This window comes from Acinetobacter sp. AOR41_HL (assembly GCF_027854645.1).
GTDB classification, from domain to species: Bacteria; Pseudomonadota; Gammaproteobacteria; order Pseudomonadales; family Moraxellaceae; genus Acinetobacter; species Acinetobacter nosocomialis.
In genome coordinates this window covers 1-50,297 of sequence record NZ_JAKTHZ010000006.1, presented here as the reverse complement: position 1 = coordinate 50,297, position 50,297 = coordinate 1, and the positions used below count along the sequence as shown (strand labels likewise).

38 protein-coding genes, 3 tRNA genes and 4 pseudogenes are annotated in these 50,297 nt (G+C 38.8%); 21 read left to right on the top strand and 24 right to left on the bottom strand.

The window, feature by feature from the left end:
• A partial coding sequence (locus tag MKL35_RS01225; RefSeq protein WP_270912618.1) for a CAP domain-containing protein occupies positions 1 to 1,568 on the bottom strand: 1,568 nt, incomplete at its 3' end.
• 30 nt (positions 1,569 to 1,598) lie between these two features.
• A complete protein-coding gene (locus tag MKL35_RS01220; RefSeq protein WP_004682119.1) occupies positions 1,599 to 2,207 on the bottom strand; it encodes a hypothetical protein in 609 nt (202 codons plus the stop codon).
• 841 nt (positions 2,208 to 3,048) lie between these two features.
• On the opposite strand from MKL35_RS01220, the gene MKL35_RS01215 reads away from it, so the two are divergent.
• From MKL35_RS01215 to MKL35_RS01205, 3 genes are all read left to right on the top strand, one after another.
• Positions 3,049 to 3,402: a DUF2384 domain-containing protein gene (locus tag MKL35_RS01215; protein ID WP_208727771.1), complete on the top strand. Its 354-nt coding sequence runs from the start codon at positions 3,049 to 3,051 to the stop codon at positions 3,400 to 3,402.
• Between the two features lie 499 nt (positions 3,403 to 3,901).
• Positions 3,902 to 4,249, top strand: a complete 348-nt coding sequence (locus MKL35_RS01210) for a hypothetical protein (RefSeq protein ID WP_005162522.1) — start codon at positions 3,902 to 3,904, stop codon at positions 4,247 to 4,249.
• Complete coding sequence (locus tag MKL35_RS01205) at positions 4,233 to 5,087, top strand: hypothetical protein (RefSeq protein WP_005162525.1); 855 nt, start codon at positions 4,233 to 4,235, stop codon at positions 5,085 to 5,087. The genes MKL35_RS01210 and MKL35_RS01205 overlap by 17 nt, the downstream gene beginning before the upstream one ends.
• Positions 5,088 to 5,237: 150 nt before the next feature.
• Here MKL35_RS01205 and MKL35_RS01200 read toward each other — a convergent pair whose 3' ends face one another.
• Positions 5,238 to 6,185: a MobA/MobL family protein gene (locus tag MKL35_RS01200; RefSeq protein ID WP_208727770.1), complete on the bottom strand. Its 948-nt coding sequence runs from the start codon at positions 6,183 to 6,185 to the stop codon at positions 5,238 to 5,240.
• Positions 6,186 to 6,673: 488 nt separating this feature from the next.
• On the opposite strand from MKL35_RS01200, the gene MKL35_RS01195 reads away from it, so the two are divergent.
• Positions 6,674 to 7,366 carry a hypothetical protein gene (locus MKL35_RS01195; RefSeq protein ID WP_017399414.1) on the top strand — a complete coding sequence of 231 codons (693 nt, stop codon included), beginning with the start codon at positions 6,674 to 6,676 and terminating at the stop codon, positions 7,364 to 7,366.
• A 228-nt stretch (positions 7,367 to 7,594) separates the two neighbouring features.
• A complete protein-coding gene (locus tag MKL35_RS01190; protein ID WP_005803938.1) occupies positions 7,595 to 7,810 on the top strand; it encodes a hypothetical protein in 216 nt (71 codons plus the stop codon).
• Between the two features lie 263 nt (positions 7,811 to 8,073).
• Here MKL35_RS01190 and groL read toward each other — a convergent pair whose 3' ends face one another.
• The 4 genes from groL to MKL35_RS01170 form a co-directional block, all read right to left on the bottom strand.
• On the bottom strand, positions 8,074 to 9,708 hold the full coding sequence (gene groL / locus MKL35_RS01185) for a chaperonin GroEL (RefSeq protein ID WP_002048605.1): 1,635 nt from the start codon (positions 9,706 to 9,708) through the stop codon (positions 8,074 to 8,076).
• Between the two features lie 58 nt (positions 9,709 to 9,766).
• Positions 9,767 to 10,057 carry a co-chaperone GroES gene (locus tag MKL35_RS01180; RefSeq protein WP_000065579.1) on the bottom strand — a complete coding sequence of 97 codons (291 nt, stop codon included), beginning with the start codon at positions 10,055 to 10,057 and terminating at the stop codon, positions 9,767 to 9,769.
• Positions 10,058 to 10,242: 185 nt separating this feature from the next.
• Positions 10,243 to 11,001: a metallophosphoesterase family protein gene (locus MKL35_RS01175; protein ID WP_032011612.1), complete on the bottom strand. Its 759-nt coding sequence runs from the start codon at positions 10,999 to 11,001 to the stop codon at positions 10,243 to 10,245.
• On the bottom strand, positions 10,982 to 11,920 hold the full coding sequence (locus tag MKL35_RS01170; protein ID WP_004885536.1) for a diacylglycerol/lipid kinase family protein: 939 nt from the start codon (positions 11,918 to 11,920) through the stop codon (positions 10,982 to 10,984). The genes MKL35_RS01175 and MKL35_RS01170 overlap by 20 nt, the downstream gene beginning before the upstream one ends.
• Before the next feature lie 391 nt (positions 11,921 to 12,311).
• Here MKL35_RS01170 and MKL35_RS01165 point away from each other — a divergent pair, with 391 nt between their 5' ends.
• Entirely contained in the window at positions 12,312 to 14,144 is a 1,833-nt protein-coding gene (locus MKL35_RS01165; RefSeq protein ID WP_004707365.1) for a phosphoenolpyruvate carboxykinase (GTP), read from the top strand.
• A 41-nt stretch (positions 14,145 to 14,185) separates the two neighbouring features.
• Here the strand turns inward: MKL35_RS01165 and glpD are convergent, their stop codons facing one another.
• Both glpD and glpK read right to left on the bottom strand, forming a co-directional pair.
• Entirely contained in the window at positions 14,186 to 15,703 is a 1,518-nt protein-coding gene (gene glpD, locus MKL35_RS01160; protein ID WP_032011613.1) for a glycerol-3-phosphate dehydrogenase, read from the bottom strand.
• A 153-nt stretch (positions 15,704 to 15,856) separates the two neighbouring features.
• Entirely contained in the window at positions 15,857 to 17,365 is a 1,509-nt protein-coding gene (gene glpK / locus MKL35_RS01155; RefSeq protein ID WP_032011614.1) for a glycerol kinase GlpK, read from the bottom strand.
• A 373-nt stretch (positions 17,366 to 17,738) separates the two neighbouring features.
• On the opposite strand from glpK, the gene MKL35_RS01150 reads away from it, so the two are divergent.
• A complete protein-coding gene (locus tag MKL35_RS01150) occupies positions 17,739 to 19,070 on the top strand; it encodes an MFS transporter (RefSeq protein WP_080593569.1) in 1,332 nt (443 codons plus the stop codon).
• 114 nt (positions 19,071 to 19,184) lie between these two features.
• Positions 19,185 to 19,607, top strand: a complete 423-nt coding sequence (locus tag MKL35_RS01145) for a hypothetical protein (RefSeq protein ID WP_001043188.1) — start codon at positions 19,185 to 19,187, stop codon at positions 19,605 to 19,607.
• A gap of 21 nt (positions 19,608 to 19,628) precedes the next feature.
• On the opposite strand, the gene MKL35_RS01140 is transcribed toward MKL35_RS01145, so the two are convergent.
• Both MKL35_RS01140 and folD read right to left on the bottom strand, forming a co-directional pair.
• Positions 19,629 to 20,297 carry a class I SAM-dependent methyltransferase gene (locus MKL35_RS01140; RefSeq protein WP_119689448.1) on the bottom strand — a complete coding sequence of 223 codons (669 nt, stop codon included), beginning with the start codon at positions 20,295 to 20,297 and terminating at the stop codon, positions 19,629 to 19,631.
• Between the two features lie 233 nt (positions 20,298 to 20,530).
• Complete coding sequence (gene folD, locus MKL35_RS01135) at positions 20,531 to 21,379, bottom strand: bifunctional methylenetetrahydrofolate dehydrogenase/methenyltetrahydrofolate cyclohydrolase FolD (RefSeq protein WP_001229846.1); 849 nt, start codon at positions 21,377 to 21,379, stop codon at positions 20,531 to 20,533.
• A gap of 152 nt (positions 21,380 to 21,531) precedes the next feature.
• On the opposite strand from folD, the gene MKL35_RS01130 reads away from it, so the two are divergent.
• Positions 21,532 to 21,605 (top strand) — tRNA-Cys (locus tag MKL35_RS01130).
• An 11-nt stretch (positions 21,606 to 21,616) separates the two neighbouring features.
• Positions 21,617 to 21,702, top strand: a tRNA-Leu gene (locus MKL35_RS01125).
• Between the two features lie 102 nt (positions 21,703 to 21,804).
• On the opposite strand, the gene MKL35_RS01120 is transcribed toward MKL35_RS01125, so the two are convergent.
• The gene (locus tag MKL35_RS01120; RefSeq protein WP_032011616.1) at positions 21,805 to 23,568 is read right to left on the bottom strand and encodes an alkaline phosphatase D family protein; all 1,764 of its coding nucleotides are present in this window, start codon (positions 23,566 to 23,568) and stop codon (positions 21,805 to 21,807) included.
• 196 nt (positions 23,569 to 23,764) lie between these two features.
• Here MKL35_RS01120 and MKL35_RS01115 point away from each other — a divergent pair.
• Positions 23,765 to 23,850, top strand: a tRNA-Leu gene (locus tag MKL35_RS01115).
• Between the two features lie 75 nt (positions 23,851 to 23,925).
• A complete protein-coding gene (locus tag MKL35_RS01110) occupies positions 23,926 to 24,267 on the top strand; it encodes a hypothetical protein (protein WP_199983363.1) in 342 nt (113 codons plus the stop codon).
• Here MKL35_RS01110 and MKL35_RS01105 read toward each other — a convergent pair whose 3' ends face one another.
• From MKL35_RS01105 to rlmE, 4 genes are all read right to left on the bottom strand, one after another.
• On the bottom strand, positions 24,268 to 24,582 hold the full coding sequence (locus tag MKL35_RS01105; protein ID WP_016804968.1) for a DUF5713 family protein: 315 nt from the start codon (positions 24,580 to 24,582) through the stop codon (positions 24,268 to 24,270).
• 132 nt (positions 24,583 to 24,714) lie between these two features.
• Entirely contained in the window at positions 24,715 to 25,566 is an 852-nt protein-coding gene (gene folP / locus MKL35_RS01100) for a dihydropteroate synthase (protein WP_032011618.1), read from the bottom strand.
• A 130-nt stretch (positions 25,567 to 25,696) separates the two neighbouring features.
• Entirely contained in the window at positions 25,697 to 27,592 is a 1,896-nt protein-coding gene (gene ftsH / locus MKL35_RS01095; RefSeq protein WP_025466761.1) for an ATP-dependent zinc metalloprotease FtsH, read from the bottom strand.
• Positions 27,593 to 27,726: 134 nt separating this feature from the next.
• On the bottom strand, positions 27,727 to 28,377 hold the full coding sequence (gene rlmE, locus MKL35_RS01090) for a 23S rRNA (uridine(2552)-2'-O)-methyltransferase RlmE (protein WP_000235573.1): 651 nt from the start codon (positions 28,375 to 28,377) through the stop codon (positions 27,727 to 27,729).
• Between the two features lie 199 nt (positions 28,378 to 28,576).
• Here rlmE and yhbY point away from each other — a divergent pair, with 199 nt between their 5' ends.
• Together yhbY and MKL35_RS01080 are read left to right on the top strand one after the other, a co-directional pair.
• Complete coding sequence (gene yhbY, locus MKL35_RS01085; protein WP_000729551.1) at positions 28,577 to 28,900, top strand: ribosome assembly RNA-binding protein YhbY; 324 nt, start codon at positions 28,577 to 28,579, stop codon at positions 28,898 to 28,900.
• Between the two features lie 14 nt (positions 28,901 to 28,914).
• Positions 28,915 to 29,451 carry a DOMON-like domain-containing protein gene (locus tag MKL35_RS01080; protein ID WP_017394284.1) on the top strand — a complete coding sequence of 179 codons (537 nt, stop codon included), beginning with the start codon at positions 28,915 to 28,917 and terminating at the stop codon, positions 29,449 to 29,451.
• Positions 29,452 to 29,510: 59 nt separating this feature from the next.
• Here MKL35_RS01080 and MKL35_RS01075 read toward each other — a convergent pair whose 3' ends face one another.
• Positions 29,511 to 30,098 (bottom strand): hypothetical protein, encoded by a 588-nt coding sequence (locus tag MKL35_RS01075; protein ID WP_032011619.1) that lies wholly within the window; start codon positions 30,096 to 30,098, stop codon positions 29,511 to 29,513.
• Between the two features lie 313 nt (positions 30,099 to 30,411).
• Here MKL35_RS01075 and carA point away from each other — a divergent pair, with 313 nt between their 5' ends.
• From carA to greA, 3 genes are all read left to right on the top strand, one after another.
• Complete coding sequence (gene carA, locus MKL35_RS01070) at positions 30,412 to 31,551, top strand: glutamine-hydrolyzing carbamoyl-phosphate synthase small subunit (protein ID WP_017394286.1); 1,140 nt, start codon at positions 30,412 to 30,414, stop codon at positions 31,549 to 31,551.
• Between the two features lie 14 nt (positions 31,552 to 31,565).
• On the top strand, positions 31,566 to 34,796 hold the full coding sequence (gene carB / locus MKL35_RS01065) for a carbamoyl-phosphate synthase large subunit (RefSeq protein ID WP_270912596.1): 3,231 nt from the start codon (positions 31,566 to 31,568) through the stop codon (positions 34,794 to 34,796).
• Positions 34,797 to 34,883: 87 nt separating this feature from the next.
• Positions 34,884 to 35,360 carry a transcription elongation factor GreA gene (greA, locus tag MKL35_RS01060; RefSeq protein ID WP_002048557.1) on the top strand — a complete coding sequence of 159 codons (477 nt, stop codon included), beginning with the start codon at positions 34,884 to 34,886 and terminating at the stop codon, positions 35,358 to 35,360.
• Between the two features lie 68 nt (positions 35,361 to 35,428).
• Here the strand turns inward: greA and MKL35_RS01055 are convergent.
• Positions 35,429 to 36,026: pseudogene (locus MKL35_RS01055) on the bottom strand (TetR/AcrR family transcriptional regulator); the annotation flags it as partial.
• A gap of 139 nt (positions 36,027 to 36,165) precedes the next feature.
• On the opposite strand from MKL35_RS01055, the gene MKL35_RS01050 reads away from it, so the two are divergent.
• The 3 genes from MKL35_RS01050 (at position 36,166) to MKL35_RS01040 (ending at position 37,863) form a co-directional block, all read left to right on the top strand.
• Positions 36,166 to 36,555 carry a RidA family protein gene (locus tag MKL35_RS01050; RefSeq protein WP_002048554.1) on the top strand — a complete coding sequence of 130 codons (390 nt, stop codon included), beginning with the start codon at positions 36,166 to 36,168 and terminating at the stop codon, positions 36,553 to 36,555.
• Positions 36,556 to 36,670: 115 nt separating this feature from the next.
• Positions 36,671 to 37,303, top strand: coding sequence for a CatB-related O-acetyltransferase (locus tag MKL35_RS01045; RefSeq protein WP_002048504.1), 633 nt, complete (start codon positions 36,671 to 36,673; stop codon positions 37,301 to 37,303).
• A 122-nt stretch (positions 37,304 to 37,425) separates the two neighbouring features.
• Positions 37,426 to 37,863, top strand: a complete 438-nt coding sequence (locus MKL35_RS01040; RefSeq protein ID WP_004885516.1) for a universal stress protein — start codon at positions 37,426 to 37,428, stop codon at positions 37,861 to 37,863.
• A gap of 37 nt (positions 37,864 to 37,900) precedes the next feature.
• On the opposite strand, the gene MKL35_RS01035 is transcribed toward MKL35_RS01040, so the two are convergent.
• Both MKL35_RS01035 and MKL35_RS01030 read right to left on the bottom strand, forming a co-directional pair.
• Positions 37,901 to 38,647 carry a hypothetical protein gene (locus MKL35_RS01035; RefSeq protein WP_032011621.1) on the bottom strand — a complete coding sequence of 249 codons (747 nt, stop codon included), beginning with the start codon at positions 38,645 to 38,647 and terminating at the stop codon, positions 37,901 to 37,903.
• Between the two features lie 25 nt (positions 38,648 to 38,672).
• Positions 38,673 to 39,002, bottom strand: coding sequence for an MGMT family protein (locus MKL35_RS01030; RefSeq protein WP_081404468.1), 330 nt, complete (start codon positions 39,000 to 39,002; stop codon positions 38,673 to 38,675).
• A 79-nt stretch (positions 39,003 to 39,081) separates the two neighbouring features.
• On the opposite strand from MKL35_RS01030, the gene MKL35_RS01025 reads away from it, so the two are divergent.
• Entirely contained in the window at positions 39,082 to 39,798 is a 717-nt protein-coding gene (locus MKL35_RS01025) for a metalloprotease (protein WP_022575206.1), read from the top strand.
• On the opposite strand, the gene MKL35_RS01020 is transcribed toward MKL35_RS01025, so the two are convergent.
• From MKL35_RS01020 to MKL35_RS19395, 4 genes and pseudogenes are all read right to left on the bottom strand, one after another.
• Positions 39,795 to 41,519 carry a CapA family protein gene (locus MKL35_RS01020; protein WP_270912588.1) on the bottom strand — a complete coding sequence of 575 codons (1,725 nt, stop codon included), beginning with the start codon at positions 41,517 to 41,519 and terminating at the stop codon, positions 39,795 to 39,797. The genes MKL35_RS01025 and MKL35_RS01020 overlap by 4 nt on opposite strands.
• Positions 41,516 to 43,170: pseudogene (locus MKL35_RS01015) on the bottom strand (poly alpha-glucosyltransferase). The gene MKL35_RS01020 and the pseudogene MKL35_RS01015 overlap by 4 nt, the downstream one beginning before the upstream one ends.
• Before the next feature lie 146 nt (positions 43,171 to 43,316).
• Positions 43,317 to 46,040, bottom strand: a pseudogene (locus MKL35_RS19400) (BapA/Bap/LapF family large adhesin); the annotation flags it as partial.
• A gap of 105 nt (positions 46,041 to 46,145) precedes the next feature.
• A pseudogene (locus tag MKL35_RS19395) lies at positions 46,146 to 50,297 on the bottom strand (beta strand repeat-containing protein); the annotation flags it as partial.

Sequence of the window (50,297 nt, the reverse complement as noted above, 5' to 3'; positions counted from 1 at the left end):
TTAAACCAGTAGGAATATTCTTTAGGCTGACCATTCACCAAGACATTGCTGAGTTTGACATCGTAGATCACGTTCAGTTTCAAATCGTCGAAGTTAAATTGGATATGGTTGGGAACACCGATATTTTCATAGCGTATATTGCTGATCTTCTGTTTAGCTCCACTACTTCGTTCAGTGACTACAACAGTGGCTTTGGCGTAATCCACATTTCGATTGGCAAAGAAATTCTTTTGATCGGTTAAAACTGAAATCGAGAGAATTGAACCCGCCATATAATATTTGGCTGGATAGTTGTGGTAGGGATAGGCAATCACACCGAGTGGTGCAGTGGTTGGATTGTCGAAGGGATAAACCACTTTGTAGGACGTACCGACCACATAAGGGAATCGGGTATCTTTAAATGATGGCGCATTAACTGAACCATACGCCGATTTTTGTAAGAAAGGATTCAGCATCCAGAGTCGATGTCCCACATCTCCAGCAAAAAGGTTTAATTTATCATGCACCATATTGGTAATGCTTTCGGCAGGTGAATAGTCATTCTTATTCTGTCTCACCCCCATCTCAAGGCTACTGGTCCTTGCACCTACCGCACCAATATCTGAATAGCAGTTTGTGTTTGATTCTGGGTAATGGGTCAAGATGTTGTTTGCAGCAAGAATCAGCGCCGTCTGCATCATCTCATCTTCATGGGCATAGTCGTATGTAATACTTGGCAGCCCATGCAAGGCACGAACCGTATTGATTTCATTTAAAAATTCATTTCTAAAATTTGCACTGAGCTTGCCTGCATAACAGTTGTTGATATCGGGTGCCTCGCTCATAGATGAAGCTTTAAATACATCAAAACTGATGGTCAGGCTCTCTGCTGCCAGTGTTTTGGTATCACCCTCCTGGGTGAGTTTAAGGGTACATGCCCCCGCACCAATCCCCTTGAGTTCTCCCAGACTATACGTACAGGTTGATGAAGAAAGGCTGCTAATCGTGACAGGTAGTTTGGCACTGGATTCCGTATCCAGTGAATACACACTCTCCGTCAGGATATATTTGATTTTTAGTGGGGTAATGGTTTGCTTGAGCTTATTCACGCACACATTATTTTCTAGATATTGCTCAGCCGCACAACTCACATTGACGGTCATGCTGCTATTCAGTGCTAGAACTTTTGCCGTCCCTGCCTGTGTCAATACCAGATTACACTGACCGACTTTATGCGCTTTAAGTTCACCGCCACTTACACTACAGATGTTGGGTGTGTTACTGCTAAACGTTACTACTAGACCTTGATCTGTTTGCAGCGATAATGGATAGCTTTGACCTTGGATCAGGTTACTCAATGAGAATGCCTGAATATTCTGCGGCGCCTTATTTCTACATGTCCCCTCTTCTAGATATTGAGTTTCAGCACAAGTTACAGGCTTAGGATTGGTACTGCCATTATTAGGATTTTCCGTTCCACCACCATTGGATGAACTGGACTCTCCTCCCGAACCACCGCCACACCCGACCATTGCTGTACTGATTGCCATCATTAGAACTGATGGCATGAACGATTTTGAAATCATCATGATTGACTGCCTTAAATTTTTATATTGTTGTTATTGATAATGATCAGCCGATAATAATTGACGGATTTCACTGGCCATTTGTGGACTACGCCATGGAAATAGAACTTTTAGGCTGTAATTCGGTTTGAATGGATCTCGTGTGCCAATATTGACTTGGAACTCACGTTTCATCGGTGTGCGATGGACCTGTTGATTGACATGCGTTCCCATCATTGGATTGCTGATCACAGTGGTCGTGGTTCTAAAATTATCTTCGACTAAGTTGTAGTGTCCAACGGAGGTGATGTAATCAAAGGGATATTTCACGAGGCGTTGATCAGGCTGATCAAACAGGATAATGGTTTTATCTTGGCTGTTAATCCAGACACCACGGTTTTGATAATTAAAAGTTTCTCCTTGACGCTTGAGTTGTTCAGTCATCCCGTCAAAGTAGGTATTTCCATATTCATAAAGATAGTAAAGAATCACAAACCAGAACAGGTCAAAGCCAAAGAAGATATAACCGAAAGCACCAAAAGAGAAGATTTTGGCAACGATGAGAAAGATCACGATGGGTAAGATCACACATTTTATAAAGAGCTTGGATTTTTGTGGACGGTGTTCAATGGGTATGATTTTGGGTTTGCTTAATTCAGTCATGGTTGTTTCCCGCATGTTCAATGCAATGCACAATCACCAGCAGATATAAAAAGGTTTATTTTTTATAGGCGTGACTTAGCCATCCACCGTTGGATTGTTCTTGTAAAAAATATTGTTTGAATACAGACGAATAATAAAAAATTAGCCGTATCGCCCTCGTTGCAAAGCACAACAAGGTTGAACATGAGGTGAGGCACAAATTAAAAAAGATAGGTACAACATGAGAAGCTCCTTGTGTTAAGAAGTTCTACCAATTACTGCTAAATAATGGTGGCAGAACGAGAGCGGGTTAGCAGACTGGAACACAAGAATCCAGCACGTCCGAAGACGTCCCCCTCCCGTTCCACCGCAGAGGGGCACGAGGGGATAAACACTAAAAGACAAGTCCTTTAATGCTCTTGTGTTGGACGGTCTGCTAAAACCGACTGGCAATGTAGGCCAGCGAGCCCATATTAATTTTATCCTGCGCTTTAGTCAATTTTACAAAGCGCTAAAATCTATACATTTAGATTCGCCAAATGTAATCGCATTAAGTCTTTGATTTTTCCCATAAGGTCAAATTCATCCGATCGATCGGCTCATTTTGCTTTGATGGATGAGGCTAAAATGGACTGTTGTTCTCTATTAAAATAAAACAATAAAATAAAGAATTAAATCAGGCTCAGCTCAGCTTTTACATTTGAAGCATTGAGATGAATCAATGCCTAATGAGCTGTTAATGAGAAGATTGCGATTTACTCAGGCTGATTTAAAGCGATCAAACTGAAGTTCCCTCTTCTTCAGTAATATCCTATTAAATGCGATAGAATAAATAATCAGCAAAGCTCAGCGGGCCGATTGAATGAACTCTGTTAGTACAGCAACAGTTTTAGCAGAAGCCGTATTGAAAACTGCGGATTTACTCGGTCTTAGTAATACTCAACTGGCTACTGTGATGGGTCTCGATATCATGTCGATGAACCAAATCGAATTCTCAGCTGTATTAGAACCCGCATCTGCACAAGGTGAAGCTGGATTATTGCTGATACGACTTTATCAAAGCTTATCAGCACTCACGGGCGGTGATTCTGAATGGATTGATTATTTTATGAATGCATTCAATACCGCAACCGATGGTGTCCCGACTCAGCAAATTCAGATCATAAAAGGCTTAGAGAAAGTCTTAACAGTTGTTGAAGCCCTAAACAATCGATGATTTATTTAACTCATTCTTTTAGCGAATCAGCCTCGATTTGATGGATTAGAAATTCTGATCATCATTTGCATCACTTCTTTTAACAACACAGCAAACATTAAAGTTTGTGCTCAATACGCCACTATAAACATTGTTCATACCCAATTTCCTAGCCGTCAGAAATTTAAAATATCTCCAGCAGAATCAATTAATTATTTAATGTTAAGATATGTAAAAAGATCCAATCACAGCGTTGACAGCTCAAGCGATATCCAGTTAAGCTAACTCTACACAGCAAAATCTGTGTTCAGGCGTGAGAACCTGATACAATCTAGGTGCAAATTAATGTCGCACTAGCGGCTATTTTTTTGTCTACTGTTTTAGCAGTCGTTATGGCAGCTTGCAGGGCAACCGTAAGGTTGGCTGATCCTAGATTCAGTATTCTCACCCCTGTTGAGCTGCCACCATTACCGTGAGAAGTAATGGGGGTAAGTATTAAAACTTATCTAGGACCACTGCTATGAACGCAATTCTTCATGGTGCAAATACGTGCACACCTAAAAAACAAGCTGGTCAACTGATTGTTGAACTTGGCAAATCTATTTCAAATCCTCAGCGTCAGACACTCGCCAATCTTTATATTGCTGTTGATACTGCAAACTCCTTGCTCAAAGAACTTGAACAAGCACATCAAATCATTCGTGAATGTATGCATGAAATGAATGATGAACAAATTCTCAAAGTCGCAAAGCTTAATCAAAATAATAACTTCTCCTCTTTATGGGCATTTCGCACACATCAACGTCACAAGATGATTGAACGTGCACAACGTGTTCTACGTGGGGCGAATCATGTCCAAGACCAATAAGAATAATAACCTCCTGATTTCTGGAGACTATCCTCTGATTGCTTCGCCAACGCTTGCAAAAGCGTTTGGCGTGGCTGCCGCCAATTTTTTACAGAAGCTGCATTACTTTTTAGAAAATAACGAAGGAAAAACCTTTAATGGAAAAAAGTATTGGTTCCATAGTTATGAACAGTGGCAAACCACGCTCGGTGTATATAGCATCTCAACGATTAAAAGAATCGTAGCAAAGTTAAAGCAAGCTGGAATTCTTGTGATTGAAAAATTGGCACAGAATAAATGGCTACAAACCAATTTCTATACGATTAACTATAAGAAACTCAAACAATTCATCAAAGTCGACAGTCAACAAGATCATCAGGCTAAAGTGAAATCACCCATTTCTGCTCCAGTCGCTGCAACAAGATTACAAAAGCCAGCAACAGCACATACTATTCAACCGAGTGCATTAATTAATTCGATTCAACAGGCATTTCAAAATATCAAGGTTAAATCAAATACATTTGCACCAACATTAAAAGTGGCAAAGGAATCCCGTATACGCCCCGACTTTGTCATGCGTGAATCTTATTCAGTTGCAGGATTAAGCCAACCACTCCACACTGCGGCATCCAAGGAAATATTAAAAAATATGGATATGGTCTACCGCTGCTTTTATCAAGCACTGAGGCAACAACGGGTAGATATTGCTTATGATGATCACCGTATTCAACAACTGTTAAAGTATCAGAAGCGAATTCTTCAACACATTGTATATATCAAACAAAATTTTTCAGGACATGAGCGTTATCAATGGCATACGCTTGAACAATTACAGATGGAAAACTATTTTAAGAAATAGATCAAATTGCGCTAATACCAATTCAGTTGATCCGTCCATAGAAAGTATATAGACAGATCAACTGATTTAATTAAAGGCTGAAGGAGGAATAATACATTCCATTGAGCTTGCTTGTGAGCAGTCATCATCTTTGGTTTATTAATGAGGATATTAGAAGTCAAAATCAAATTTTTTAGATTGATCAAGTTGTGGCCTATTCTGGTTTTCCTGTTCACGTTTTTTAGCCAACGCTAGCTCATACTCTTTTTTATAAAGTTCATACAGATTATTTTGACGAATTTCCCGAATGTTCTTTCTATATTCTGCTACCTTGTCTTGATCTTCAGGATCAGTGCTATAGAGTAATGACCTCGGAATTTGTGGGACATCTTTTAAATTGGTTCCATGTTTTTTATTATAATCTTCATTAGATAAGCACGATACTGCACTGCTCACTTCGATTTCCATACCATGAATTTCTATAATTTTTGTGGGTGCATATTTTTCTAAAAATTCATTTATTATTTTTTCAGTTTGTGTTCGGTAGTGAAATAATATATTACGACCAAATCCAAGCACATCCGCAGTAATTTTTAATGCACCTCCTTTTTCAGGATTTTTTTGACGATATTGCTTAAAGAACTGCTCTGGGGAACGTTGAATATTATCCAACATACTTTTTTCTGAAAATAATAAATGTAAATGTGGCTGTTCTGTCTGTCCATCGAGCGCGGACACATGATTATGAATTGCGATTGTAGATGGCATTTTATATTGACCACAAAACTCATACATCAGTCTCTCAGATAATTCGATACGTTTATTTCTATCCAGTTCTTTGGGCAAAGCGATTGTAATATGTGATGAGGTTCGTCTAGTCTCACTTGTATATTGATCTGCTGCATACCAAAACTTTTCAGGATGAATTTCAGACCAAATCGGCATATTATAAGACGCACAATATTCAAGTTCTTCAATGTCACTTTTATGCTTTGAAAAATATAAAGTACGCGTAATATAGTGATATGCACTTTTTGAGAGTCGATACTTTGAATCACCATCACTCAATTTTATTTGACTCTCACCTTTAACGTTGTGACTTAAATGAAAATAATACATTTTTACTTCCGATATTAATTTAACTGGGATATCGGATCTTACAAAATTTTAAAAATTCATGATTCGTTTCGTTAAGAAAAATGAAAAAAAATATTTTTCAATTAAAACGCATGAGCAATGCCACTCCCATAGTTTCAATTTATATAATAAAAACAATAACTTAGTTGTGTGTTTTATTTGTATGTAGAAACAGTAAATCTAAAACATGAGTAACGCATAAATTATATAATAATCAATTACTTAAACTAAAAGTGCTGCGCAGCACGAGTAGAAGTGTCTTTTAAAGAGAGCGAAGCGAAATTTAAAAGACACGGAAACGAGATATAAAAAATCTTTTTTGCATTCGCAAAAAAGATTTTTTATCTGTCCCACCATTAACAGCCAAAAAACTAACAGAAGAGTAGTTTTTTTTGAAAAACCCAACATATGACGATTTTTTTTAAGATTCTGTGATATACCAACATTTTCTTAAATGCAGATGGTTTAAAATGGCTAGAGCTAGATTAACAGTAGATGAAATTATTTTAAGTGTTGAAAAACACTTAAAACAGATAGCAAGACGCACTCATTCAGATGAGTTAATACTACAATTGATTCGATCAAAAACTGCAAATCAATTTACAGAAGAAGACATTAAAAATTTGAGGAATAAATATCACAAAATTTTGGAATTAAACAGATTAGCAGAATTAATGGACTCCATCTGCACAATCGCAAAGGGTGATCGTTCTGATATTGAAAATGATATCGTTTTTTTTAGTGGATATGAAGACCCTTTCTCTCAGACTGATGAAAGATTAAAAATAGCCTTAAGGATGCTAAAAAACTACAATCGAAGAGTTCCTGATTCAATAAAACAAAAAGCACATGATGAAATCAAAAATTCATTTCATAGTTCTTACAGACAAGAAAAACAAAAGATAAAAGATCGAAAGCAAGAGAATCATGAGAAATTTTTTCTTGGAAGTGTGCTTATATCATTTTTTAAATCACAAAATATTGAAATGAATTATCTTGAGAATACACTTAAAATGATAGAGCTTTATCAAACTAAAGATTATTTTAGAAAAGAGCTGTTTTTAGAATCAGAAATCAAAGAATTTAAATTTTCAGAGCAAGGTAGAAACTTTAACGACAAGAAAAACGCGATTTTATCTGATGCTAAAAATCCTTTTAAATAGAAATATAGATTAAAAGATAAAGCAGTATACGTTTATCTCATTTATTTTAAATGAGATAAGCAGTCAACGTTGTTATTACCTAAAACTAACAAAAGATTATTTACTGACATAATAAAAAAATAAGTCTTTTTTTTGATTTTTTAAACATATCTCATCTTTTTTTTAATTAATTTGATAGCCTTTATTTCAAGAGATTTCCTCTTAAAACTATATTGTAGGAGATAATTAATGGGTATATCTATAGACCTTACTAATACAGAGCGACGTGTATCAACTGCGGAATTTGCATTAAGAATGAATATATCTGAAAAAGAGCTGTATGATCGAATTAAAACTGGTCGCGTGAAAAGACCAATTAAAGATGGACGTAAAAACTATTGGCTTAATAGCTATGTCCTTACCTGTATTCTAAATGAGGAAAACTCCATTCTTACGTTAGAATGAAATAGATATTGCTCTAAGTCAAATGCGCCTGATTTTTCTCAGGCGCTTTTTTCAATATTCTCATTCATCCAATAGTTAAACTCTCTTCTAATATGATGACTTCTTTTTTAAGAGATGTATTAATTGTATAAAATTAAAAAGGTCACAAAAATTTTGTGACCTTTTTTGTAACAAACTCATATGTGAGTAACACTATGAGTAAGCTAAATTCTGATATAATAAATTATTTTAAATTACAACAATTTAATATATCAGTGAGCAGTTTACATCATGCCGCCCATTCCACCCATACCGCCCATGTCTGGAGCAGCTGGTTTGTCTTCAGGAATGTCAGTGATCATACATTCTGTAGTCAACATTAAGCCAGCAACAGAAGCAGCGTGCTCAAGTGCAGAACGAGTTACTTTAGCTGGGTCAAGGATACCCATTTCTAACATATCGCCATATTCACCAGTTGCAGCGTTATAACCGAAGTTACCTTCACCTTTCTTAACTGCATTGATTACTACAGATGGCTCATCACCAGCGTTCGCAACGATTTGACGAAGTGGAGCTTCGATCGCACGACGTAAAATGTTGATACCTGCAGTTTGATCTTCGTTAGCACCTTTTAAGCCTTCAAGCGCATTTACGGCACGTACAAGCGCAACACCACCACCTGCAACAACACCTTCTTCAACTGCTGCACGAGTTGCGTGAAGAGCGTCGTCAACGCGGTCTTTCTTCTCTTTCATTTCAACTTCAGTTGCTGCACCGATTTTAATTACAGCAACACCGCCTGCCAATTTAGCAACGCGTTCTTGTAATTTTTCACGGTCATACTCTGAAGTAGATTCTTCGATTTGAGCACGGATTTGTTGAACACGCTCAGCGATAGCAGCAGCATCACCAGCACCATCAACAATAACTGTATTTTCTTTAGAAACAGTGATTTTGTGCGCTGTACCTAAATCTTGAAGAGTCGCTTGTTCTAAAGACATACCAACTTCTTCAGAAATAACAGTTGCGCCAGTCAAGATCGCGATGTCTTGAAGCATTGCTTTACGGCGGTCACCGAAACCAGGAGCTTTAACAGCACATACTTTGATAATACCGCGCATGTTGTTTACAACAAGAGTTGCAAGCGCTTCACCTTCAACATCTTCAGCGATGATAAGAAGTGGTTTACCAGTTTTAGCAACTGCTTCTAAAACAGAAATCAATTCACGAATGTTGCTGATTTTTTTATCAACAAGAAGGATGAACGGATTTTCAAGTTCAGCAGTCAAAGTATCTTGCTTGTTAGCAAAGTATGGAGAGATATAACCACGGTCAAACTGCATACCTTCTACAACGTCTAATGCGTCTTCAAAGCCAGAGCCTTCTTCTACAGTGATTACGCCTTCTTTACCTACTTTTTCCATCGCTTGAGCGATAAGTTTACCAACAGTAGTATCAGAGTTAGCAGAGATAGAACCAACTTGTTCAATTGCTTTGAAATCATCAGCTGGCTTAGCAATAGAACGGATATTTTCAACTACAGTTTTTACTGCAATGTCGATACCGCGTTTTAAATCCATTGGGTTCATACCAGCAGTTACTGATTTGATACCTTCGTTTAAAATTGCTTGAGCAAGTACAGTTGCAGTTGTCGTACCGTCACCTGCGATGTCGTTAGTCTTGCTTGAAACTTCACGTACAAGTTGAGCACCCATGTTTTCAAACTTGTCTTTTAATGAAATTTCTTTAGCAACAGTTACACCGTCTTTAGTGATGTGTGGCGCACCGAAAGAACGGTCGATTACAACGTTACGGCCTTTAGGACCTAAAGTCACTTTAACCGCATCTGCAAGTACGTTTACCCCTGCAATCATTTTTGAGCGAGCTGAATCACCAAATTTTACGTCTTTAGCTGACATATTAAACTCCGAATCTTTTTAAATACTGAATCTGATAATGAATTGAGTTATGGATCGATTAGCCTTCTAATACAGCTAAGATGTCTGACTCTTTCATGATTAAGAGTTCTTCACCGTTTACTTTAACTGTTGTACCTGCATAAGTACCAAATAACACCTTGTCACCAACTTTAACATCCAAAGCACGTACGCCGTTATCAGTGATTTGACCATTACCTACTGCAATTACTTCACCTTGAGATGGCTTTTCAGCAGCAGAACCTGGCAATAAAATACCGCCAGCAGTTTTGGTTTCTTCTTCTACGCGACGAATCACAACGCGATCATGTAATGGACGAATGTTGCTCATAATTAACTCCATCAGACTTAGTCTTTTTGATTAATCGTTATTGCTTTAATCCAGAGCAATAACAAAATATTTAGATGTCACTTTTGTGGGGATGAAAAAAATGGCTTCAAGGGGAAATAAGAAAAATTTTTCTGTTTTTTGAATATTTTTTAAACAATCAAATATTTAATCTCATCTAAACCAAATCAATCTGTAGTGAATTCAGCCTGCTGTTCATTAAACCAATAATGCTGAATCTTTCCTGTATTTGAAACCGTATTAAAGCTATTTGGATTATGATGATATAAACGAGTAGAAGTTGCTGTACCCGCATGAATATCATAAATAGGATGATCTATTTCCAGATGGTAAATTTGAGTTAAATCATATATAGCCGTTTTATGGAGATGACCATGCAGCATTCCGAATAATCCAGTTGTACTCCACTTCTCTAAGGCGATTTTTCCTAAAACCGGACAATCCTTTATTCCATGCTTATTATCGGGTGGTGTATAAAAAGGTTGATGGAAAACTACTAGCTTTAATTTATCTTTAGGCCCTTTTTGTAAACGCCCATAAGTATCTTGAATTTGTTCAATCGAAATATGACCACGCGTATGGTAACGACGGCGTATGCTATTTACACCAACAATATAAAAATGTTCAGTTTCTAAAGTTGGCTCCAGTTCACCAAAAAAATATCGATAACGAGTAAATGGAGAAAAAAAACGATTCCAGACATGATACAAAGGAATGTCGTGGTTGCCTGGCACCACTAAATAAGGAATATTGAGACTATCTAAATATTGCCGACATTTAAAAAATTGTTCGTATTTGGCACGTTGAGTAATATCGCCACTTACAACAATTACTTCAGGCTGTTGCTGAATACAGAAGTGCCTAATTGCCTCTAAACACTCTTGTTTTTCCGTTCCAAAGTGTAAATCAGACAGATGTAATAACATTCGGCACCATTATATTTAAAGCATTTTTTTCTACAGTGAAATTTAAAGGTGGTTTCATCTCTATGATTTCACCATCTAAAGCAACTGTAAGTTTCGATTTTTTTGCACATTCGACTACAACATGATCTGCACAAAAACTATATACATCTTGGGCATCTTCAACTTTACCTTGAATCCACTGCCAAAGCATATTGAGTAAACTCAGCTTATCACTTTTTGTAATTACAACTCCAGCAACTCGTCCCTGTGCTGCACATTCTGCAATTCTAAGTTTCATATCACATAGCTGTAATTGATTATTCCCAAAGAAAATAAGAGGTGCTTTAACGGGATATTTTTTACCATCTACTGTTATAGATAGCTTCATTGACTTATTTTCTCTTAACAAAACATCTAAAGCTGATGTATAGGCATGTAAAGGAAGCCTTCCTAAATATTTATTATAGAGTTCGCGCTTTTTGATAAAGAGTGGATATAGACCTAAACTAGCATTATTTAAATAAATATGATCATTAATTGCTGCTATATGTACTGACCGAGGAATGCCTGTAGCAATCACTTCTGCTGCTTCTAAAAGATCTAGCGGAATATCTAAAACTTTAGCGACATAGTTAAAAGTACCTAAAGGCAAGATTCCCATTGGAATAGAAGTATTCTTAAGTTTAGATGCAACAGCATTTAATGTGCCATCCCCGCCAGCTGCAACAACCACCCCTATATTTTCGTTTTGTGAATGCCGATGAATAACATTATTCATCAGATCATCAAACAATGTATTTTCATTTAATTCAAATACTTGTATTTCAAAACCATGTTCAGTAAATACAGTCATCAGTTGCTCATAAACATCTTCATGTTTTGAAGCGTGAAATCCTGATTTTTCGTTATAGATGATCGAAAGAGGTTTCAAGGGCCGCATTTTATTATCGTAAAGTAAGATGTTTATTCTATTTTGTATATAAAATCACCTATTAAAAGTCTCTTTATGTAAATTTTGAATGATCTTCATTTGTTTAATCAATAATAATTCTCAAAAAAAATTTAAGAGCTAATTTATTGATTTTAAATAAAATAACTTAAGTAAATAACACACATACAACATAAAAATATAAAAGTAAAAACTATATAAAACATCATAAGCAAATGATTTTCATATAAAAACAATCGGAATTCCAAATATCTAATTGTTAGTCTTTAGTCTTATTTTTTTTATGATTTTATGCTTTAATACAGCCACTTTTTTATTTGATCTTTCATTGTACCCCAATGAATAGACTTGTACGTTGTACATATTTTGAATAGGCCTCACCATGACCACAGTGAACGCACCAGAATTCGTTCGTCATCCTAAGCTTATAGCATGGGTTGAAGAAATTGCAAACTTAACCAAACCAGCAAAAATCGAATGGTGTGACGGAAGCGAAGAAGAGTATCAACGTCTAATCGACTTGATGATCGCTAACGGCACCATGCAGAAATTAAACCAAGAAAAACATCCTGGTTCTTATCTTGCAAATTCTGACCCATCTGACGTTGCGCGTGTTGAAGATCGTACTTACATCTGCTCTCAAAATAAAGAAGATGCTGGTGCGACAAACAACTGGGAAGATCCAGCTGTTATGCGTGAAAAATTAAATGGTTTATTTGAAGGTTCAATGAAAGGCCGTACGATGTACGTTGTTCCTTTCTCTATGGGTCCTTTAGGTAGCCATATTGCTCATATCGGTATCGAGTTAACTGATTCTCCTTATGTTGCTGTTAGCATGCGCAAAATGGCACGTATGGGTAAAGCTGTTTATGATGTATTAGGTACAGACGGCGAATTTGTTCCTTGTGTACACACAGTAGGTGCTCCACTTGCTGAAGGTCAAAAAGACGTTGCATGGCCTTGTAACCCAGAGAAATATATCGTTCATTACCCAGAAACTCGTGAAATCTGGTCTTTCGGTTCTGGTTACGGCGGTAACGCATTACTTGGTAAAAAATGTTTAGCTCTTCGTATCGCTTCTGTCATGGGACGCGAACAAGGTTGGTTAGCTGAACACATGCTTATTCTTGGTGTGACTAACCCTCAAGGTGAAAAACACTACATCGCTGCTGCATTCCCATCTGCTTGTGGTAAGACAAACTTTGCAATGTTAATTCCACCAGCAGGTTATGAAGGTTGGAAAATCGAAACTGTAGGTGACGATATTGCTTGGATCAAACCAGGTGAAGATGGCCGCTTATATGCGATTAACCCTGAAGCTGGTTTCTTCGGTGTAGCTCCTGGTACAAATACCAAGACTAACCCGAACTGTATGGCAACACTTCATAAAGATGTTATCTATACAAACGTAGCAGTAACTGAAGATGGTCAAGTATGGTGGGAAGGTCTTTCTAAAGAAGTTCCATCAAACTTAACGAACTGGAAAGGTCAACCTCACGTAAACGGCGAAAAAGCAGCACATCCAAATGCTCGTTTCACTGTTGCAGCTGGTCAATGTCCATCTATCGACGCTGATTGGGAAAACCCAGCAGGTGTACCAATTTCTGCGTTCATCTTCGGTGGTCGTCGTGCAGATACAGTTCCTTTAGTTTCTGAAGCTTTCGACTGGGTTGACGGTGTTTATAAAGCGGCAACTATGGGTTCTGAAACTACTGCTGCTGCTGTTGGTCAACAAGGTATTGTTCGTCGTGACCCATTCGCGATGCTTCCATTTGCTGGCTACAACATGGCTGACTACTTTGACCACTGGTTAAGCCTTGGTGCAAAAGTAAGCGAGAAAGCTGAAGCTTCTGGCAACAAATTACCGAAAATCTTCAACGTAAACTGGTTCCGTCGTGATGCTGAAGGCAACTTCGTATGGCCTGGTTTCGGTCAAAACATGCGTGTTCTCGAGTGGATCATTGACCGCTGTGAAGGCCGTGCAAACGCTGTTGAAACACCAATCGGTTTTGTTCCAACATATGAAGACTTGAACTGGAAAGGTACTGAGTTCAGTAAAGAACAATTTGACCTTATCACTACTCAAGATAAAGACCAGTGGGTTACTGAAATTGAAAGCCACACTGAGTTATTCAATAAACTTGGCGAGCGCTTACCAAAAGCATTAAAAGAACGTCAAGCAGCATTACTTGAAGCTGTAAAAACTGGCTTCTAATTGCTAAATATAAAAAAGGCCGCTTTATGCGGCCTTTTTTATTATGCGGCATCATCTTTTAATCGACGTTCAGACAAGTAAGCTTCTAACACTTTCACCTGTTTCTCATTAAACGCCAAACCTAATTTAGATCTTCGCCAGAGTATGTCTTCTGCAGTATTTGCCCACTCATATTCACATAAATATTTAACTTCACATTCAAATAAATCATGACCAAAATTTTGCCCCAATTGTTCTATACTATTTCGTTCATGAAGCATGTTCCAAACTCTTGTGCCATATGCATGTGCCCAACGTTTGGCAAGGGATTCTGAAACTCCATTTACACTTAATTGAATCTGGTTGATTAAATCATCTAATGTAGTCCAGTTCTCAGCACCCGGTAATGGTTCATTGGCAGTCCACTCCTCTGCCATTTCACTAAAGAACGGAGACAAATGCTCTAAAGCGGCCTCAGCCAGTTTCCGATAAGTCGTAATCTTTCCACCAAATACCGATAACAATGGTGCCGTTTTATCTTCCGTCTGTAGTGCCAAAGTATAGTCGCGGGTAATTGCCGAAGGGTTATCAGACTCATCATCACATAAAGCACGTACACCTGAGTACTGACTTACAATATCTGCTCGCGTTAACTGCTTTTTAAAATGTGAATTTGTCACTGTCAAAAGGTAATCTATTTCTACATCAGTAATCTCTACCTTTTGTGGATCATCTGTGTATTCCTGATCTGTTGTACCAATGAGGGTATATTTTTCTAAATAAGGAATTGCAAAAACGATCCGTCGGTCTTCGTTTTGCATAATAAAAGCTTTATGACAGTCATATAGCTTTGGCACAACAATATGGCTTCCTTGGATCAATCGGACTTGATAAGGAGATCTTAAATTTAGATTTTTACTAATAATTTCTTCAACCCAAGGACCAGCTGCATTTACTAAAGCTCTTGCACGTATCTGATAAACCTCAGCTCCACTTTGTAGTTCCAAATACCAAAGTTCTTGTTCTTTATAAGCCTTAACACATCGTGTTCGTGTCACAACTTTGGCACCCTGCTCTTTAGCTTGTAGCGCATTTAACACCACAAGACGTGCGTCATCTACAGTACAGTCAGAATATTCAAAGCCACGCGTTATCGCTGGTTTTAAGGGACTATCTTCTTTGAAATAAATCAGATTTGAACCTAATAATTTTTCTCGTTTTCCCAAATGATCATAAAAAAATAGCCCCGCTCGAATTAACCATGCAGGACGCAAATGCGGTCGATGAGGCATAATAAAACGCATTGGTGCAATAATATGTGGCGCTTTCGCCAACAACACTTCTCGCTCTGCTAATGCTTCTCTGACTAAGCTGAATTCTTTATGTTCTAAATAGCGTAGACCACCATGAATTAATTTACTGCTAGCAGATGAGGTGTGACTGGCTAAATCATCTTTTTCACACAAAAATACCGATAGTCCACGGCCTGCTGCATCGTTGGCAATACCAACTCCATTAATACCGCCACCAATTACAGCAATATCATATACTTTTGAATAATCATTAGTTTGTACTGTCATTTCTCATATTCTTTTTATTGTTGATCTTATAAAAATTAAAACATCAAATTGATGAAACAACAATCAAAAAAGTAGAATAATCAATTTTGAATAAATAAACATTGAGCCGCTAATTGATTACTCTACTTTTAATTTAACTCATTAAAGAACAAATCAATCCTCAGCCCAACTTTGACTGCGTTTCACTGCTTTCAACCAACCTTTATAAATAAACTCAGATTGTTCAGCAGACATTTTGGGTTCAAAAACTTTTTCTATGGCAGATTTATTTCTTAACTCGTGAAGATCTTGCCAAAAACCCGTTGCTAAACCTGCAAGGAAAGCTGCGCCCAAAGCAGTGGTTTCTTTCATTATTGGACGTTCTACAGGGGTTGCTAAAATATCAGACTGAAATTGCATCAAGAAGTTATTTTCCGTTACTCCACCATCTACACGGAGCGTACGAAGTTCTTCATCTGCATCTTGCTGCATAGCATCTAAAACATCTCGAGTTTGAAAAGCAATGGACTCTAAAGTTGCACGAATAATATGTTCAATACTAGCCCCACGCGTCAGACCAAAAATTGCTCCGCGTGCTGTCGGGTCCCAATACGGTGCCCCTAATCCGGTAAAAGCTGGAACAACGTATACACCATTACTGTCTTTTACTCGTGTTGCATAATGCTCAGAATCTTTAGCGTTCTTAATAACCTTTAATTCATCGCGTAACCACTGTACACAAGAGCCACCATTAAACACGGCACCTTCTAAAGCATAATTCACTTCACCGCTTGCACCGCATGCAATAGTGGTCAGTAATCCATGCTCTGAACGAACAATCTTCTTACCTGTGTTCATGAGTAGAAAGCAGCCTGTACCATAGGTATTTTTAGCCTGCCCTGACTCAACACACATTTGACCAAAAAGTGCAGCCTGTTGATCGCCCGCGATTCCCGCAATAGGAATACCTACTTCTTGGCCACTAATGGTATGTGTGTAGCCATAGACCTCCGATGAACTACGTACCGCAGGTAGCATTGCTCTAGGAATATCTAAAGCTTGTAAAAGTTTTTCATCCCATTCAAGCTTTTCGATATCAAACAGCATAGTCCGTGAAGCATTGGTAAAATCAGTGACATGGACGGCCCCATTAGTTAGTTTCCAAATGAGCCAGGTGTCCACCGTACCAAATAATAACTCTCCCCGCTCAGCACGCTCACGGCTGCCTTCCACATGATCTAAAATCCATTTAATTTTTGTGGCCGAAAAATATGGATCAATCACTAAACCAGTGGTCTTACGGATATATTCTTGCCAACCAGCTTTATGCAATTGATTACATATTTCAGTCGTCTGTCGACTTTGCCAAACAATGGCATTATAAATAGGCTTACCTGTTTTCTTATCCCAGACAATGGTGGTTTCTCGCTGGTTTGTAATTCCAATTGCCGCAACTTGCTCACTCTTGATGCCTGCTTGAGCCAAAGCCTCTACCCACACAGCGCTTTGAGTTGCCCAAATTTCCATTGGATCATGTTCAACCCAGCCCGGCTGAGGGTAAATCTGAGTAAACTCTCTTTGAGCAATACTGACAACATTTGCATCATGATCTAAAACAATTGCTCTTGAGCTTGTTGTGCCCTGATCAAAAGCAACAATATATTTCTTTGGGCAATTTGACATCTGAATGTCCCTTTCATTATCCACACACATCTAGTCCACAATGCAAAGACATTATGCCTAACTGTATTTATTTAAAATTTTCTTTGGAATATATCATTATTTTTAAGGGATATAGGTTTTCTTCGCCCAAACATTACTCATTCTTTATCGGTTTTTACTACTTGGGAAAAAATAATATTCTAAAAATCCGAGTAAGCTTATAAAAATGAACTGATCGGCTAATTTGAAATCACATAAATATTCAACTTATTCCTTTGCTTAAATAATAAACATTGTTTTACAGACATAAAAAAAATAAAGTGAAATACTCCTCTAGATAATATGTAAAAACGGAATAAATCTTCTCTTCTTTAGCATTCAACCCAAGCGAAACATGGAGCGACTCATGGTTGATCAACCTTCTACCGCAACACCTCCACATTCTAATTTAGATACAAAAACTCGTCTAAAATCAATTTTGGGCGGTTCTGCTGGCAACCTTGTCGAATGGTACGACTGGTATGTATATGCCGCATTTACGCTCTATTTTGCTCATGCTTTTTTCCCAAAAGGGAGCCAAACTGCTCAACTTCTTCAAGCAGCTGCAATTTTTGCAGTAGGCTTCCTTATGCGTCCGATTGGCGCATGGATAATGGGGATTTATTCAGACCGTAAAGGACGTAAAGCTGGTCTTACGCTTTCTGTCACCTTAATGTGTGTTGGCTCTCTACTCATTGCGGTTACCCCTTCCTACGAAAGTATTGGCGTATTTGCACCATTACTTTTAGTTATTGCACGTTTAATTCAAGGCTTAAGCGTAGGTGGTGAATACGGTGCAAGTGCGACATATTTAAGTGAGATGGCTGAAAAGAACCGTCGTGGTTTTTTCTCAAGCTTCCAATATGTCACCTTAATTGCAGGACAACTTACAGCTTTATGTGTACTACTCATCTTGCAAATGGTACTCACCGAGCAGCAATTGCATGACTGGGGATGGCGTATTCCCTTTTTCATTGGTGCACTTTTAGCAATTGTGGTATTCCGTATTCGCCGTGGGCTATTAGAAACACAATCTTTTAAAAATGCTCAAACAGAGACAGATCAGCCAAAATCAGGAATGTTTGCTTTATTTAAGCATTATCCTAAAGAAGCCTTTACAGTATTGTTCTTAACTGCTGGTGGTACACTCGCTTTTTATACTTACACCACCTATCTACAAAAGTATTTAGTCAATACATCTGGTTTTACCAAACCTGAAGCGACTCAAATTACTACTCTAGCCTTATTTATTTTTATGTGTTTACAGCCATTGGCGGGTGCATTATCAGATCGAATTGGGCGTAAACCACTGATGATTTTCTTCGGGGTGACAGGTGTTTTATTCACCTACATTCTATTTGATGCTCTCGCAAACACGCATAACTACTGGACTGCATTCTGGTTATGCTTTGGGGGCCTGATCATGGTGACTGGCTACACTTCAATTAATGCTGTCGTGAAAGCTGAACTTTTCCCAGCGCATATTCGTGCTTTGGGCGTAGCTCTCCCTTATGCAATTGCAAACACTTTATTTGGAGGAACAGCCGAATTCTTCGCATTAAGTTTTAAAGAAGCTGGTCATGAATCTTGGTATTTCATTTATGTCAGTATTATGATTTTCATTTCATTGCTGATCTATATATTTATGAAAGACACCAAACATCATTCAAAAATCAAAGAACATTAATATTTTTATTAGAGCTAATATCATAAGCCGATGTTAACTCTAAACTAGTGAATAACCACAAACAACGCTTCTATTTTATGAGATACTGCGTATAAGAAAATAAGGACGATACTGATGAATAAAAGTATTTTATGTTTGGCATTAAGTAGTATGTTTATTTTAACTGCTTGTCAGACTACGCCTCGACAATATAATGGTTCAACTGGCTATCAGATTGAAAACCAAACTAAAACTTCAGCGACTTTAGCTTATACTTTAGCTGGTCGTAGTAACCAGCAACTTGATGAGCGTAAATTGCAACGTGCTTGTCAGAATGTGTTAGGTGCCCAGAAAGTTTATAAATTATCAATTCTAAGTATCAACGAAATTCCTAATCCAGCTAAAGATGAGCATTATGGAATTCAACTCGGTGAAACTCGCGCGTCTTTTGGCTTATCAAATACACCTAGCTTAAATAATGGTGAAGATTATGCGACACGCCAAGCACTTGAAGCACGCCCAAGTACATTGAAAGTTGTTCGTTATACTTGTTCATAACATAAAAAAGACGCTGTTCTTTTACAGCGTCTTATAAAAACTTACATTTCTAAATTCTTTTGCTTCATCCAAATCTGGCCACGTTGTCGCACTTCTTTCTTCAATTTTTTCATATTTTGGATGACTAAAATTTTTAACACGGCTATCGGCTACCCATACTTCTGGTGCAAATTTTAAAAATTCGTCTAAGAAAAAGCGGTTACATTGGTCATATAACACATCAGCAGCGAGTAAAACATCAACCTGCTCAGCTTTATATAAATCATCCAGATATTCGAGCTCTACATCATTAAGTAAAGCATTTTCACGGCAAGCATTTAGACTAACCTGATCAATATCACAGCAGATTACGCGTTTTGCTCCAGCGATTTTCGCAGCAATTGCCACTACACCAGAACCTGCTCCGAAATCTAACACCACTTTATCTTTAACATGGTGCGGCTCTGCAAGTATCCACTGAGCCATCGCCAAACCTGATGCCCAACAGAAAATCCAATACGGCGTGTCATTCCAAATACGGCGAATAACTTCGTCATCTAAACGATCGGTCGGGAAAACTGGTGGAATCAACCATAAAGAAATTGGAGTTTCTGGCAACTGTTGTGCCATTAATTCACAATGAGGGATGACTTCATGTAGGGCTTGAAGTAAATGTTCAGGGGCTTTAAACAGTTGAAAGGTGCAGCTCATAAATAAGCTCAACAATTTACAATTACTATTTGATACGCGTTAACGTCATCCGCAATTGTTCGAGGTAGGACTACATTAAACTAAAATGTTTCTGTGACTCATCTATAGCTAACCAGTAGCTGACGAGTTTTGCGGATGACAAATGGTTTTGGTTACTTTTCCCGAAAGAAAAGTAACATACGAGCTCCTAACATTTGCGTTAAACGGTAGGACGCCGTCGTGAATAAATTAAATTAACCTAAAGCTTTTTCAGCAGCTTCTACAGTTTGACGAATCAAAGTTGTAATAGTCATTGGACCAACACCACCCGGTACTGGTGTATAAGCAGAAGCAATTTCTTCAATACCTTGTAATTGAATATCGCCTACACCGCCGCCATCACGTGGGTGGAAACCAGCATCTACCACAACTGCACCCTGTTTAATCCAGTCTTTTTGAATAAGTTCAGCTTTACCTACAGCACCAACAATAATGTCAGCTTGTTTCACAAGCTCAGGTAAGTTTTGTGTACGTGAATGGCAAATCGTTACTGTTGCATTTGCTTGTAACAACATCATTGCCATTGGTTTACCTAAAATTGCTGAACGGCCAACCACAACCGCGTGTTTGCCAGCAATTTCGATGTTGTTTTCTTTAAGAATTGTCATGATACCCGCAGGAGTCGCTGAACCATAGGCAGCTTCACCCATTGCCATACGGCCAAAACCAAGGCAAGTTACGCCATCTACATCTTTTGCTAATGAGATCGCATCAAAACACGCACGCTCATCAATTTGTGCAGGAACTGGATGTTGTAAAAGAATACCGTGAACATCTGGATTGGCATTAAGCTTTTCGATTTCAGCTAATAATTGTTCTGTTGTGGTTTCTTGTGGTAATTCGATTTTTAATGAATCCATACCTACTCGGCGGCAGGCATTCCCTTTCATACGTACATAAGTTGCAGAAGCACCATCATCCCCAACCAAAATAGTCGCTAAAATTGGGGTACGACCTGTTTTCGCTTTTAAAGCTTCAACACGTACCAACAAATTTTCTTCAATTTGCTTTGCTAATGCACGACCGTCTAAAACCAATGCCACAGCACATCTCCAAGGTAGACATGAATTTAATGTGCCAATAATACATGATAATTTCGACAATTTTATTCTAGATGTTGTTTTTATGTGCATCTTCGCTCAAAACAGTATTGTTTTTTTTGTAAAGGTTGCTAATATGTGCATCACCAAATGTAGGCGGGGTGGCAGAGTGGTCATGCAGCGGACTGCAACTCCGTGGACGCCGGTTCGATTCCGACCTCCGCCTCCAAATTTGGTAAAGCCCGGGTGGTGAAATAGGTAGACACAGGGGATTTAAAATCCCCCGCCCTCAAAGCGTGCCGGTTCGAGTCCGGCCCCGGGCACCATCTTCAAGTACTGAATATGGTGTCATAAAGAATCCAGCGTAAGCTGGTTTTTTTATACCTAAAAAAAGGGTTACCTTAGCAACCCTCTACTTTTCTATAATTTCAAGCAGTCTTTTGGTCTTGTTTTAACGGCATCAAATTTAGATCCAATACAATATCGTTTTGTCGGCTTGAATCTATCTGATATTCGGTATTTTTAATTGAATCTACAAATCTCCACTCAGAATGAACTTGTGCCTGATCTAGAGTAACCAATAAGTATCCTCGTTGATTTAAATTACAGTAGGCCAATTCATCAATTAATGTAGTAAAAGCAAATTCAAACTGTTGCAGTTGAGCCAGTGGAATACTTAAATATTTTTCTAAACCAGGAGACGATACAGAACTAGTTGCCAATTCAACTCCAATATACTTCCCTTTCTGGCTATATAAATAAGATGCCCATGCGTTATGAGTATCCCCCGCTAACACAATGATCTTTTTATTAAACTCTGCCAATTTGTCATATACAAACTCTCTCTCAGCATAGTAACCATCCCAAGCATCTAAATTGTATGGTGCCACCGTCATAATTCTTGCTTTTTCTTGGGCTGTTAATGTCGGATCATTTTGTTGCAAACGAAGTTTTAAAGTAACCAACTCGGTGATTTGTGTATTCATTTTAGCAAGTGTTTCAGGCGAAGTTCCCCCTGAAGTAATTTGCCCTAAAGATGCCAATAGCTCAGCTGGAATCCACATTTTACTCATCAAGACTTGCTGCCCCACAACATTCCATGTAGCTGTAGATTGCTTTAATTTATCGACCAACCAATCTCTTTGCGTATAACCCATTAAAGTACGCGCTGGATTAGTTAAATCTGCCTGAAATTTGGCAATATCCAAGCCTGTAGCCGTCATGTAGTCTGCATATGCAAGCTGCTTATCACGCGCAATAATACGCGTATCTAGCATGGTTAATTGGACAAGTGAACCAAAGTTAAACTGACGATAAATATTTAAATGGTCAGAACTAGAGACTGGGCGAATTGGCATCCATTCAAAATAAGCTTGTAGAGCAGCTAATTTTCTATCTGAAAAAGACCCTTCATCGCTTTGATGATTTTCCGCACCGTCACGCCAAGCATCATTCGCTAGTTCGTGATCATCCCAAATTACAATAAAAGGATGACGCTGATGAGCAGCTTGCAAATCTTTATCCTGACGATAAAGTGCATAACGTTTGCGATAATCCTCTAATTTAATAATTTCTTTATTATTATCAGCAGGTAGCATACGCCCAAGCTTTACCGCATCTTCCGCCGCATAACCATCTGCACCATATTCATAGATATAGTCCCCCAAATGGATAATGACATCGACATTCTGTTTAGCCATTTCCCGATAGACATAAAAGTAACCCGCAGGATAATTCGAGCAAGAACATACTGCAAAGCTCACTTTATTCGTAGAAGTTGGTAATGTTTTCGTCTGTCCTACTGGTGAGACTTTACTACCAAATTTAAAACGATAGTAGTACACCGTATCTACTTGTAACCCAGCTGCATCAACTTTCACTGTAAAGTCATCAGTCTTGCTTGTTTCAACCATTCCCGTCTTTAAATTTTGTTTAAACTGATTATCGGTTGAAATTTCCCATACAACTTTTAAGCGCACCCCAGAGTCTGTCGGTGTTACTCGTGTCCACAAAATAACTTTATCTTGTAGTGGGTCCCCGCTTGCGACGCCATGAAGAAAATCTGCTTGTATTTCTGGACTTTCATCATCTGAGCCATCGTTACAACCTGTAAAAGCAACAGGTATAGATAAAGCCCCAAAACCGAATAGACTTTTTTGAATTAATTCTCGGCGTGAAATTTTCTCTGACATAAAATTCTCTAAGTTTTAAGCAATGAGTGCTTTAAACTTAAGTACATAACATGAACAGCTGATCTCAGTTTGATGAACAAATCATGACAAAAATTGGTTAATTTATATAAATACCGACAAGAACTGATTGAAAATAAAGCAAACTCTCCGATTTTCTCTTGCCAATCGCGCACTTGTCCTCTATTATTGCGCACATGCCCGGGTGGTGAAATAGGTAGACACAGGGGATTTAAAATCCCCCGCCCTCAAAGCGTGCCGGTTCGAGTCCGGCCCCGGGCACCATTTTCAACTATTGAATTTGGTGCTACAAAGAATCCAGCGTAAGCTGGTTTTTTTATGCCTAATGAAAATGATCCCATGATAAGAATATTAATACTTATATCCTCTCTACTCTTTATATCCTCTGCAAATGCTGAAGATATTTTTAACGGCACTATCTTATTTAAAAATAAATATTGGCATTTTATACGCTGTTCTATCACTCAAGATGACTATTTAATTGAAGCTTCTCAAGATGTGATTACTCAATTAAAAGCCTTACAGCAGAAAGAGAAAAAATATTGGGTAAGCTTATTAGCAAATGTCAAAGTACAGCAGAATGGAAATTTAATATTGGAAGTTGAGAAAATAGATGAAGTTCATTTAGGGTCATCATGTCATTTATTAGATGCACTTGAAAGCTTTGAAAATCGAGAGTAATTACCACTCTCGATTCATAACCAGCTCTTCCATTTCAAGATCTAAAAATCCTGCATCTTGCACCACCATCATCATTGCTTCCGCAATATAATCAGCAGCACTATCATCAAGCGATGAATCTAGATCTTCAAACTGCGGTTTCATTTCATTAATTTCACTTACAGTCTGATGAGCATATCGATAAACATCTTGATCAGCTAAAGCAGGCTTTTGAACTTTTTTAGCAAATTGCTCAATGAGCTGCTTAAGTTCAGCGACCAAAATATCTGGATAATATTCATCATCAAACATCGGGAGAAGTAGGTCTTCGAACATACAAAAGATTACACAACAGCAAAAACTTGCCGCTTATAACATATTTTCACAAAAATCACGAGATTTTTACCCGACTCACTCATCCACTTTATTTAGGACATCCATACCCTAGTCTATTTATACAAGGGAATTTCAAGCTTGTTGCATAGCTTGCCAAACCGAGATAGCGTCATGCATTGCTTTTACATCATGTGCTCTGACAATGGATGCTCCTTGCTGAATACTAAGCAAATGCCCAGTAACACTTCCGACAGCACGTTGATCAGCGGCAGCACCTTTTAAAGCTTCCCCGATAAACCGTTTACGAGAAAGACCAGATAAAATTGGATAGCCCAATTCATTAAGTTTCCAAAATTCTTTTAATAGTTTTAAATTTTGCTGAGCATTTTTTGCAAAACCAAATCCGGGGTCAACAATAATGTTGTGCTTTTTTACCCCAACAGCCAAAGCCTCATCAATACGTTGTTGCAACTCTTGCATCACATCAAGTGTTACATCAGCGTATTGATCCAACTGATTCATTGTGGTTGGCTCACCACGCATATGCATAATCACCACAGGGATATCTAGCTCTACAGCGGTTTTTAAAGCATTAGGACGTATTAAGGCGCGAACATCATTCCAGATATGTGCCCCTGCTGCTTTTGCTGCGCGAATAACTTCTGGCTGGCTCGTGTCGATCGATAAAATAATATTATGATGAGATAAAGCTTCCACAACAGGTACCACACGGCGCACTTCTTCTTCTACTGCAACTTCTGAAGCACCAGGTCTTGTAGATTCTCCTCCAATATCAATAATAGTCGCACCTTGCTCAATCATATTAAGTGCATGATCAACCGCTTGGTCTAATTGGTTATGTTTGCCACCATCACTGAAAGAATCAGGGGTAACATTTAAGATACCCATGACATGAGGCTGAGATAAATCTAATTGAAGCTGTCCACACTGTAAAATCCGCTTTGGTAAAGATATTAACTGCATAAAAAGCTCCGGTTCAAAATCAGCAGCTATTTTAACAAGTATGCTTTACATGCTGTCGATTTCTTTCAGCTTTATCGAAATTTAAGACAAATAAAAAAGCCACATGATTGTGGCTTTTTTATTAATTAACTTAATTCATTGCTGGTAATGGCGGTGGAGTAGATGGACCATCTTTTGGTGGTTCAAACGTAGATACCGGATTTTCAGCAATATAAACTTTAGGTGGTTGAGGCTCACGACCTTCCATGATGTCACGGATTTGATCACGATCAATGGTTTCCCATTCCATCAACGCTTTAACCATTGCATGTGCGATATCTTTATTATTTTCCAAGATATCACGAGCAACTTTATACTGTTCATCTAAAATACGGCGTACTTCCTGATCAACTTGCTGCTGAGTAGCTTCAGAAATTGTACGGCTACCTACATTACCGAAGAATCCATTTTGGTTTTCATCTTCGTAAACCATAACACCCATTTTGTCAGACATACCGTACTTCGTTACCATCGCACGAGCCATTTTTGTAGCACGTTCGAAGTCATTTGAAGCACCAGTCGATTGTTGCTGAATGAAAACTTCTTCAGCAATACGTCCACCAAACAAAATTGCAATTTCATTCAACATTTTGTCTTTATAGTGGCTAATCTGATCTTGTTCAGGTAACTGCCAAGTTACACCTAAAGCCCAACCACGCGGCATAATTGTTACCTTATGCACAGGGTCAGTACCCGGTAAAATCTCAGCAACAATTGCATGTCCAGCTTCATGGTAAGCAGTTGCACGACGCTCTTCTTCACGTAAAACCATTGATTTACGTTCAGGACCCATATAGATCTTATCTTTTGCATCTTCAAAGTCATGCATATCGACAGTGTTCTTATTACGGCGAGCAGCAAACAAAGCAGCTTCATTTACAAGGTTTGCCAACTGAGCACCAGAGAAACCAGGGGTACCACGAGATAAAACTTTAACATCTACACCAGTAACTGAAGGCAATTTTTTCAAATGTACATTCAGGATTTGTTCACGACCACGGATGTCAGGTAAACCAACCATAACTTGACGGTCGAAACGTCCTGGACGTAATAATGCTTTATCCAATACATCAACACGGTTAGTCGCAGCAATAACGATTACGCCTTCATTACCTTCAAAACCATCCATCTCTACGAGCATTTGGTTTAAGGTTTGCTCACGCTCATCATGTCCACCACCTGTACCCGAACCACGGTGACGGCCTACTGCATCAATCTCATCGATAAAGATGATACATGGTGCATGACGTTTTGCTTGTTCAAACATGTCACGGACACGGGACGCACCCACACCCACAAACATTTCAACAAAGTCAGAACCAGAAATGCTAAAGAATGGAACTTTTGCTTCACCAGCAATTGCTTTGGCTAATAACGTTTTACCAGTACCTGGAGGACCAACCATAAGTACGCCACGTGGAATCGTAGCGCCCAAGCGTTTGAATTTTGCAGGATCTTTTAAGAAATCTACAATTTCCACAACTTCTTGTTTCGCTTCATCACAACCAGCAACGTCAGCAAAAGTCACTTTGATTTGGTCTTCTGAAAGCATTTTCGCTTTCGATTTACCAAAACTCATCGGACCATTTTTACCGCCTGCACCACCACCCATGTTACGCATAAAGAACATGAATAACAGAATGATTAACAGTACAGGGAAACTAGCAATGAGAAGTTGCATCAAAATGCCTTGACGTTGTGGTGCTGTGCCCTCTACAACAACATTTTGCTTGTTTAAGCTTGGCATAAGTTCAGTGTCTTCAACTTGCGGACGAACAGTTTCAAACTGAGATCCGTTAGTTTTTTCACCACTAATATTTAAACCGTCAATCGTGACTTGCTTAATTTGGCCAGCATTCACCGCTGCAACAAAATCTGAATATTTCATTGCAGTAGGCTTATTGCGGTCACTGATATTACTGAAAATTAAAATCAGAACACCCAGTATTATTAGCCACAATACGGCATTCTTGAAGTAATCGCTCAAAGCTTTATTCCCATATCGATCTAATTTGATCATGCCCAATCTTGGCCGATCGTCTTAAAAACAGCAATTGTCTTGCTTGCGGATAACCTAAAAGATACAAAATGCACAATTTTTAGGAGCTTGGCAAGTAAACTTTATTGCAATGCTTTCTTACGCCCTTGTCCAACCAAAAAAACTTCTTTAGATCGTGCCCGAGAAGCTGCTGGTTTTGCTGTTTTTAACACATCAAAACTATCAACGACTTGTTTACGAAACTCATCAAATCCTGCGCCTTGGAACACTTTAACAACAAACTGTCCATTTGGACCCAAGACTTTCTGAGCAAAGTCTAAAGCAAGTTCACACAAGTAAATCTGTCGAGGTTGATCAACAGCCCTATTACCTGATGTATTGGGGGCCATATCAGAAATTACAATGTCTACTTGTCTTCCGTTTAAAATATTTAACAATTTTTCAAATACAGCTTCTTCTCTGAAGTCGCCTTGTAAGAAAGTGACATCCGGCAAAGCATCCATAGGTAAAATATCGGAAGCAATAACTAAACCCTTGCTACCAACAAGTTTCCCAGCAATTTGCGACCAACTCCCAGGAGCTGCTCCCAAATCAACCACTGTCATGCCTGGCTTGATCAACTTATATTTTTCTTGAATTTCAAGAAGTTTATAGGCTGCTCGTGCACGATATCCTTCCTTTTGTGCTTTTTTTACAAAAGGATCGTCTAGATGTTCCCTCATCCACGCACGACTACTTTTAGACAATTTTTGGTTTGTGATGCGTGTTGCCATAACTCACTAAATATCAAAAAAACTTCTGATTGCTCATTGTACGTGAAAATTACTCTCATTACAGTACGGATGTAACGTAATCTCAATAACTTTTACAGTTTTTTTCCAATAATGTTGATCGATTATTTATACAGTTTTTCGTACATTTGATTTTAAGTTTTTTGCTATACTAAGTCGTTTTTAAAATCAGGTATTTTTAATGGCCGCTTTATCTATTCATGAACGTAAACGTTTACGTCAAATTGGTCACGTGCTTAATCCGGTTGTCATGATTGGTGGACAAGGCTTAACAGATGCTGTAATCGAAGAAACGCTTCGTGCTTTAAATGATCATGAACTCATCAAAGTAAAAATTGCTGGTGAAGACCGTGAAGCTCGCGCAGCTGTAATTGATGCAATTGTAGAAGCAACTGGCGCTGAAGCTGTGCAGAAAATTGGTAAAATCGTTTTACTCTACAAAAAAGCAGCTAAGCAAAACCAACACTTATCTAACCTCGTTCGTCACGCTCACTTAGCAAACTAACTTATTGACTACTTATGGCAAGTTACGAACTTTCAGCTTTTGATCGTTTTCATGCTGTTTCTGTTGTTGGCGCAATTGAACAGCAAGCCCCGCATACATTAAATGTGGGTTTTTGGATTCGTGATCCAAACCAACTTATTATCTGGCCCCAAGAAGTCGCGGCTCATCCTCGTCAAGATTTTTTGTGGGAAGAGACTTGTTTTGAAATTTTTATCGGCGTGCATGATGAAGATTTCTACCGGGAAATTAACCTTTCCCCTTCTCAAGCATGGCAGGCCTACCAGTTTGAAGAATATCGATATCCGGAAAGCATGCCTCCCCTCGTTGCTTACGATATCGAACTAAATCATCTCAAGCGTACCCATTATGGTTTAAATGTAAGTCTTGATTTAGGTCAGTTTATGCAACAGCACCGTTTGAAATGGGCAAACCTTTATTTAGGTTTAACTGCTGTTTTAAAAACAAAAGATGGTATGCAGTACTATGCAATGCAGCATAGTGGCAAAAATGCTGATTTTCACAATAAACGTGATTGGCTGCATCAGTTTTAAAAAAATAAAAAAGCGAGAAATTAATTCTCGCTTTTTTATTGAATTTTATTCTTCAATTCTTAGTGATCTCTTGCTTTGTTCCAAGCCTCAACCGCATTATTTTTTGTGCGCTTTAAACTCTCACTTAAAGAATCTTTATGTTTTAAAGAAATTTGACTAATGTCACCCTTAAGTTCTTTAGTCACTTTCGTTAAATCTTCAATTAATGCATTAATTTCAGCTTTTAATGTATTTTTCAGTTCATTTAGTCCTTCTTGAGAAGTATTGAACTGAGCTTTAATCACATCAAGACGTTGTAAAATATCTTGTTTAATCTGAGCAAACTGGTTTTGAATATTCTGATTCAATTCTTGAGTTTCAGCCCCAATTTTTTCTTCAGTCTCGGTAATTACAGCTTTAACTTGTTCTTGAGTTTCTGCAATAGCTTCTTTAACTTGCGAAGTTGCTTCATGAGCGACTTCTTTCACCTGTTCTGTTTTTTCAGCTACAACTTCTTTTACCTGTGTTGCTTTTGTACTCACTGCTTTTTTAGCTCGAGTTGTTGTTTTCGCTACAGCTTCTTTTGCTTCAGTTACTTCGGCTTTAACCGTCTCTGCTACAGACGAAGCATTCTCAGCTATATCTTTTGAAACTTGATTATTGCTCATGCTATTTCCTCATATTGTTTATTTTTTAGCTAGTATTACAATAAGTGGAATTGGCTTATTTCAGGCACCAGATTGTTAGACAATTTGCTAAAAGTATCAATTTCAGACAAGCGGATGAGTTTTTTTGCAAAAAGCAAGCAAGGAATTATATTTTTTAATCGAAAATAAATAGACTTTTTAGGGTTCCATGCGTATAATGCGCTGTTAAGTTACAAGCGGGCAGACCGATAGGGAGGGGCATGTTTTTTTAGAACATTGCCTATCTTTTTTAGGTCTACTCGCTTTTTTACAGCCGAAATTCAGGAGCTTTGGTTTGAGCACCCCCGCCATTTTAGCCCTCGCAGATGGAACGATCTTTAAAGGAACGTCAATCGGCGCAACGGGAAGTACGACTGGAGAAGTCGTTTTTAACACAGCCATGACAGGCTATCAAGAAATTTTGACTGACCCAAGTTATGCACAACAAATTGTGACATTAACTTACCCTCATATTGGTAACACTGGTTGCAACGAAGAAGACGTTGAATCTGGTCGTATCCATAAAGTATGGGCGAATGGTTTAATTATTCGTGACCTTCCACTATTACACAGCAACTTCCGTTCTGAGCAATCATTAAGTGAATATCTGCAAGCACACAATGTTGTCGCAATTGCTGATATTGACACACGTAAACTTACTCGTATTTTACGTGATAAAGGTGCACAAAATGGTTGCATCCTTGCCGGCGAAAATATTACTGAAGAAGAAGCGATTGCTAAAGCTCGCGCTTTTGGTGGTTTAAATGGTTTAGACCTTGCAAAAGAGTGCTGTGATCCAACAGGCTTTGAATGGTCTGAAGGTTCATGGGCATTAGGTAAAGGCTTTACTCAACCTGAGTTAAAATACCACGTGGTTGCATACGATTATGGTGTCAAAACCAACATCTTGCGTATGCTTGCAGACCGCGGTTGCAAACTCACTGTTGTTCCTGCTGAAACTCCGGCTGAAAAAGTATTAGCACTTAATCCAGATGGCGTATTCCTTTCAAACGGCCCTGGCGACCCAGCTGCTTGTGATTACGCTATCGAAGCTGTAAAAACTATTGTTGAAACCACAACATTACCTGTATTTGGTATCTGTTTAGGACACCAAATCTTGGCACTCGCTTCTGGTGCAAAAACTGTAAAAATGAATCATGGTCACCACGGTGCGAACCACCCTGTACAAAATCTTGAAGATGGTACAGTGATGATCACCTCTCAAAACCATGGTTTTGCTGTAGATGCAGAGACATTACCGGCTAACTTAAAAGCAACGCATAAATCATTGTTCGATGGCACCTTACAAGGTATCCATCGTACTGACAAACCAGCTTTCAGCTTCCAAGGTCACCCTGAAGCAAGCCCGGGTCCACATGATTGTGCACCATTGTTCGATCATTTCATCGAACTTATCGAAGCATCTAAACAGTAATTAAGGAGCGAATAATGCCTAAACGTACGGATATTAAAAGCATCTTAATTATTGGTGCTGGTCCAATTGTTATCGGTCAGGCTTGTGAGTTTGACTACTCTGGTGCTCAAGCATGTAAAGCGCTTCGTGAAGAAGGTTACCGTGTTATTTTGGTTAACTCTAACCCAGCGACCATTATGACTGACCCTTCAATGGCTGATGCAACTTACATTGAGCCAATTACTTGGCAAACTGTTGCTCAAATCATTGAAAAAGAACGTCCAGATGCGGTCCTTCCAACTATGGGCGGACAAACTGCACTGAACTGTGCGCTTGCACTTGATGAAAATGGCGTATTAGCGAAATACAACGTAGAACTTATTGGTGCAACGAAAGAAGCGATTGAAAAAGCCGAAGACCGTAAACTCTTCGACATCGCTATGCGCAAAATCGGTTTAGAGTGTCCAAAAGCTGCTATTGCTGAAACCATGGAAGAAGCATTGGAAATCCAATCTCGCTTTGGTTTCCCAGTAATTATCCGTCCATCATTTACAATGGGTGGTTCAGGCGGTGGTATTGCATATAACCGTGAAGAATTCCTTGAAATTTGTGAACGCGGTTTCGACCTCTCTCCTACTCACCAGTTATTGATTGATGAATCTTTAATTGGCTGGAAAGAATACGAAATGGAAGTTGTTCGTGACAAAAACGACAACTGTATTATCGTATGTGCGATCGAAAACTTTGATCCAATGGGTGTTCACACAGGTGACTCAATCACTGTAGCACCAGCTCAAACATTAACTGACAAAGAATACCAATTGATGCGTAATGCTTCAGTTGCGGTTCTTCGTGAAATTGGTGTTGAGACAGGTGGTTCTAACGTTCAGTTCGGTATTAACCCGAAAGACGGCCGTATGGTTGTGATCGAGATGAACCCTCGTGTATCTCGTTCGTCTGCTCTTGCTTCTAAAGCAACTGGTTTCCCGATTGCAAAAATTGCTGCGAAACTAGCTGTTGGTTATACCCTTGATGAATTGAAAAATGACATCACTGGCGGTGTAACTCCTGCGAGCTTTGAACCATCAATCGACTATGTTGTAACGAAGATTCCTCGTTTTAACTTCGAGAAATTCCCACAAGCAGAACCAGTTCTTACCACTCAGATGAAATCTGTTGGTGAAGTCATGGCAATTGGCCGTAACTTCCAAGAATCTGTACAAAAAGCATTACGTGGTCTTGAAGTTGGCGTAAGCGGTTTCGATGAAAAAATCGAAGCTGGTGCAACAAACGTAAAAGAAACCATTTTAAAAGAGCTTAAAGTTCCGGGTCCTGAGCGTATTTGGTACGTAGCAGATGCATTCCGTCATGGTTTCTCTTTAGGTGACGTATTTGAAGCAACTAAGATTGACCGTTGGTTCTTGATCCAAATTCAAGATATCGTTAAGACAGAAGCTCAAGTAAAAACTTTAGGTTTTGGTGATCTAACTGCTGAAAATATCCGTTCGTTCAAACGTAAAGGTTTATCTGACCTTCGTATTGCGAACCTTATGGGTATTTCTCAAAAGCAATTCCGTAAGCAACGTTGGAACTTGGGTGTTTATCCAGTTTACAAACGTGTTGATACATGTGCTGCAGAGTTTGAATCTGGTACAGCATATATGTATTCAACTTACGATGAAGAGTGTGAAGCAAATCCATCAAATCGTGACAAGATCATGGTTATTGGTGGTGGTCCGAACCGTATTGGTCAAGGTATCGAATTTGACTACTGCTGTGTACACGCTGCTTTAGCAATGCGTGAAGACGGTTACGAAACAATTATGGTGAACTGTAACCCTGAAACTGTTTCTACCGACTATGACACATCTGACCGTTTATACTTCGAACCTGTAACACTTGAAGATGTTCTTGAAATCGTACGTACTGAGAAGCCAAAAGGCGTAATCGTACAATACGGTGGTCAGACTCCACTTAAATTAGCACGTGCTTTAGAAGAAGCTGGTACTCCTATTATCGGTACTTCTCCAGATGCCATTGACCGCGCAGAAGACCGTGAACGTTTCCAACAAATGATTCAACGTTTACAGCTTCGCCAACCAAACAACAGCATCGTAAAATCTGCTGAAGAAGGTATCTCTGAAGCTGCGAAAGTTGGTTATCCGTTAGTTGTTCGTCCATCTTATGTATTAGGTGGCCGTGCAATGGAAATCGTATATAACGAAGATGAACTTAAACGTTATCTTCGTGAAGCAGTACAGGCTTCTAATGAAGCGCCTGTTCTTCTTGATCACTTCCTTGATGATGCAACTGAAGTTGACGTTGACTGCGTATCTGACGGTAAAGATGTCGTAATAGGCGGTATCATGCAGCACATCGAACAAGCTGGTATTCACTCTGGTGACTCTGCATGTTCTATCCCTCCTTACTCTCTTTCTAAAGAAGTACAGGATGAAATGCGTCGTCAAACCGTTGCTATGGCGAAAGAACTTGGTGTAGTTGGTTTGATGAACGTTCAGTTCGCAGTTAAAGGCGACGATATTTACGTTCTTGAAGTAAACCCACGTGCATCACGTACTGTTCCGTTCGTATCAAAATGTATTGGTGAATCTTTAGCAAAAGTAGCTGCTCGTTGTATGGCGGGTCAATCACTTGAATCTCAAGGCTTTACTAAAGAAATCATTCCAACTCACTTTGCTGTGAAGGAAGCTGTTTTCCCATTTGCTAAGTTCCAAGGCGTAGACCCAATGCTTGGGCCTGAGATGAAATCTACAGGTGAAGTAATGGGTGTTGGTAAAACATTTGGCGAAGCATTCTATAAAGCCGTTCTAGGTTCAAATGATCGCTTACCAGGTCTACCAACTGAAGGCGAAGAAAAAATTGCTTTCTTATCTGTTCGTGAATCTGATAAGAAATATATTGCTGATATCGCTAAAAAGTTCGTAGCTTATGGCTTCAAACTGGTAGCAACAGGTGGAACGTATAAAGTACTTAAAGAAGCAGGTTTGGAATGTGAATCTGTAAATAAAGTAACTGAAGGACGTCCACATATTGTTGACCGCTTGAAAAATGGTGAAATACACCTTATTGTCAACACTACTGAAGGCAAACAAGCTCAATATGATTCTGCAATGATTCGTCGTGCTGCCCTCCAAGGCAAAGTTTATTACACAACGACTATCAATGGTGCAGAAGCAGTTTGCCAAGCCTTTGCTGTGAAATTGCCAATGGATGTATACCGCTTGCAAGATTTAACTGTAGGTTAATTTTTTTCCGATAAGTCCCGCCACCTTATCGGTGGCGGGATTTTTTCATTTTTTTAACTGTGTTTTCTCAACTTAAGAGGGACCGAAATGCAACGTTATCCAATGACCCCTGAAGGTAAAATCGCCTTAGAGAAAGAATTACAACATCTGAAATCTGTTGAACGTCCACGTATTACTCAAGCGATTGCTGAAGCACGTGAACATGGGGACTTAAAAGAAAACGCAGAATACCATGCTGCTCGTGAACAGCAAGGTTTCTGTGAAGGCCGTATCCAAGATATCGAAGGGAAATTGGGTGCTGCACAAGTCATCGATGTTAAAGACTTAGAACAAAACGGTCGTGTTGTATTCGGTGTTACGGTAACGATTGAAAACCTTGATACTGAAGAACGTAAGACTTATAAGATTGTTGGTGATGATGAGGCTGATTTTAAAATCAATAAAATTTCAGTAAATTCACCAATTGCACGTGGCCTTTTGGGTAAAAATGAAGGTGATGAAGTAAAAATTACCACTCCTCAAGGCGAAGTTGAATACGAAGTTGTAAGTGTAGAATATCTTTAATTTTAATTAGATATACTTAGGCTATAAGACCCCTCAATTGAGGGGTTTTTACATTTAAGACAAATAGTAAAAAATTCACTATGCGTCTTTTAAAAAACCTGATGCAAAGATTTGAAAAGCATTTAATGCTTCAGGAAGTAGCTGTTCAGGATATTCACTAGAAGCCACCCATAAGGCTGCATTCATGGCAGCACCATTTAAAAGCACTGCTGCTGCTTCTGGATCTACAATTTTAATTCGTTCCTCTATCAAAAGCTGTTCAACGCACTCACGAGTAGACTGCAAACATCTATTTTGACTTGGCCAATGCGCCGGATCACCCAACACTGCAGGGCCATCACGTAGCACAATACGCTGAAATTCAGGCTTCAAAGCATTTTGAATATAAGTCTGCCCTTCAACTAGTAATCCTTCCCAAAGATCATCAAACTGCTCTCGATGCTGCTGAGCATATTCGGCCATCTGTGAATCAATTTGTTCTACAACTGCTGCAAATAAACCACGCTTATCGCCAAAATGATGATAAAGCGCCCCACGAGTCAATCCTGCCTCGGCCGTGAGTTTATCCATTGAAGTATCGGTATAGCCATATTCCGCAAATGCATGACGTGCTACTTCAATTAGTTTTTTGCGGGTTTCCGCCATTTTTCTTTCACGAACAGACATATATTTCACCAGCTAATCATCACAAAAAATATTAATTGACATACGCCTCGTATGTCAATTAAGTTTACATACGAGGCGTATGTGAAAATTAACCGACATTTATTGATTAGAAGTTAAATACTGAAGGAGAACAAACCTGATGAGAACTGCAATATTTCCCCAAAATCGTCATGCCTTATATGAACAGCATGGCTATTCAGCCGCAATTCAATCGAAAGATTTACTCTTTGTTTCAGGGCAGGTTGGTAGCCTGGAAGATGGCTCGCCTGTACCTGATTTTGAAAAACAGGTAACACAAGCTTTTAAAAACTTAGAAGAGACATTAAAAGCAGCAGGTTGCACTTTCGATGATATTATTGATGTCACTACCTTTCATACAGATCCCGAACGGCAGTTTGAAAGTATTATGAAGGTTAAAAATCAAATCTTTACACAAAAGCCTTATCCCAACTGGACAGCTGTTGGCGTAACTTGGTTAGCGGGTTTTGATTTTGAAATTAAAGTCATTGCACGTATTCCTCATAAGTAATGAAGACAAATTAGTACGTGCTTTAGTATTCGATTCATTAGCTGAACTGAGATTATTGGTTCAGCTTGAATCGCAATTCGGTATAATGACTTATTCCCTTTTTTATATCTTCCTTATGGCTGAAAAGTTAATTAGCTCCCCTGTCCGCCATTGGTGCGAATTTGAATTTATTTCCAAAACTGTAAAAAATCCGAATATCCATATTAAAGGTAATTATTCTTACTACTCAGCCTACTGGGATCAAGGTTTTGAACGCTGTGTCGTACGCTATTTACACGACAAACCATCTACTCCCGATAAACCAATCGATCAGCTTTATATTGGTAATTTTGTATGTTTTGGGGCTGAGTGTGTGATTATGATGGGTGGTAATCAGCTTCATAGACCAGACTGGATTTCGACTTTCCCTTTTGATACCCGCAGTTTTTTAGCAGCTGGCGACACCATCATTGCAGATGGTTGTTGGATTGGAAGCCGTGCCATGATTATGCAAGGTGTAAAAATCGGTGAAGGTGCTGTTATTGCAACTGGAGCTGTCGTCACTAAAGATGTCCCACCCTATGCAATTGTAGGTGGAGTTCCGGCAAAAGTTATTAAATACCGTTTTCCTCAAGAACAAATCGACAAATTACTTGCTTTAAAACTTTATGATTTAGATGAAAAACAAGTTTTAAAAATGCGTGAATATTTGCAAACTGATGATATTGACGCTTTAACAATCCATATTGAAAATTTAAGAGATAAGTAAAATATATTCTCAAGTTTTTCTTGTTTAAAAATCACAAATGATTACGTGGCCGAATTTAAATCGTAAGAAAAGAAGTATAAAGTATTGAATAAATAAGCATCATTACAATAAGGAACATTCTCATGTTATACCAACATATTCTTGTACCAATTGACGGTTCTGAAACATCTATGGTCGCTATGAAAGAAGCGATCAAACTTGGCAAAGCATTAAATAGTAAAATTACTATCGTACAGGTCATGGCACTTGATCCAATTATTGCAGATCTTTATGTAAAGACTGGCCAAACCAATGAACTAATTGAGCGGACTAGAACATACTTACTTGATATTTTAGAACAAGCCAAACAACAGTTTTTACAAGAAGGTCTTAGCGTAGAAACCAAATTACTTGAAGGTTTCGTTGTGCATGAAGAAATTATTCAAGCTGCACAAGAGCTTAATGCTGACTTGATTATAATGGGCTCTCATGGCCGTACAGGCGTACGAAAACTTGTATTAGGAAGTGTTGCACAAAAAGTTTTAGGTGAAAGCCATATTCCTGTTTTAATTGTTCGCTAAAAAATGCCTGTCTGGCTCAATTCGGCCAGATAGGCACCTATTTTTTAAAAGGAATAACGTCTTCTCTTGATTGCTCAACCGTTATTGTTTTTTTACTTTTAAAAGCATCCCAAGAATAATTTTTATAATTTAACTGCCATAAATAGTAAGATTGACCGATATCTTTAAACCTAATATTTAATGTCATCCATGTTTCATCATAGCAATGCTGTGACTTCTTATACTCTTGTTCTGAAAAACATGCTCGAATCATTTTACTCGAAGAAAAATTAATATCTTTTAAGGCAACTTGATACTGACCTTTAGACTTAAGCTCAATAAAATCAGCGTTTTCCTCAAAACGCCCTCCTCCAGAATAACCAGTAAACCATGTGTTTAGCACTGCTATTGCATGCTCATTTTTATTGAGTGGATATAGTGCTGGAAAGATTTTGAGTCCATTAGGGCCTAAATCATCAGAATGTGGCTCTTTATTACTATGTTCATAATTTTTAAAATTCCACTGATTCAGCACTGTATATTGATTATTTTGCTTTTTAACTTCAGCAAGTTGTGGAGTTTCATCTATTAAATAATAAATCTGATCTTGTGTGTTTTTGACTTTCCATAGCTTAGCTTCATCGCTACATTTATGACTTAACTGCTGACAAATCGAATGTATATCTTGTGATGAGACTTTCACATTTATAAAAGGTTGAGCTGAAATAGCCTGCTCTGCAAAACTCGATTGCACTGTTAAACCTAGTAGTAATATGGCTAGACTCTGCCATTTATAATTCTGCATTTGTATTTATTCTCTATTAATAATTTTAAGGTTGCCATGCGAATTGCTTTAAGTTCACTTTGTCATTCAACAAATAGACTCCTTCAGCTTCAAGCTTTAACTGCTGAACATTTTCACCTTTTTCATTAAACTTACTTAGGCTAATTTTACCTTGTGAGTTAATAACACGGTACCAAGGAACTTGATGATTTGCATCAAGATGCTTAAGAACATAACCTACTAATCTGGCGTGTTTGGGTAACCCTGCCATACGTGCTATTTGTCCGTAAGTTGCTACTTTTCCATATGGAATTAGAGCAATGACTTCTAAAATCTGTCGATGTAGTTCATACTGAGTTGTCAAAATGGAATCCATAAAAATTGACATCGTTCATATCATATAAAAATTTACTTTAAATCTCTTTAAAAGAATATGCAGAGACATTGCGATGAATATGAAAAAAACCTTACTGATGATTACAGGGACACTTCTGTGTGTTTCTTGTACGACCCGCCCTCCTCTACAAACGCCAGATTTATCAGAGGAACCTGCCAATAATAGACCTGTAGTTCCAGTTACTTTCGTTTTTACTACAGACAATCCTTCTGCTGCACGCTTTGATAACCTTACACAAATGCGAAAAGAAGTCCGCATCTTAAATAAATATTATTTAGATGACCAAGGCAATAAAATCTTTAATTTCAAATTAAACCGTTATATTTCTTACCAAGATTTTTCAAAAATGCATTGCGAACTTGGTAATGAAATAAACCAAGCTCGTCCTATTTCTATAGGCTCGATCCCTGCAAGCGTGAATGCATGCTTTCCTAAACGAACAGCACGTAAAGAAGTCATAGTCTTTATATACGATGCGTATTCAAAAAACTTAGAATTTGATGATGTTACTAGTCGTACATTCCGTAATAATGGAAAACCCTTTATTTTATTAGACTGGAATCGATTAAATTACAATATTCAAGCGGGTAGTATTCATGAAATGGGCCATGCTTTCGGCTTAAAACATGTATGTGTACCTAATGCAACTAAAACCACCCCCACCAATATTATGGCCAGTGCTGAGTGTAAATTAGGCAGTGGCGGCTTAAGAAATTTGGGGTTTACTCAGACACAGCTTCAAACCATCTTATCAACTTATAAACAATATTCTTAAAATTTAATTTCAACATATCTCCCCAAGTTATCTTGGGATGCCATGTAATTCTCATGGGTCAGTAAAGATGTCATATAAGTACTGGCCTTTGAGAAATCTTCAATATCTACTGGATACGGCTGCCAAAAAGTTTTTAAGTTATCCGTATAAATTGGATAAAGACGAAGTAAGTCATTTGCCAAATCGAGTTTGGCTATACAACCAAATGGCAAAGCATTTTGCTGTTCATATTCTCCATCACTATTAAACACAGCATTACCAATACTAAACACAACAGGCTTTTGATTGATGATCTGGATTGGCTGAATAGTATGAGCGCCATGACCAACTATAAGATCAGCTCCTGCTTGAGTAAGAATAGTCGCGAGTTTAGTTTGGTCTTTTGTAATAGGCTTAAAGTCGATACCCCAATGACAAATAACAATAATTTTGCGCTCTGGATGATTCTGTTTATAACGCATTATTTGTTCAAGTAAAACACCATTTAAACAAGCTACTCCACTTCTTGACCCTAGTGCATAGAAATCATAGTCTAGATAAGCACTGTCTCTATGCCAATAACCATTAAAAATCGTATAGTGCTTAGCTTCAAAAGCTATTTCAAAGTAATTGTGAGCATCTTTTTGGTTCAGTCCAGCGCCAATATAAGCAATACTCGCCTGATCCAACTGTTGTAATGTATGGGCTACTCCTTCATCGCCATAATCCTTCAGATGATTGTTCGCCAACACCAAATAATTCAAATGAATGCTCTTAAGCTCTTCTAATGTTTTTTTAGCGTCGGCTTTTAGAATGAATGGCTTTTTATCTTTTAACGGCGATTGATTTTCTAAAGAAAAGACTGCTTCAAAGTTAGCTATGTTTATGTCATTTTTACCTAAAAATGGCTGTATTTTTTCAAATGAATAGTGATATCCATACTGCTGTAAAGCATCTGTTTGTCCTCTAGACTTACGCTTTTCAGTGTACATTTCACCGAAATAGGTATCTCCCAGAATATTGATAATGCCTGTTTGAGAAGAACATTTTTTTGCCTCGACATACTTTTCTTGAAAAAAATGGTAGTACGGAACCAAATACTCAAGACGGTGAATATCATCTAAAAAAGAGAAAAATCCAATACTCTGATTCTGTTCGGAATAAGTGATATAAATCTGTCTAAAGGTATGTGAGAGATATAAAACCGAGGTGAGTACTGGATGAGCAAGCAAAGGCGTAATCGGTTGATATACTTTATTTTTAAAAAAAAGTGTTTTGATAAAGAAAAGGTTCTTTAGCTCGGCTGGATAGCTATAAATATTTTTTGCCAACAAAAATAGATTTTTTAATTGATTAGGCGCTTTTAAAGTTAATTTGTAGTTTTCCGCTCTCTTAGACAAGATCAATTGAGCTTGCTCAACGGAATCAAACAGTATATTGCTTAAGGCATCTTTAACATCATTTGCCTGAGTAAAAATTACGAATTGTAAAAGCTGGGCAAATGTATAAGATTCATTTTTTTCCAAGCCCAAATATTGTTCACCAATTTTCTTATTTTTTTGTTCAGAAACCCGATAGACTTTATCAGCTTGAACTTTTTTTTGATGGAATTGTTCTAATGCATAATCAATCAATAATAAAGTAGAAATGTCTCCATCAATTTCAAATGTCCAAATTGCCTCTTCAAATTGAGCATGATCAAGAGCAGCTAGCAGCTTAATTTCAAATAGAGGATCAGTCATATCTCCTCTCCTTCGAAATCTTTTACGTAGGCAATGTAGCCAGACAAGTTATGTTCCTGATCATCAATTCTTACTCTAAAGCGATCATGTCGTACATAAAAAGCATGCAATATTTTATCTGGACGCGCCATGTACATCGCTATTTCCGGATAGAAAAAACCTGTGGTTTGAAACTCAGCCCGAAATGTAATCAGTTTTTTAATTCGTGCATATAAGCTTGTTCAAAAAGTTTTTGATGGCCTTGCTCTTTTAAACGATTTACCATTTTATAAGCAGCCATTAGCATTTCTAACAAAGTTGCATACGTTGTTTTTCTATTTCGAATAAAAATAAAATGTTTTAAATAATTATTTAAACCAAAAATAAAATATTTTTCTTCAGGACTTATTTTTGTAAGCTCATTGGTACAGTAACTTAACCAATGATCATGATATTTTTCATATCTTTTATAAATAAAATTTTCAAACATCAATTTAACAGTGTCTAATAATCTTTTATCCTGATTTATTTGATACAACCTGAGTAAAGCTAATGCTGCTTCTCCATCATAATAAATGATTCTAAACCTTTCTTTTAAATCATAGTCTGGATAATTTAATACATGAGTAGTTAATCCATCTGAATCAACTAATTTTAAAATACCATTTGCAAGTTTCTCTGCATATTTTAAATAATCTATTTTTTGAGTAATTTCCTGATATTTCATTAACATTAAAATAGCTGCTGCGTTTGCACCTAATTTAATTTCAAATTCCCCTTCTTTACCATCAATCATAAAAGCAGTTCTAGAGTCTTTTTCTTTATAGAAAGTAGTAAGAGCGTATTGAATTGCTGCAATAATTTTAGGCCAGTACTCAGGTTTATCTTGTAATTCGAAAGTTTCTAATAGTGCATAAAGCGAAGTACAGTGACGTACAGTATTGTAGTTGCGGATATCTCGATCGAAGGCAGGAAAATAGCCATAAATGAATTTGCCATTTTCTTGAATCTGGCTGTGCAAAAACGCTGCATTTTTCTCAATGAGCTCTCTAAAATGCAGCTTCTTATTGGTCGCAATACCTCTAATACCATTTGCATCATAACGGCTTGCTAAATTAATAAACTGTCCATTTTCATAAAAAGTTGCATAGGTATCAAAGGTCCAAATGTCTTGCAGCTCTTGTAGTCTAATTTGTGGTTTAGTAGCGTTATATTTTTGCTTAATTGCATAGTTGAGATTGGTTTCATCAAAAAAGTTAGGTTTGTCATAACTCAAACCTCGAATAATTGCTTTGCCATATATCTCTTGCTCCAGAAAAACCACCGAACATGCTTCATCAAATGCAATTCCTCTGCGGTAATGATTATTATGAAATTGATGATGAACAAGTTGTTCTATTTGACTCCAACTTTGTTTTTCTAGGTTGTACGCAACATCAATTTTTATATAGTCTGGAAGTTGATCTGGAGAAAACTGTCTATTAATAAAATCGAGTAACTGTATAGTTGCTTGTGAAAAAGCTGTTTTTTCGGTATGCCAGACACTACATCTTTGATCTTTAGGACCAAATGATATAAACAAAATTGTTTTTTCCGGAAGGTCTGGAACATGCTGAGCGAAATGTTCCAACCAAAGCTTAAGTTGTCTTTTAAAGTCTAAAAATACCGCCACTCGAATTAAGTCCCTATCCGTTATTTGTTGTTCTATAAAATTCTCAATGCATCATAGCATGAACTCTCTAAAAGCTAGGTTAAAGTATTGTTTAAACATAAAAAAGAGAACCCTAGGGTTCTCTTTTTTATTTGGTTAATTATCTATTAATAGATAATTTGACCATTGTTAAGAAGATCATTAAGCGTTAATGATGTTCTTGGTTCATCTATATGAATCGTCAACAATTGTGTGCTTGTGTAAGTCGTACCTAAGCCATCACGGTCTACACTAATTGTGGCATTTTGTGTCGCTGCGTTATAGCTTACAGATACATACTGACCAATAGTTAAACTGTTCGGATGAGTAAGTAACAAGTTACTAATATCGATCTTATCAGCTTGGTTATCAGTTGCTGTATTACCTACATGGAAATCAGTCCATGTATCTACACCACCAGTTGTTGTGTTGCCACCTGTTGGATTGTTCACGCCAGCCGCAGTTAACGTATTGTAAATCAAGGTATCTGCGCCATTTCCAAGCGTGAATGTATCATTCGCTCCTGTACTTACAGCTAGGCTATTCAACTCTTGACTTAAGTTGATGGTCAATGTGCTAGTTGACTCTGCACCAGTCACGGATACGAGTTTGTAGTTAATCGTATCAATCGTAGCACTTGCCGCGCTATCAAGTGGTTTGTAATAGTACGAACCATCATGGTAGAGATACAACGTACCTTCGCCAGTATTGATCGCCTGACCAGCAGCAATTTGGTAATTTCCTGGTGTAACTTCAACATATAGTTGAGAAGCAGCTGAAGTATCTGCAACTCCACCAGTTGTATCGCCTAACAAGATATTGCCGTGAATCCAATCTGTTAAACCATCAGGTGTGTATTGATCTAGATGTGTAGCTTTTGTAGTTACTACAGAATCTAGAGTCACAGTTCCTAAAGAAATCAGACTAGATAAACTAAATACCACTCGATAAGTACCAGCAGATAAGTGAGATATGTCAGCTGAGTATGCTGGTGCACCTAATACTCCTGCCAAGGCTGTCGCAGAACCTGAGTAAACAGTATCTACCCATGTTGAACCCACCAATTGCTGGATTTTATAACCAGTTGTTGGAAGAGCCGACAAGCTTAATGATGCCGTATAGTCTAATTCAACATGAACATCACTTACCGTGTTAGCAGCAATAACGAATTGATTCGAAGTGACTGTATTGCTTAATACAGTTAATGGCGGGAAGCCTGCAAGGTTACCAATAGTTACCGTGCCACTTGGTACGTCAACAACAGCATCCGTTACTTGTTTCATACTAACAGTTGCATGATTAGTATCAGCATTTGCTACAGGTAACGGAATTACCGCATCTGCACCAGGGTTAGCATTATTCCAAGTGATATTCACATCTGGAGAACCAATTTGGATATGCAATGTTGCTGTGTCTGTTCTACCAGTTACAGGGTCTGTCACTGTATAGGTAAAGCTATCAACTTTTCCTATATTTTGTGTGTTCGCTGTAGCTTGATAACTATAAGTACCATCAGCATTAATCGTTAAGGAACCATAAGCACCCACAATAACTGTTGATGAACCTACATTTACAGCCTGCGTATTACCAGTTTCAGAAGTGACAGAAGTCACAACTGTCGTAGTCGTAATATAGTCTGGCGTATAGTTTGGTCCATATACAGCAGAGTTGTCGTCTGAAAGAACATTACCTGTAACCGGAGTTACAACCAAGTTAGGTACTTGCGTAATATCACCATTATTCAAAGTAATACTTGCTGTAACGCTACCCAGAGCTGTTAGAAGCGTATTGCTTTCCATAAATAGCTCATAGCTACCAGAACCTAAATTATCAACTTTGAATTTCACTTCAGAGCCAAAGATACCTAATAGGTCAAGCACTCCAGTATTCGCGCTATCTGCAATTACTGTACGAGTACCGTCTGGATTTACTCGTGTTAATACCACATGTAAACCATCAACAACTGTAGCTACTGAACCAAAGTTAACCGAGATAATGGCTTCAGACACATGTCCTTCAGCTACATTAAAGGTTGCTGTACCTTGTTTAGACCCAATAACGACTCCGCCAACTCCTAACAACCAGTTATAACTAATCGCGTTACTAAGAACTTGTTGTGTAGTTGGGTAAACCATGTCAATTGCTGCTGAAGCAACGTTATCCATTGCATCAACTGGAACATGACCTGTAATTACTGCAGGCTGAGATGGATCTGCTGCATTCCAAGTCATAGCAACCTTGTTACTATCCAAGTGGACATACAAGACAGCTTGAGATGTATTACCTGTTGCTGGGTCTAGTAACGTATACGAGAACTGATCAACTTTACCAAGGTTTAGACCATCTGCATTTGGTGTATAGGTATAATTACCATGTTGATCAATGACTAACGTACCGTAAGTACCAGTGATTGTAGTTGTACCCGTTGCGTTAACGGCATTTCCATTCACTGCTGAGATCACTGCATTATTACTTGCAGCATCTACTGCACCATTAATACCAGCATCTTTGATGACGTTACCAGAGATCGGATCAACTGAATATCCAGATACAACATATGGGTTATACACATCCATTGTACCTGTCAATGTACCACCAATACCCACACCTAGTAGACCACTGTAGCCCATAAATGCACGATATTGTCCTGGATCTAGCCCTTCAATGACTGCTGTTGGAGTACCTCCTATTAGAGATAGACTAACTAAAGTCGCTTGTGGGTTATTTCCGCCAATAGATACCCATTGTCCTGTTGCAGCATCATATTTTTGAACAACAATCGAATAATCATTCAATACACCAGCGTTGAGTAAACCACTGAATGTAAATGTCGCAGTACCTTGACGGTCAGCATCCACATTGAATGCAACTGTTGGGTTACCAAGGAGCTGTAAATCTAGACCTGCTAACGATATTGCAGCTACATAACTTGCACTACCAAGTGCTACGTCATTCGCAACAAGTAAAGATTCCGGATTAATTTCAGCAACTGCCAAGTTATCTGCAGCTTTGACAGAACTTAACTGAATGTTAAGAGCTGCTTGAGCTACATCACCAGTTACAGAATCTTTTAACGTATATACAAAGTGATCAACCTGTCCAACTCCAGAAGCATTTTGATTTGGAGTGTAAGTGTATGAACCATCAAGGTTAATCACCAATGTACCGTATGTACCATTAATGATTGTGCCATTAGCAAGAACAGGTTGGTTATTAACTTCACTCACAACTGTATTTGGAGTTACGACATCAGCTTGACCGTTTGAGTTAACATCTACGATCACATTACCATCTGCAGCTTCTGTATAGAAACCACCGATTTGAGTTGTATCATAAATGTCCATAGTACCTGTTAATGTACCTAGTAAACCAATACCTGCCAGACCGTTATAAGTCATAAAGGCACGATATTGACCTTGCTCAAGCCCATCGATAACAACACCTGGTGTAGAACCTAATAAAGTCAGGTGAAGAATATCTGCTTGACCACCGCCATATATAGAAGTCCATTGACCAGTAGCTGTATCAAATTTTTGTACAACTAATGAGTAATCAGATAGAGCATTAACCCCTATTAAAGCACTGTAGGTAAATGTCGCATTACCTTCTTGGTTGGCAGCTACATTAAAGTTAACCGCTTCAGAACCAAGCTGTAAGTTAAGTCCAGCAAGTGATACAAGCGCCAAGTAAGTTTTACTACCAAGAGCCGCATCATTTGCGATTTGTAATGGCTGTGGAGCAAGAACAGCTGTATCAAAGTTGTCATATGCAATGATAGAAGAACTTGCAATTGTATAACTTTGAGTAGCTTGCAAGTTACTACTGTTGCCAGCAGCATCCGTAAAGGTTGCTTTTGCATCAACTGTCAAATCAGTATCAGCTACAAGCTGGCTACCAGGAACACCTATTGTCCATGTTCCATTCGCCGGATCTACTACAGCCGTGTAATCCGTGCCATTAACGTTAACAACAACCGAGGTAACAGTTGCATCAGCAGGAATAGTCACTGTTCCAGTAATATTTACTGTTCCTGCAGTCTCAACCGGACTAAGGATGTTATCACCTGTAATCGGATTAATCGCAATTGCAGCAGCATTAATGTCTGGTGGCGTAGTATCCACAGTTACTGTGACATCAGTAGCATTATCGATATTGCCTTGCGCATCTACTGCTTGGGCATGGATAGTCACTGGCCCATCTGCAGTTACTGCGATCGCAGCAGTGATATAACCATTGCTTAAGTCAGTTGCATTGACTGTATAGTTAGTGCCATTAACATTTACAACTGTACCCACCGCTGCATCTGGACCTAATCCTACACGGGCATTAAAGCTACCGTCTGTACCAAGTTCTGATGCATTGATGATGCCGTCAATGTTTAAATCATCCGGTACTGTAATCGCAGTGATTAAATCAGCTGGTGTGGTATCTACAGTTACAGTGACATCTGTTGGACTGCTGATGTTGCCTTGCGCATCCACTGCTTGGGCATGGATGGTAATTGGGCCATCTGCTGTTACAGGAATCGCTGCTGTGATATAGCCATTGCCAAGGTCAGTTGCACTCACTGTGTAGTCAGTACCATTGACATTCACAACAGTACCTACCGCTGCATCTGGACCCAACGCTACACGCGCATTGAAGCTGCCGTCTGTGCCAAGTTCTGATGCATTGATAATACCGTCAGTATTTAAGTCATCCGGTACTGTAATCGCTCCAAGTAAGTTCGCTGGAACAGTATCGACAGTCACGATTACATCTGCTGGACTGCTGATATGACCTTGTGAATCCACTGCTTGGGCATGAATGGTAATTGGACCATCTGCAGTTACAGGAATTGCTGCGGTGATATAGCCATTCGTCAAGTCAGTTGCACTTACTGTGTAGTCAGTGCCGTTAACGTTTACGACTGTGCCTACCACTGCATCTGGACCCAATGCTACACGGGCATTAAAGCTGCCATCTGTGCCAAGTTCTGATGCATTGATAATACCATCAGCATTTAAGTCATCCGGTACTGTAATCGGACCAAGCAAGTTCGCTGCTGCAGTATCTACAGTCACGACCGCGCTACCTGTGCCCACATTACCTGCAGGGTCGGTTGCTGTCACAGTCACAGTATGCGGACCGTCAGCCAACACTGGAAGTGTATTGTCTGCAAGTGTCCAGCTACCATTGCCATTGTTCACCGCAGTATAGTTCACACCATTTACAGTCACCACAACAGTCGCTGTTGGATCATTCACTGTACCTGTTAATTCAGGTGTACTGTCATTGGTAGTGACATCACTTAAACCAACTGTCGGCGCAGTAGCGTCTAAAGTTACCGTCACATCTGCCGGGCTACTGATATTACCTTGTGAATCCACTGCTTGGGCATGAATGGTAATTGGGCCATCCGCTGTTACAGGAATCGCTGCGGTGATATAGCCATTGCCAAGGTCAGTTGCACTCACTGTGTAGTCAGTGCCATTAACATTCACAACAGTACCTACCGCTGCATCTGGACCCAACGCTACACGCGCATTGAAGCTACCGTCTGTGCCAAGTTCTGATGCATTGATGATACCGTCAGCATTTAAGTCATCCGGTACTGTGATCGCACCAAGCAAGTTCGCTGGTGTGGTATCCACAGTCACAGTGACATCGGTAGGACTGCTGATATTACCTTGTGCATCCACTGCTTGGGCATGGATGGTAATTGCACCATCGGCTGTTACAGGAATCGCTGCTGTGATATAGCCATTGCTTAAGTCAGTTGCACTCACTGTGTAGTCAGTGCCGTTAACATTCACAACAGTACCCACCGCTGCATCTGGACCCAACGTTACACGGGCATTAAAGCTACCGTCTGCGCCAAGTTCTGATGCATTGATAATACCATCAGCATTTAAGTCATCCGGTACTGTAATCGGACCAAGCAAGTTTGCTGGTGTTGTATCCACAGTCACAGTGACATCTGTTGGACTGCTGATATTACCTTGTGCATCCACTGCTTGGGCATGAATGGTAATTGGACCATCTGCAGTTACAGGAATTGCTGCGGTGATATAGCCATTCGTCAAGTCAGTTGCATTGACAGTGTAGTCAGTGCCGTTAACGTTTACGACAGTACCCACCGCTGCATCTGGACCCAATGCTACACGGGCATTAAAGCTACCGTCTGCGCCAAGTTCTGATGCATTGATGATGCCATCAGTATTTAAGTCATCCGGTACTGTGATCGCACCAAGCAAGTTCGCTGGTGTGGTATCTACAGTTACAGTGACATCTGTTGGACTGCTGATATTACCTTGTGCATCCACCGCTTGTGCATGGATGGTAATTGGGCCATCAGCAACCACTGGGATCACTGCTGTGATATAGCCATTCGTCAAGTCAGTTGCACTCACTGTGTAGTCAGTGCCGTTAACGTTTACGACAGTACCCACCGCTGCATCTGGACCTAATCCTACACGGGCATTGAAGCTATTGTCTGTACCAAGCTCTGATGCATTGATGATGCCATCAGTATTTAAGTCATCCGGTACTGTAATCGCACCAAGTAAGTTCGCTGGTGTGGTATCTACAGTTACAGTGACATCTGTTGGACTGCTGATGTTGCCTTGCGCATCCACTGCTTGTGCATGGATGGTAATTGGGCCATCCGCTGTTACAGGAATCGCTGCTGTGATATAGCCATTGCCAAGGTCAGTCGCACTCACTGTGTAATCAGTACCATTGACATTCACAACAGTACCCACCGCTGCGTCAGAACCCAATGCTACGCGGGCATTGATGCTGCCGTCTGTGCCAAGTTCTGATGCATTGATAATGCCGTCAGCATTTAAGTCATCCGGTACTGTAATCGCTCCAAGTAAGTTCGCTGGAAGCGTATCTACAGTCACGATTACATCTGCTGGACTACTGATATGACCTTGTGAATCCACTGCTTGTGCATGGATGGTGATTGGACCATCTGCAGTTACAGGAATTGCTGCGGTGATATAGCCATTGCCAAGGTCAGTTGCACTTACTGTGTAGTCAGTGCCGTTAACATTCACAACAGTACCTACCGCTGCATCTGGACCCAATGCTACACGGGCATTAAAGCTGCCGTCTGTGCCAAG

Excerpts from the sequence above, each read along its gene's own strand:
- MKL35_RS01025 (WP_022575206.1), top strand. The coding sequence starts at position 39,082 with ATGAAAAAAACCTTACTGATGATTACAGGGACACTTCTGTGTGTTTCT.
- MKL35_RS01215 (WP_208727771.1), top strand. The coding sequence starts at position 3,049 with ATGAACTCTGTTAGTACAGCAACAGTTTTAGCAGAAGCCGTATTGAAA.
- MKL35_RS01105 (WP_016804968.1), bottom strand. The coding sequence starts at position 24,582 with ATGTTCGAAGACCTACTTCTCCCGATGTTTGATGATGAATATTATCCA.
- MKL35_RS01045 (WP_002048504.1), top strand. The coding sequence starts at position 36,671 with ATGGCTGAAAAGTTAATTAGCTCCCCTGTCCGCCATTGGTGCGAATTT.
- MKL35_RS01075 (WP_032011619.1), bottom strand. The coding sequence starts at position 30,098 with ATGAGCAATAATCAAGTTTCAAAAGATATAGCTGAGAATGCTTCGTCT.
- rlmE (WP_000235573.1), bottom strand. The coding sequence starts at position 28,377 with ATGGCAACACGCATCACAAACCAAAAATTGTCTAAAAGTAGTCGTGCG.
- carB (WP_270912596.1), top strand. The coding sequence starts at position 31,566 with ATGCCTAAACGTACGGATATTAAAAGCATCTTAATTATTGGTGCTGGT.
- MKL35_RS01190 (WP_005803938.1), top strand. The coding sequence starts at position 7,595 with ATGGGTATATCTATAGACCTTACTAATACAGAGCGACGTGTATCAACT.
- greA (WP_002048557.1), top strand. The coding sequence starts at position 34,884 with ATGCAACGTTATCCAATGACCCCTGAAGGTAAAATCGCCTTAGAGAAA.
- MKL35_RS01220 (WP_004682119.1), bottom strand. The coding sequence starts at position 2,207 with ATGACTGAATTAAGCAAACCCAAAATCATACCCATTGAACACCGTCCA.
- MKL35_RS01200 (WP_208727770.1), bottom strand. The coding sequence starts at position 6,185 with ATGTATTATTTTCATTTAAGTCACAACGTTAAAGGTGAGAGTCAAATA.
- yhbY (WP_000729551.1), top strand. The coding sequence starts at position 28,577 with ATGGCCGCTTTATCTATTCATGAACGTAAACGTTTACGTCAAATTGGT.
- MKL35_RS01210 (WP_005162522.1), top strand. The coding sequence starts at position 3,902 with ATGAACGCAATTCTTCATGGTGCAAATACGTGCACACCTAAAAAACAA.
- MKL35_RS01205 (WP_005162525.1), top strand. The coding sequence starts at position 4,233 with ATGTCCAAGACCAATAAGAATAATAACCTCCTGATTTCTGGAGACTAT.
- MKL35_RS01040 (WP_004885516.1), top strand. The coding sequence starts at position 37,426 with ATGTTATACCAACATATTCTTGTACCAATTGACGGTTCTGAAACATCT.
- MKL35_RS01050 (WP_002048554.1), top strand. The coding sequence starts at position 36,166 with ATGAGAACTGCAATATTTCCCCAAAATCGTCATGCCTTATATGAACAG.
- MKL35_RS01180 (WP_000065579.1), bottom strand. The coding sequence starts at position 10,057 with ATGAGCAACATTCGTCCATTACATGATCGCGTTGTGATTCGTCGCGTA.
- MKL35_RS01195 (WP_017399414.1), top strand. The coding sequence starts at position 6,674 with ATGGCTAGAGCTAGATTAACAGTAGATGAAATTATTTTAAGTGTTGAA.
- MKL35_RS01170 (WP_004885536.1), bottom strand. The coding sequence starts at position 11,920 with ATGCGGCCCTTGAAACCTCTTTCGATCATCTATAACGAAAAATCAGGA.
- glpK (WP_032011614.1), bottom strand. The coding sequence starts at position 17,365 with ATGTCAAATTGCCCAAAGAAATATATTGTTGCTTTTGATCAGGGCACA.
- MKL35_RS01145 (WP_001043188.1), top strand. The coding sequence starts at position 19,185 with ATGAATAAAAGTATTTTATGTTTGGCATTAAGTAGTATGTTTATTTTA.
- MKL35_RS01110 (WP_199983363.1), top strand. The coding sequence starts at position 23,926 with ATGATAAGAATATTAATACTTATATCCTCTCTACTCTTTATATCCTCT.
- MKL35_RS01030 (WP_081404468.1), bottom strand. The coding sequence starts at position 39,002 with ATGGATTCCATTTTGACAACTCAGTATGAACTACATCGACAGATTTTA.
- glpD (WP_032011613.1), bottom strand. The coding sequence starts at position 15,703 with ATGACAGTACAAACTAATGATTATTCAAAAGTATATGATATTGCTGTA.
- MKL35_RS01150 (WP_080593569.1), top strand. The coding sequence starts at position 17,739 with ATGGAGCGACTCATGGTTGATCAACCTTCTACCGCAACACCTCCACAT.
- MKL35_RS01140 (WP_119689448.1), bottom strand. The coding sequence starts at position 20,297 with ATGAGCTGCACCTTTCAACTGTTTAAAGCCCCTGAACATTTACTTCAA.
- MKL35_RS01165 (WP_004707365.1), top strand. The coding sequence starts at position 12,312 with ATGACCACAGTGAACGCACCAGAATTCGTTCGTCATCCTAAGCTTATA.
- MKL35_RS01035 (WP_032011621.1), bottom strand. The coding sequence starts at position 38,647 with ATGCAGAATTATAAATGGCAGAGTCTAGCCATATTACTACTAGGTTTA.
- MKL35_RS01020 (WP_270912588.1), bottom strand. The coding sequence starts at position 41,519 with ATGACTGATCCTCTATTTGAAATTAAGCTGCTAGCTGCTCTTGATCAT.
- folP (WP_032011618.1), bottom strand. The coding sequence starts at position 25,566 with ATGCAGTTAATATCTTTACCAAAGCGGATTTTACAGTGTGGACAGCTT.
- groL (WP_002048605.1), bottom strand. The coding sequence starts at position 9,708 with ATGTCAGCTAAAGACGTAAAATTTGGTGATTCAGCTCGCTCAAAAATG.
- MKL35_RS01120 (WP_032011616.1), bottom strand. The coding sequence starts at position 23,568 with ATGTCAGAGAAAATTTCACGCCGAGAATTAATTCAAAAAAGTCTATTC.
- MKL35_RS01175 (WP_032011612.1), bottom strand. The coding sequence starts at position 11,001 with ATGTTATTACATCTGTCTGATTTACACTTTGGAACGGAAAAACAAGAG.
- MKL35_RS01080 (WP_017394284.1), top strand. The coding sequence starts at position 28,915 with ATGGCAAGTTACGAACTTTCAGCTTTTGATCGTTTTCATGCTGTTTCT.